Genomic DNA, 57,671 nt, shown 5'->3' with positions numbered 1-57,671 from the left:
AGTGGTTCTGCGCCGAGATGAAGCGGGCACCGCCGCGGGCCCGGGCGACAAATTCGGCCTCCGCGATCTGCCAGCCGGCACGGTTGGAATGGCCGATGTACCGGACCTTGCCGCTGGTCACCAGCTCGTCCAGGGCGTCGAGGGTCTCTTCAATGGGGGTGAGCGGGTCAGGGGTGTGGAACTGGTACAGGTCGATCCAGTCGGTGCCCAGCCGCCGCAGGGAGGACTCCGCGGCGCGGATGATATAGCGCCTGGAACCGCGGGCGCCGTGATCGCTGCCGTTGGCTCCGCGCATGTCCATGCCGAACTTCGTCGCCACCACGGCTTCGTCCCGCCTGCTGCCCAGCGCCTTGCCGAGCATTGTTTCGCTGAGCCCAGGTTCCCGGCCGTACGTGTCCGCGACGTCGAAGAACGTCACCCCGGCGTCCAAGGCGGCATGCACGACGGCGTCAGTCCCCTCCTGTGATTCCGTCACCGTATTGGCCCGGCCAAGGTTGTTGCAGCCAAGTCCCACGACGGAAACGGTCAGCCCGGATTTTCCAAGACGGCGGTATTCACTCATGGATTCACCCTATAACGGCCGCCAGCGGCAGCCCGTCATTCCAGGCCGAGGCCGGTCAGCCAGGGGCCCGCTCAGCCGGCGGCAAACCCCAGCCCGTGCTCGTCCAGGGCGTCCTGCAGCTGGGCCATGGTTTTGGGGCACATGCCCGGCAGCTCTGTCATCTGCCGCTGCCCGAGCTGGGCTAGCTGCTCAAGCGTCTCCACGCCGGAATGGGCCAGCACCCTGCGGGCGGGCGACGCAATGCCCCGGGGAATCGGTGTTCGGCCTGGCTGGACTGACTTCTTTGTCATGGCGTTCTGCCTTCCATTGAGCTGCGGGCTTTGTTAGAGGGTGAAAGCTGTGGCTTGCTTGGGTGAATGCTTGAGTTTCAGGGCTGTCGGATCGCTGAACGGGGCTGCGCCGATGCTCAGCTTGGTGAAGTCCAGGTCCTCACCGCGGATGCAGACCTTGATGGCGCTGACGGCTTTGTTGACATCCGGGCAGAGGCAGAAGATGTTCAGCTTGGAGTCGCTGAATTCGGAGCGTTCGACCGTCCCGAGGCCGCGCCAGGCAAGGTGGCTGATCAGGGCATCCTTGGCCTTTTCTTCGAGGTACCGGTCCCGGCTGGTGCCTTCCCGGGTCTTGAGGGCGTACTGGGCAACTACCCAGAACTGCTCTTCATCCGCAATTTCGGCATAGCCGTCTTCGGCGCACTGCACGGCGAAGGCATCCATCAGGCGCTCTGCTGCCTCGGCGTCCGGAACGTCAGTCTCATCGGTCTTGCTCTGGTGCCCTACGGCCCCGTGGTTCATGACGAACTGGCTGTAGTCCTCGTCGTACCAGGCCTCCCTGAACTGGAGGGCCCCTTCTTCGTCACGCTTGTAAACCCGGATAATCCCGCTCATGCCGCTCTTTTCTGGATCGCCCGCGGTCTGTTGCCGCCGAACGGTGGATGGTGGTGGGCCTTTATGGCCTAAAAACTCGGTGGTGGCCGGTGGGAACGCCGTGCGGAGCCCTTAAAGAATGGGCAGGCTGCCGGTGCTGGGATGTTCCTGCCCCGGCAGGGGACGTGCGAAAGGCACCTTGGTTCCCAGAACCTGCGCCACGACGTCGTGGGTGATCTTTTGGGCCGTAAGGCCCACTCGTTCGAGGACCTGGCTGCGGGTGCCGTGGTCCAGGAAGTCGACCGGGAGGCCCACCTCGTTCAGGGCGGTGTCCACCCCGGCGGCACGCATCTCCTGGCGGATCCGGGAGCCGACGCCGCCGGCCCGCACACCGTCCTCGATGCAGACGACCAGCCGGTGGTGGGACGCGAGTGCCACGATGGAGCGGCGCACCGGAAGGACCCACCGGGGATCCACCACTGTGGAGCTGATCCCCTGGGCGCCCAGCCGGTTGGAGACATCCAGGGCGAGCTCGGACATGGCGCCGACGCTCACGATCAGGACGTCGTTTTCGGTGGATCCGCTCGGCCGCCGGGCCAGGACGTCAACGCCGTCGCTCAGCCTTTCCAGTGCCTCGATCTCCGCGCCGACGCTTCCCTTGGAGAACCGGACCACGCTGGGCGCGTCCTCGATGGCGACGGCTTCCCGCAGTTCCTCCCGGAGCCGTGAGGCATCGCGTGGCGCCGCCAGGTGGAGCCCGGGGACGATCTGGACCATGGCCATGTCCCACATGCCGTGGTGACTGGCGCCGTCCGGGCCGGTGACGCCCGCGCGGTCCAGGACGATGGTCACGCCGGCTTTATGCAGGGCTACGTCCATCAGCAGCTGGTCGAACGCGCGGTTCAGGAAGGTCGCGTAGATGGCGACGACGGGGTGGAGTCCGCCGAAGGCCATGCCGGCCGCCGAGGTCAGCGCATGCTGCTCGGCGATTCCGACGTCGATGACGCGATCGGGGTGTCGCGCGGCGAACTTGTGCAGGCCGACCGGGATGAGCATGGCTCCGGTGATGCCGACAATGTCCTGGCGTTCGTCCGCAATGTCCGCAATTTCAGTGGCGAAGACAGACGTCCAGGACTGGGCCGCTGCACCCTCCGTGGGTTCGCCGGTCTCCGGATCGATGATGCCCACTGCGTGGAACTGGTCGGCTTCGTGGGCGCGGGCGGGCGCGTAGCCGTGACCCTTCTCCGTGATGGCATGGACAATCACCGGTCCGGCGTACTGCTTGGCCCTGGCGAGGGCGTGTTCCATGGCCTGCAGGTTGTGGCCGTCCACGGGTCCGATGTACTTCATGCCCAGGTCCTCGAACATGCCCTGGGGCGCCCACCAGTCCTTGATGCCCTTCTTCATGGCATGCAGGCTGCGGTAGGTCAGCTGCCCCAGCGGGCCGCCGTTCTGGAGCTTGTGCTTCCACCAGTCAAGCGTGCCTTCGTAGGCAGGCGCGGTGCGGAAGGAGTCGATGGTGGGGCGCAGCGAAGCCAGGTAGTCGGCGAAGCCGCCCACCGTGGGCGCATACGAGCGGCCGTTGTCGTTGACCACAATCACCACGCGCCGCCGCTTGTCCGCCGCGATGTTGTTGATGGCTTCCCATGCCATGCCCCCGGTCAGGGCGCCGTCACCCACCACCGCCACAACGTAGCGGTCGCCGTCGCCGGTCAGCTGCCGGGCGCGGGAGATTCCGTCGGCCCAGGACAGCGAGGAGGAAGCGTGTGAGCTCTCCACGATGTCGTGCTCGGACTCGGCCCGCGCCGGGTATCCGGACATGCCGCCCTGCTGGCGCAGGGTGCTGAAGTCCTGGCGTCCGGTCAAAAGTTTGTGGACGTATGACTGGTGCCCGGTATCAAAGACGATGCTGTCCCGGGGAGAGTCGAAGATGCGGTGCACGGCCATGGTGAGTTCCACGACGCCGAGGTTGGGTCCAAGGTGTCCACCGGTCTGTGAGACGTTGCTGATCAGGAATTTCCGGATGTCGGTAGCCAGCTGGTCCAGCTGCGCTGCGGACAATTTGCTCAGATCCTGCGGGTTCCGGATGGTCTCCAAGATTCCCAACGGCCCCTCCTTCGGTGGTAGACGTGCCTTTTAACTCTAACGCCTCCCGCCAAGCAGCCGCGCCGGGCGCCCTTTCGGCCAGAGGCAGTCGGCCATCCTGCGAAGGACAAACGAAAGGCTCCGGCGGTCCAGGACCGGCCGGAGCCTTTCACGTTCCAGATTCCCCGGGAGGCATCGCCTCCCGGGGAACTAACCGCTAGTTCGCGGAGATCTGGCGCAGTACATACTGCAGGATGCCGCCGTTGCGGTAGTAGTCGGCCTCGCCCGGGGTATCGATGCGGAGAACCGCATCGAAGGACTTGGCGGAGCCGTCTTCAGCCGTGGCGGTCACCTTCAGCGTCTTCGGCGTGGTGCCTTCGTTCAGGGCTGTCACGCCCTCAACCGCGAAGGTCTCCGTACCGGTCAGTCCGAGCGTGGCAGCGGACTCGCCTGCCGGGAACTGCAGCGGAAGGACGCCCATGCCGATCAGGTTGGAGCGGTGGATGCGCTCGTAGCTCTCGGCGACGACGGCCTTGACGCCCAGCAGGGCGGTGCCCTTGGCGGCCCAGTCACGGGATGAGCCGGAGCCGTACTCCTTGCCCGCCAGGACCACCAGCGGGGTGCCGGCTGCCTGGTAGTTCTGGGCTGCGTCGTAAACGTACGCCTGCGGACCGTCTGCCTGGCTGAAGTCGCGGGTGAAGCCACCCTCGACGCCGTCCAGCAGCTGGTTCTTGATGCGGATGTTGGCGAACGTGCCGCGGATCATGACCTCGTGGTTGCCACGGCGCGAGCCGTAGGAGTTGAAGTCCTTGCGCTCCACACCGTTGGCCAGCAGGTACTGGCCGGCAGGGGTGTCCGACTTGAACGAACCAGCCGGGGAGATGTGGTCGGTGGTGACCGAATCGCCGAGCTTGAGCAGCACGCGGGCGCCGGAGATGTCAGTGACGGGCTCCGGCTGTGCCTTCATGCCCTCGAAGTACGGGGGCTTCCGGACGTACGTGGATTTCTCGTCCCAGGCGAAAGTGTCGCCGGCCGGGGTGTCGAGTGCTTTCCAGCGGTCGTCGCCGTCGAAGACGCCCTCGTAGCCGCGGGCAAACATTTCCTTGTCAATCGAGGAATCGATGACCTGCTGGACCTCGACCGGGTTCGGCCAGATGTCCTTCAGGAAGACGTCGTTGCCGGCCTCGTCCTGGCCCAGGGCGTCGGTGTCGAAGTCGAAGTCCATGGAACCGGCCAGGGCGTAGGCGATGACCAGCGGCGGGGAAGCCAGGTAGTTCATCTTCACGTCCGGGTTGATGCGGCCTTCGAAGTTGCGGTTGCCCGAGAGCACAGCGGTGACGGAAAGGTCGTTGGCCTGGATGGCCTCGGAGATTTCCGCGTCCAGCGGGCCGGAGTTACCGATGCAGGTGGCGCAGCCGTAGCCCACGATGTAGAAGCCGAGCTTCTCCAGGTAGGGGGTCAGGCCGGACTTCTCGTAGTAGTCGGTGACAACCTTGGAGCCAGGGGCTACGGAGGTCTTGACCCACGGCTTGGAGGCCAGGCCCTTGTCGACGGCGTTGCGGGCCAACAGTGCGGCCGCAAGCATCACGGACGGGTTGGACGTGTTGGTGCAGGACGTGATCGAGGCGATCGACACCGCGCCGTGGTCCAGCTCGAACTCGCGGCCGTCTTCGGTGACCACGTGGACGGGGCTGGACGGACGGCCTTCGGCGCCGTTGGCGGCCGACTCAACGCGTGCAGTTTCCGTGGTGTGGGAATCAGCGTGGGTGAAGGAGGGCGGATCGGAGGCCGGGAAGGACTCTTCCAGGGACTCGTCCACGCTGCCGTCTTCGATGCTGACGTAGTTGTGGATGTCCTTGCGGAACTGCTCCTTCGCGTCCGTGAGCTCGATGCGGTCCTGGGGACGCTTCGGGCCGGAGATGGAGGGAACGACCGTGGACAGGTCCAGCTCGAGGTACTCGGAGAACTTGATCTCGCGGGAAGGATCGTGCCAGAGGCCCTGTTCCTTCGCGTAGGACTCAACCAGGGCGACGTTCTCGTCCGAGCGGCCGGTGAGGCGCAGGTAGTCCAACGTGACGTCGTCGATCGGGAACATTGCGGCCGTGGAGCCGAACTCCGGGCTCATGTTGCCGATCGTGGCGCGGTTGGCCAGCGGCACTGCCGCCACACCTTCGCCGTAGAACTCCACGAACTTGCCCACCACACCGTGCTTGCGCAGCTGTTCCGTGATGGTCAGCACGACGTCCGTGGCGGTGGCGCCGGCCGGGATGGAGCCGGTCAGCTTGAAACCGACGACGCGCGGGATGAGCATCGACACGGGCTGGCCCAGCATGGCCGCCTCGGCTTCGATGCCGCCGACGCCCCAGCCGAGCACACCGAGGCCGTTGACCATGGTGGTGTGCGAGTCGGTGCCGACGCAGGTGTCGGGGTAGGCGCGCAGTGCGCCATCAACCTCGCGGGTCATGACGGTGCGGGCCAGGTACTCGATGTTGACCTGGTGCACGATGCCGGTTCCCGGCGGGACAACCTTGAAGTCGTCAAACGCGGTCTGGCCCCAGCGCAGGAACTGGTAGCGCTCACCATTACGCTGGTATTCGATCTCCATGTTGCGCTCCAGTGCGCCGGAGTTACCGAAGACGTCGATCTGCACCGAGTGGTCAATCACCATCTCGGCAGGTGCCAGCGGGTTCACCCTCTTCGGATCGCCGCCAAGCTCCTTGACCGCCTCACGCATGGTGGCCAGGTCCACTACGCAGGGCACGCCAGTGAAGTCCTGCATGATCACGCGCGCCGGCGTGAACTGGATTTCAGTGTCGGGCTCGGCGCTGGGATCCCAGCCGGCCAGTGCTCGGACGTGATCGGCCGTGATGTTGGCGCCGTCCTCGGTCCTCAACAGGTTTTCAAGCAATACCTTGAGGCTGAACGGAAGGTTTTCTGCACCTTCAACGGAGTTCAACCGGAAAATTTCGTATTCGGTACCGGCTACATTAAGTTTGCCTTTTGAACCGAAGCTGTCCACAATGCTCATCGCAGGACTCCTCTCGCAACAGTTTCATCTTTGTCGCGCGGTAGACCGCTTGCTAGTTAGGTCATCCTAATTAGTACAAGGTCTTACAAAAGAGCATGGGGTCAGCCGAGAATACGGCGCGCGACGTGGGACTACTAGGCCCATCCTAGTCACATCAGCCGCGGGGAGTCAGCAGAGCCACGGTCTCCAGATGGTGCGTGTGCGGGTAGAGGTCGAACGCCCGAAGCGCCGAGAGGGACCAGCCGCCCTGCTGGAAGTACCCGATGTCTCGGGCAAACGATGCAGGGTCGCAGGACACGTAGGCGATGGCCCGCGGGTTTGCGGCCATCAGCTGGCTGACCACTGCCTTGCCTGCACCGGCACGCGGCGGATCCAGCAGGAGGGCGTCAAAGCTGCGGGGGTTCTGGCGCAGCACGCGCTCCACGCGGCCCTGCACAATTTCCACCTGTGGGGCACTGTGCAGGTTTTTCCGCGCGTCCCGGCTCGTTCCGGGTGCACCTTCCACCGACAGCACCGAACCCGTCTCACCGACGGCGTCCGCAAGCGGTGCCGTGAACAGCCCGGCCCCGGCATAGAGGTCGGCGACCGCCGCACCCGGCTCCAGGAACCCGCCGTCGTGCAGGAAGCCGGTCACGGCCCCCACCAGCGTTTCAGGGGCGTCGCGGTGGATCTGCCAGAAGCCGGCACCCGTGACCCTGTAGTCGTGTCCCGCCGCTGACTCCTGCACCCAGGTCCGGCCTCGCAGCTGCAGCGTCTCGTCATTAGTGGGGTCGTAGCTGGCTACTGAGACCTCCGCCGGAAGCTGTGCCAGGATGGTGCTGAGCCGTTTGGCGCGGGTGCCGGGCGCTGGAGCGAGGAGCACGAGCGGCCGCGAACCGTTGGCCGGTGCAGCCACTTCCACGCGCTCGATGCCCTGCAGGTCGATGTCCCACAGACGCAGGTCGTTCACGGCCGCGACCGCCAGCGGCATCTCCCTGACCGGAATAACCTGCTCCGAACGGTGGGCATGCATGCCCAGCTTGCCGCCGGCTGTGACCGCAAAACCTGCCCGGGTGCGCCACGCGAGGCCCGCACCGCCGTCGTTCGTATCTCCGCTGTCCGCGGCCGCGGCGCCCACCGCTTCCACCTCGGGAGAAAGTTCGACGCCGGCCAGCCGCTTGAGCTGTTCGGCCAGCACGTCGGACTTGAGCCGCCTCTGGCGCTCGAGGGAGATGTGTCCCAGTTCGGCGCCGCCGACCGGCGGCCGCCCGTGCTCCCACGACGTGAGTGAATCCGCCACCCGCCAGAAGTGCGGCACACGGTCCGGTGACGGCTCCAGGACCTCCACGACGTCGCCGCGCCAGAACTTGGCCGACTCCCCCGCGTCCGTCAGCCGGATTCGTGCTTTCTCGCCGGGGACGCCGTGGCGGACGAAAACAACGCGCCCCTCGTGCCGCGCGACGCAATGGCCGCCGTGGGCCACGGGGCCGATGTCCACCACCAGTTCCACGCCGGCTGAGGAGGTCATGGTGTCGGGGTTCATTGGATGTCCTGCAGTTTCTTTGCTTCTTCGGAGGATTTGAGCTGCCACGGGACACTGGCCACCATGACGCCGGGTTCAAAGTGGAGCCTGGTCTTGATCCGCAGGGCAGTCTGGTTGTGGACCAGCTGCTCCCACCATTTGCCCACCACATACTCGGGGATGTACACGACGATGAGGTCGCGGGGCGAGTCCCTTCGCATGCTCTTGATGTAGTCCATGATGGGCGTGATGGTCTCGCGATAGGGGCTCGCGAGCACGGTCAGCGGCACCGGGATTTCGAGCTTTTCCCAGTCGGCAAGCGTGTGCGCGGTTTCCTCGGCGTTGATGTCCACGGTGATCGCATCCAGCCGGGACGGACGCGAGGCACGGGCATAGGCCAGGGCCCGCAGAACGGGCTTGCGGACGTGGGACACGAGCAGCACGGCGTGGACCCGCGTGGGCAGTGCCCGCGGTGAGGAGTCCTCGTCCACGGCCAGTTCCTTCGCCACGTTGTCGTAATGGGCGCGGATGCTCCACATGATGAGGAACAGGACAAACATGGCCAGCAGGGCAATCCATGCGCCCTGTTCGAACTTGGTGATGAGCACGATCACCAGCACGAGGGCCGTCATGCCGAAGCCGATCATGTTGATGGTGCGGGACTTGATCATGCGGCGCCGCAGCGCCTTGTCCTTGGCCAGTTTCAACTCGCGGCCCCAGTGCCGGACCATGCCGATCTGGCTGGCTGTGAAGGAGATGAAGACCCCCACGATGTAGAGCTGGATGAGCTTGGTGACGTCCGCGTTGAAGGCGAGGATCAGCACGAGCGCGCCGGCGGCCAGCGCGAGGACGCCGTTGCTGAACGCCAGCCTGTCACCACGGGTGCGGAGCTGGCGGGGAAGGTAGCCGTCCTGGGCGAGGATGGATCCCAGGACCGGAAAGCCGTTGAAGGCCGTGTTGGAGGCAAATACGAGGATGACGCCGGTGGCGGCCACCACGATGTAGAACGGGATCGAGCCGGCCCCGAAAATGGTCTGCGCAATCTGGCTGATGGCCGGGTTCTGGATGTAGTCCTCCGGCAGCGGCTTGCCGTTCAGCAGGAATTCCTTGGCCGGGTCCAGAACAATGTGGACCTTCGTGGCGTTGGCAAGATAGATGATGCCGGCCAGCATGGCCGAACCGATGACTCCGAGCAGCAGCAGCGTGGTGGCCGCGTTCTTGCTCTTGGGCTTTTGGAAGTTCGGCACGCCGTTGCTGATGGCTTCCACGCCGGTCAGGGCTGCGGCTCCGGAGGAAAATGCGCGCAGCAGCAGGAAGGCCCCGGCCAGGCCGACGAGGCCCTGGTCGAAACCAGGGTCCGGAACTATGGTGAACGCCGCCGACGGCGCCTGGCGCAGCTGCCCTGTGACAGCTTGGAAGACCCCGACGATGGTCATGCCCAGGATTGATGCCATGAAGATATAGGTGGGGACTGCAAAAACGCTGCCCGCTTCCTTGATGCCGCGCAGGTTCACGAGCGCCAGCACCACCACGCCTATGGTCGCGATCATGGCCTGCTGGCCGTGGAGCGATGGTATCGCCGTGGTGAGGTACGCGGCCGCTGACGACATCGACACGGCCACGGTCAGCACGTAGTCAACAAGCAGGGCAGAGGCAACGGTCAGCCCGGCATACTTTCCCAGGTTCACGTTGGCGATCTCGTAGTCGCCGCCGCCGGAGGGGTAGGCGTGCACGTTCTGCCGGTAGGACGCCACGACCGTCAGGAGCACCACCATGACGGCCAGGCCAACCAGCGGGGACAGCGCCACCGCGCTTACGCCCGCCAGGGCCAGGGTGAGCAGGATTTCGTCGGGCGCATAGGCGACCGACGATAACGCGTCCGAGGCGAAGATGGGGAGCGCGATCCGCTTCGGCAGGAGCGTGTGGGCCAGCCGGTCGTTCCGGAAGGGCCTCCCCACCAGCACCCGCTTCACGGCATTCAGAATTGTCAGCACCACACAAAGTTAGTCTGATTCGCACGCGATGTCATGGCGGGATTCCGGCGGTAGAGTCTTACGGAGCAGTCGGCGAGAAGTTGAGGAGACACGGGTGGCGCACTTCGTGATCATGGGTTGTGGGCGCGTGGGGGCTACCTTGGCGCACACGCTGGAGGACGCAGGCCATTCAGTGGCCATTATCGACCAGGATGACAGGGCCTTCCGCCGGCTCCGTTCGGGCTTCACCGGCAGGAAGGTCACCGGCGTCGGATTCGACCGGGACACCCTGAAGCAGGCCGGAGTTGCCGAGGCGTACGCTTTCGCAGCGGTCTCCAGCGGTGACAACTCCAACATCCTTGCCACCCGCGTGGCACGCGAGACCTTCCATGTGCCTCATGTGGTTGCCAGGATCTATGACCCGGGCCGGGCCGAAATCTACCAGCGGCTTGGCATCCCCACGGTGGCCGCCGTGCGCTGGAGCGCGGACCAGGTCCTGCGCCGGATCCTGCCGGAACAGCACCTCGCCGGCGACTTCCGCGAACCGTCCGGCAGGCTCGTCCTGGCCGAAATCGACCTCGATCCGGGCTGGATCGGCCATGCCGTGTCCGCCATCGAAAAGGCCGCCGATATGCGCATCGCGTACCTGACGCGGTTCGGCGAAGGGATGCTTCCCTCCCCGGGCACCTCGTACCAGGACGGTGATACGGTCCACGCCATGCTGCGCCTGGACCGCAGCGCCGAAGTAGCCCATATTCTGGCCAAAGCACCCGCCAAGGAGTCTTAAGTGAAAGTCGTCATCGTCGGAGCCGGAAGCGTCGGTTCCTCGATCGCCCGTGAGCTGCTGGCCCACAAGCACGAGATTCTGCTGATCGATCTCAAGCCGGAAGTCATTGGCCGGAGCGGGCTGCGGGGAGCGCATTGGCTGGTCGGCGACGCCTGCGAACTGAGCACCCTGCAGGACGCGAAGCTCGACGACGCTGACGTGGTGGTCTCGGCCACCGGTGATGACAAGGTCAACCTCGTCGTGTCGCTGCTGGCCAAGACCGAATTCGGCGTCGGCCGCACGGTCGGGCGGGTCAATAACCCGAAGAATGACTGGATGTTCAATGATTCCTGGGGCGTCGACGTCGCGGTTAACACGCCGCAGCTCATGACGGCGCTGGTCGAGGAAGCGGTGGAGATCGGTGACCTCGTCCGCCTGCTCACGCTGCAGACCGGCGTTTCGTCCCTCGTGGAGTTCACGGTGCCGCACGACTCGCACGCCATCGGGCTCACCGTGGGTGACATCGACTGGCCGGAGGACTCAACGCTCGTGGCCATCCTCCGCGACCAGGCACCTATTACGCCCAGCCGCGACGACGTCATCGACGGCGGCGACGAGCTGTTCTTCGTCACCACGATTGCCGCGGAAGACCAGTTGCGTGAACTGCTCTCGCCTGGATCACGCGACGAGCCGAACCATGACGACGAGCCGGAAACGGCAGAGTCAGCTGACGTTCCCGCCGGGGCGGCCGTCCAGCAGACGAGGCTGGGTCAGTCGGTAGAGGACGACGGCTTCGACGGCTGAGTCCCGGGCACGGTGGCCGGCCGGGTGATCAGCCAGGCCAGCCACACGCCCAGGATGTACAGCGGCGCCCCCATGATGAGCCTCGTGGTGGCCAGCGCCGCGAGACCGTCCTGGCCCATGAGGTACAGCGGCACCTGCACCAGAAGGCGAAGCGCCAGCACCCCGACGATGATCCACGTGCCCAGCCGGTAGGCGCGTACCCGTGCCGGGCTTTGACGCCAGTCCAGGCCTTCGTTTCTGATGAAGCCGAAGAGCAGCCCGGCAATGGGCCACCTGACGGCGATCGAGATGACCATCGCGAGGATGTACGCCGCGTTGGTCAGGAATCCGGGAAGGTAGAAATCCTCCGCCTTGCCGGTGCTGTTGGCAAGCCAGGCGGATATGCCGACGCCGACGACTCCGGCCAGGGCCTGGGTCAACGGGCGGCGTTGGACGAGCCGCACCACGGTAAACACAGCGGCAGCAGCGAGGGCTGCAATGAGCGAGGGCGTCAAAGCAGACGTGAGCGTGAAGCTGATAAGGAACACCAGGCCAGGAAGAATGCTCTCGGCGATCCCCTGGTAGCCGCCGGCGCTCTTCAGGACGTCAATGCGGCCATCATCCGTGCGGTGCAAACCTGCCTTGGATGCGTAGCCCTCGGCAAGTCCCGCAAGGCCCGGAGCGTCCGGCACGGACTTGGGTTCCGGCCGTTCGGTTCCCGGTTCAGGGTTTTCAGGCGATGTCATTGGTTCTCCTGGCGGGACAATATCTCGTAGCGGGGATTGAACATGGTTGGCACACCGTCCCGCACGGTCAGCATGCCCTCCAGCCGGACTTCCGTCCCGGCGTCGATGCCGGGAACCCGGCGGCGCCCCAGCCAAATGACCCGCAGCCGGCCGCGCTGGGTCATTGACAGCCGGTTCCTGCCCGTGCCGGCCGACGGCGCCGCAGAGGATTCCGCCGGCAGTGCCGGGACCGCCGTTGCCGCGGGCGGTGAAATTCGCGCCCGCGTCGCCCCGGCAGGAATGTCGTGGTCTGTCACCATGACGGTGAACGCCGCCACCTGGGTGGCGGGCACATAGGTCACCGATTCGATGAATCCGTGACACAGCACGTGGCCCCGCTCCGGCAGCCCCCTGATGGGCACCGGCTCGACCTGCGGGTGGCTGCCGGCATCAACCAATCTGGGTGATCTCCGGACCGCGCTCAGGCTGCTGGAACTCCGGGGCCCCGGGAGGCACGGATCCCGTGGCGTCCTTGGGCAGACGCAGCTGCAGGAGATCCCGTGGGGGCATGGGGTTGTCGCCGCGGATCACCACAATCTTGCGGAAAAGCTCCTCGAGACCGGCCGCGGCGTCGCGGTTCAGTGCCGCTTCGCCGCCGAACACGCCGCGGAGGAACCAGCGCGGACCATCAACGCCGATAAAGCGGGCAACGCGGTATCCCTGGCTGCCGTCGCTGATGCCAGAGGGGAGCTTGGCCACGAGCTCCGTGCCGAAGCCGCCCTGGATCTCTTCCACCTGGCCGCCCTGGCCGCCCACCGACTGGCCTATCTGCTCGCGGATCTCGTCCCACAGGCCTTCCGAACGCGGTGCGGCGAAGGCCTGCAACTGCAGGCTCGACCCCTCCAGGTCCATGGTTACTGCCACCACCCGCTGGGTGGCCTCCTCGACCTCAAGCCGCAGCTGAAGCCCGTCCCGGGGTGCAATGAGCAGGGCACCCAGATCCACATAGCCGTCCCTGGTGCTGATCTCTGAGACATCGAAGGGGCCGGTGGCGCTGCGTCCGGATGTTTCCGTGGCGTCGTCAGCGGCATCGGCGGCGTTGCCCTCGCGGACTTCCGCCGGCTCTGTGGCCTCTTCCTTCTTGGCTTTCTTGCCACGCCCAAAAACCATGGGGTTGTCTCCTTAGTTGTGATCTTGTCGCGCCGGCCGCGCGGGCGCCGCATCTTGTCTTCGCTGACCGCCGGGCGCGCTGTCCGGGAGGCTTCGCCCGCCGGAAACGCTCAGGGTTTCCGGCGTGGGCCGTTTCCGCTGCGGAACTAGGCGCCAGGAACGGCGAAGCCGCCCGTGGAGCCGAAGCCTCCGGCGCCGCGGACAGAGTCGCTCAACTCCCCCACGGCAACGAACTGCGCGTACTCCACACGCTGGATGACCATCTGTGCAATTCTATCGCCGCGCCGGAGTTCTATGGCCTTGTCTTTGTCCGTGTTCAGCAGCGTCACCGCGATTTCACCGCGGTAGCCCGCATCGACAGTTCCCGGCGCGTTGACCACCGTCAGCCCGTGTTTCGTGGCAAGGCCAGAGCGCGGGTGGATTAGTGCCACAAAGCCGTCCGGCAGGGCGATCGAGACCCCGGTGGGCACCAGGCGCCGCTCCCCCGGTTCCAGGACCACATCCTCGCGGGCGCGCAGGTCTGCCCCGGCGTCACCGGGGTGGGCGTAGGACGGCGCCGCCAGGCCGGCGTCGAGCATTTTCAATTGAACCTGCACAGTTGGGGCTCCATATTCTGCTGCGGGCGGCGCTTCCGCTGTTGCGGGTGACGCAGCTCCAGGTGCCGCATGCTGCAGCGGAGGCGTAATGGCTGTTATTTCGTCAGTCACAGTTCCTCACTCTATCGCCCGGGGGCGCCATAGTCCTACCGGCCCGGCGCCCTGGCAGGACCGAACCGGCCGGGATGAAATGGCACGGCAAAGATGGAAAGCTGGGTGCATGCCCGAATCAAGCGCAGCCGTGCCTGCACACCACCAGCCTTCACAGGATGACACCGTACTTTTCACCGAAAAGCTGTGGCCGGGAGCCTGGATCTGGCTGGTCGCTGCGGGCTTGGCCAGCGCCGGCATTCTGGTGTTCGCCCCCATCAGCATGACCGCGGGAATCACGGCGGCCGTAGTCCTGTTCGCCGTCGAGACGGCCCTGCTGGTACTGTCCACGCCTGCGCTGACAGTGACGGCCCGGACGCTTCAGGTGGGCCGGGCCAGCATTGAACGCGGGCTCACCGGACCTGCGGAGGCGTTCCGCGGCAAGGAAGCCACGGCCGAACGCGGCACGCGCCTCAACGGCCTCGCCTACCTGTGCATCCGCGGCTGGATAGATCCGGTGGTCCGCATTGAAATCAACGACACCTCGGATCCCACCCCGTACTGGCTGACCTCCACCCGCCGCCCGGATGAACTGGTGGCAGCACTCAACGCAAGGTAGTTCGCCGGGTCTCAACCTTCGCAGTCGCGGCAGTACAGGTGGCCGTCCTTTTCACGGGCGATCTGCGAACGGTGCCGGACCAGGAAGCATGAGGAACATGTGAATTCGTCGGCCTGGGCGGGCATGACGCGGACCAGCAGTTCCTCACCGGACAGGTCTGCGCCGGGCAGCTCATACCCCTCAGCGAGGTCGGTTTCGTCTTCTTCAACCACTGCCGTCGGTTTGTCGGCACGGCGGGTCTTCAGCTCCTCAATCGAATCCTCGTTGAGGTCCTCTTCCGACTTCCTCGGCGCGTCATAGTCTGTCGCCATGGCCTGCTGCTCACACTCCGTTGACTCGGGTGGGTAATTCAACGTGCACAACGCCGGACGCCGCCAGTTTGTGCCCGGTCCGGGGCACATTTTTCCCTAAGCTGCAGGGAAAAGCCATAGCTGCGCCCAAGCAGTCTTCAGCGCCTTCCCACCGCCGGCGGCAATGCCGTCCCTGTGGCCGAAAGTCCCGGAATTTCGCGGCGCGCCCTTCGTCCTAACAGGAAAAGACAGCCTTGGGTGGCAGAGTTTCGATTGATAGTAATGCCAGGGTGGAGGATTGTATGCAGGATCTACGGCTTGTAGGCGTCCACGACGACGGGGAGCATCTCCTGTTGTGCGGCACCGGCGGCGAGATGTTCCAGCTGCCGATCAATGAAGCTTTACGGCTGGCGGCAAGCCGGCCTGCCGTGCGGGCATCGGCCGCGCCGGTTGTGGCCATGTCCCCGCGCGATATCCAGGCCAGGATCCGGCGCGGCTCAACGGCCGCCGAGGTTGCGGCTGCGTCCGGAATGCCGCTGGAAAAGGTTGAACGGTACGAGGGACCGGTCTTGGCCGAACGCGAGTACGTAGCCCAGCAGGCCCGCAAAGTGGAGGTCGCGACTCCCGCTCCCGGCCACGACATCTACCGGGCGGCCTTCGGCGATCATCCAGCCACCTTGGCGGACATGGTGGCCCACCGCCTGACCGCCCACGGCATTGAGTCCTCCACGCTGGAATGGGATTCCTGGCGGCGCCCGGACGGCACCTGGACGGTCGTGGCGAGGTTCGATGCCCAGCCGGGCGGCCATTCCAGCATCGGCGAAGAGCCTCCGGCCATGTGGACGTTCAATCCCTCCCGCAAGTCGCTGCAGAATGCCAACCGCTGGGCGCAGCAGCTCAGTGAGCTTGAACCCCTGGACGGTCCGGTTCCCGCACGCCGGCTGTCAGCGGTTTCAGACCGCCCCTTCGATTTTGAAACGGACGCCGAAACTGCCGCCCGGAACGGAGCAGAGCAGCAGAAGGAGGCCGACGGCCTGCTGGACATGCTGCGCTCCCGGAGGGGGCAGCGGCTTGGCTTGGACGAGAACAGCGACGACGCCCTGGCGCTCCTGCTGACCAACGGGGTCCCGGCGGCCCACCCGAGGCCGCCGGAAGTTCCTCACGGATCCGGCGCGGATGCGGAAGAACCAGAACCCGAGGCCGCGGAAGCGGAATCATCCGATTCGCCGGCAGCCCAGTTTGGACCGCTGACCCGACGGCGTGACGGCCGGCCCTCCATGCTGTCCCGCCTCAGCCTCGCACCCCAGCACGAGGATTCAGCCGACGATTCCCTCAAGCTTCACGACGGCGTCAGCACTGATACGCGGGAAATCACCATCGTCCCGTCTCCTCTTCGCCCGGCCGGCACTTCGTCCAAGGAAGGTCCGGCCGGCACTGCGGGCAAGGAAGGTCCGGCCGCCCCGGCGGCCACGGACAAGCCGATGAACCCGCCCGCGGACAGTCCCGACCGACCTGCCGGCGGTAACGTCGGTCTTGACGAGCTGCTCGGCGGCGGAACCCCCCGGCGCCGGCTGGACGCCGGCAGGTCCGCAACGGATCAGGGTGCATCCGCGCGTCCGGAGCCGGACCGGGACGAACCTGAGCGCCAGCCGTCAAGGCCGAAGCGCTCCAGCGTGCCGAGCTGGGACGAAATAGTCTTCGGCACCAGAGGCGACTAGGTCGCGTTCAGCCGTCGGCGGCCGTCCTGCCGGCACGGCTGCTGGCTCCCTGCCACAGGCAGGCGTCAATGTCGAACGGAAGCAGCTGGTCCTGCTGGGCCATGATGTTGGCGCCGTGGGCGGTGACGCGGCGCATGAAGTGGCGACGGCAGAGCGTCTCGTAGCCAACGACCGGCACCTGACTCGAACTTGTGGAATCGGTTTCCGCACCGGAAATCGCCGTATCGCCGGCCATCTCGACGTCGCCCACCACCACCTGGGCACCCTTCATGACCATGACGCCGTCTACCGTCCGGGCATTGTGCGTGGCACGCCGCCCGCACCAGCAGAGGGCCTCCACCTGGAGGACCTGCACGCGGTCCGCCAGTTCAATAAGCCGCCGTGAACCGGGGAACAGCCGGGTCCGGAAGTCCGCGGTGATTCCAAAGGCGAAGACGTCAACATCGATCTCGTCCACGACACGTGCCAACTGCTCCACCTGCCCAGGCGAGTAGAACTGTGCTTCGTCGCAGATGAGGTAGTCGACGCGGATTCCCTGGGTCCGGCGGAGCACCACTTCGTCCCAGAAGTCCGTGGTGTCCACGACCTCCACGGCGTCCGTTTCGAGCCCCAGACGGCTTGAGATCCGGGAGCCGCCGGCACGGTCATTGCAGCTGAAGCGGACCCCGCCGCGTCCGCGGGCACGGTGGTTGTAGTCCATCTGAAGGGCAAGGGTGGACTTTCCGCAGTCCATGGTTCCCGAGAAGAAGACGAGCTCAGCCACGGGCTCCCCTGCGGCCGGGGGCCTTGCCCGCAGCCTGGAAGCATAGCAGCGGCACTTCGCGTTCCGCCTTGGTCAGGGAGCCGTGCTGCCCCACCACTTCCATGGCCGTGGGGCGCACGCGCCGCGTGTCGTAGAAAGCCAGCGCATCGCGGGCGGCGATCATGACGTCCCCGACCCGCCGTTCCACGGCAGGCCTGACCTGCCCGAACAGGCCGGCGGCAATCGCCTCTTCCCGGGTAAAGGCCCAGATCCGGTCACCGAACCGGCCGCGCCAGGCGTCAAGCAAGCGCTGCCGGGTGGTGCCGCCGTCGCCGTTCCAGGCATCGTCCTCAAGGTACAGGTGGAGCATTCGCGGCTCCCCTGCAGTGTGCCTGACACCGGCCACGAGCGCCGGATCGGCGGAGTAGTCGATCCGCTGGGCTTCGGCCACATCGAGCATGCCGTGGTCGGCCGTGACCAGCACAGTGGTTCCGGCCGGAAGAGTCGCGTGGAGGCGCTTGACCGTGGCGTCCAGCTCCTCGAGCTGGTGCTCCCACTGCGGCGATTGGGACCCGTAGCGGTGGCCGGCCTTGTCGAGGTCGTTCACGTAGAAGTACATGAGGGAAGCGTCGGAGCCCGCCATCACCTCGGCCGCGGCAGCGGTCCGGGCGTGCGAGGTGGTCGCCGAAACGAACGTGCCGCCCCGGAGGGCAGCCCTTGTCATGGGCGAGTCGCCGAATTGGGGAAGGCTGACGGTGGTGACGTCGACCTGCTCCGCGGCGCGTTCAAAAACTGTGGGGAAAGGCTGCCAGTCATGGGGGTCCACGTCGGCGTCCCAGTTGCCCAGCATGTTGACCACCTTGTCCTGGGACGGATCAAGGACGTCGTATCCCACGAGTCCGTGCTGGCCGGGAGCCAGGCCCGTGCCAAGGCTCGCGAGGGAGGCCGCCGTGGTGGACGGGAACGCGGAGTCCAGCCACACCGGCACCGCCCCCTGCCCCTGCTGCATGACGTCGCGAAGGAAGGGTGTGTGGGCGGACTTTTGTTTCAGGAGGCTGCGGCCCAGCCCGTCGGCGAGGACAACGCAGATTCGCTTGGCCGGTGGCAGGCCGAGCCTGTTTTCGAAGCCGTCGACCCCGAGGCTCGCCGCGGCGCTGCCCAGCACCTCGGCAACGGAACGCCGGCCGTAGGCGGGTGCGGGCGGAAGCGACGGTGCTGCGGAAAGTGTCAACGGGGCGGCGTGGGTGGGGAGGTCGTGGTCGGGCCCCATTTCAGCGCTGGTGTCCGCGGCTTAGGCGGTTCGAGAAGACGCCCATCCGGGGGCGCGGCTGCGATGCAGGGAGCCCGTGCGGAACGGGGGCAGCGGACGCCGTGTTGACGGCCCGCAATGCCCGGGCAAAAAGCTTGGCGTCTTGGACCGCTTGGAGTCCGTCGGCCTCGGCGCTGATGCGCAGGACGATGTCCTCCTGGGCAATGGTTCCGCTGTAGCCGTGGTCTGCCTCGCACTGAGGGTCGCCGCAGCTTGCCGGGCCCATCTCGAGCCTCTGGCCGCCGGACCAGGCGATGGCCAGCGTGACTTCACGCACGGGGTCCGAGGGCTTGTAGTTCTGCGGCTGCGCGTACATGTAGCTCAGCACCACGGAACGGATCTGCGTCACGGGTACGGACTCCGTGGAAATCTGCGCCACGATCTGTTCGCCCGCGTCATCGAGCTGCTGGTCGTCCACGTGCGTGATCACCAGCATGTCGTCGGTAAGCACCAGCACGGTGATGTGCCGCCGGACTTCGGCGCGGTCGAAATGCGTTTCGAGGTGCACAAGGTGCGCCACGCAGTCCCGTCCGTCAAGTGCGTCATCCACGACGTCGGCCACCAGTCGCGGGTAGAAGCCGGCCTGCTGAAGGGCCCCGTCCAGGCTCTGGCCCTGGGCGGTGTGGTTGTGTGAGCTGTGGTGAACGGAAGCCTGGGGGCTGTGGTCGGGCGCTTGAGGCTTCGAGGTGGGAGGCTGGGAGCTCATTTCCCCATTTTCACAGATCGGCTTGGCACATGCTAACCCGGGGTCAGCTGCTCATGGCACGGCGGGCACTGTCCGTGCGCTGGGCAGCGTTGCCGATCCGGACGTCCGCGCCCAGTATGAAGGCGCCCCGCGGTGTGGCCAGGACCGGGTTGAACTCCACAAGGGCAATTTCCGGATGGGTGTCCTTGAGCCGGGAAAGACGCGCGGCGAGGTCTTCGAGCGCGGCAACGTCGACGGCCGGAAGCCCCTGGTAGCCGAAGAGCTTGCGGGACGCCCTGGGGCTCCTGATGAAGTCCCGGAGATCCGCGCCGTACAGCGGCGGCACCCGGTGTGCCCAGTCGTCCAGCAGGTTGACGGCATCGCCCGCGAGCCCGAACGAGACAACCGGCCCCAGCAGCGGGTCCTCGATGGCGCGGAATGTGCAGGCCTGGCCCACCGGCGCCATTGTCTGCACCTCCAGGGACGAGGAACCGTAAGGCTCGAGTGCGCGCCGCATCTGCTGAATGTTCAGCCGGAGGGACTCTGGGTCCTGGACGTCCAGCCTCACGCCGCCAAGGTCGAGCCGGTGCCGCAGCATCGGATCGGTGGTCTTCAGCGCCACCGGCCAGCCCAGCCGGTCCGCGGCTTCTACGGCTTCGTCTGCCGTTTCGAATCCGGCGGAGGGCAACACCTCGACGCCGTAGTGCCCCAGCAGGCGCGCAGCGTCCGCCGGGGCAAGCTCCTTCAGCTGTTCGCCTTTGACATCCGTGAGCATCAGTTCCAGGTCGGCGTGGGCGGCTTCGGGGTCACAGCCCTCCGGGTCTGCGACGAGCCCCTGGTCGCGGTTCGCCCACTCGGCGTACCGCACCACCGCGGAGAGCGCGGCGACGGCCGCCCCCGGGTTTGAGTAGCACGGGACCGGTTCCGCCCGGGCATCCTCCCCCACCATGCCCTCCACATAGACAGAGGGGTCCAGAATGCCGGTGAACGCTGCCACCACGGGTTTACCGGCCTCGGCCGAACAGGCGGCGAGCGCGGCCGCGATCTTCTCCACTGTCAGGCCCCTTGCCGGCAGGAAAGCCACCACAGCCGCGTGCACGGCGTCCTGCGACAGGATCTCGCGCAGGCGGCCCTGCAGGGCAGGCAGCGCACGCGACATGCCGGTGTCAAGATCCAGGTCGGCCGCGATCTCTTCCACGCCGAGGCCGTGGGCCGCCGCACTGTCCGCCACCACCTTTCCCAGCGCCTTGGAGTTGCTGAAGACCGCGACGCCGGCACCCTTGGGGAGCGGCTGGGCGGAGACAATCTGCGCAACATCCATGAGCTGTTCAATGGTCTCCACGCGGATGACGCCGGCCTGGCGCATCATGGCGTCCACGGCGCCGGCGGGCGCCTGCGTGGTGCGCACCGCATGCCCGGGAGGCAGCTGCAGGCCCATGGAGCTGGACTTGGCAACGATGACGGGCTTGATGCGGGCCAGACGGCGGGCCAGCCGCGAGAACTTGCGCGGGTTGCCGATCGACTCCAGGTACAGACCCACGGCGGTGGTATCGGCGTCGTCCTCCCAGTACTGCATCATGTCGTTGCCGGAGACATCTGCCCGGTTGCCGGCCGAGAGGAAGGTGGAAATGCCGACGCGGCGGCGGCTGGACGCGGCATAGACGGCAACCCCGATCGCGGCGGACTGGCTGAAGAGGCCAAGGCCGCCGCGCCTGGCCAGGCTGGGGGCCATCGAGGCGTTCAGCGACACCGCGGGATGCGTGTTCACCATGCCCAGCGATGCGGGGCCGATCACGCGCATGCCGTTGGCCCGGGCTTGCCGTACCAAAGCCTGCTGGCGCACCAGGCCGCGGTCGCCGTCCTCGGCAAACCCCGCCGACGCCACGACGATCCCCTTGACGCCGGCGGCCGCACACTCGTCCACCACTTTGGGGACTTCCTCGTAGGGCACGGCCACAATGGCGAGCTGCACCGGCCCGGGTACCTCCGAGAGGCTGCCGAAGGACAGCATCCCCGCGAGCTCCAGCGCTTCGGGGTTGATGGCATAGACCGGGCCGGTGAAGCCTGCCTCAATGATGTGTTCCAGCAGTTGGTACCCCACGGTGCCCCACTTGCGGCTGGCCCCGATGACCGCAACCGACGACGGCGCCAGCAGGTCCTGCACGCTCCTCGCCTCCGCACGGTGTTCCCGGGCTTCCATCACCGCCCGCGACTTGTCGGTGGGATCGATGTTGAACTCCAGGCTGACGACTCCGTCGTCAAAATGGCGTTTGACGTCATAGCCTGCGTCGGAAAAGACCATCAGCATTTTTCGGTTCTCCGGCAGAACCTCCGCGGCGAACCTCCGGATTCCGTTTTCGCGGGCGGCGGCTGCCAGGTGCTCAAGCAGGATGGAGCCGATGCCACGGCCCTGGTGGGCATCGGCGATGTTGAAGGCCACCTCGGCTTCGGCCGGATCGTCGAGCCGGTCGTAGCGGCCGATCCCGATGATTTCCCCGCCGATGGTGATCACGAATGCCACCCGGTTGCGGTAGTCCACCTCCGTGAACCGCCTGAGCTCCTTGCTCGAGAGCCGGGCCTTGAACGCGAAGAACCGCATGTAGATTGAGTTCTGCGACTGTCCGGCATGAAAGGCTTGAACGGCGTCAGCATCCGAGGGATGAATGGGCCGCAAGTGTGCCGTCCCGCCGTCCCGCAGGACGACATCGGCTTCCCAATATTCCGGATATACGCCGTCCCCGGGCTGATCCACCATAGGCTTAGCCTAGCTAAGACTCCCGAAGTGCACCCCAAAAGGATTTACCAGCCCCATGGCCCGCCGCCAGACTTCAGCCCCGTCAGGGGAAACCGCCCAGGACTACACCGAAAACATCGTAGACATAGACGTCACTTCCGAGATGGAAGGCTCCTTCCTGGAGTACGCCTACTCAGTCATCTACTCCCGGGCACTGCCCGATGCCCGCGACGGCCTCAAACCGGTCCAGCGGCGCATTCTGTACATGATGAGCGACATGGGCCTGCGGCCGGACCGCGGCCACGTCAAGAGCGCCCGTGTGGTGGGCGAGGTCATGGGCAAGCTCCACCCGCACGGCGACACCGCCATCTACGATGCGATGGTCCGGATGGCCCAGGATTTCTCGCTGCGGCTTCCGCTCATCGACGGACACGGCAACTTCGGGTCGCTCGACGACGGCCCTGCGGCGCCGCGCTACACGGAGGCCCGCCTCGCGGCGGCGGCCCTGACGCTGACCGACCACCTCGATGAAGACGTGGTGGACTTTGTCCCGAACTATGACAACCAGCTCACCCAGCCGGATGTCCTGCCGGCCGCGTTCCCCAACCTGCTGGTCAACGGCGCCACGGGCATTGCTGTGGGCATGGCCACCAACATGGCGCCGCACAACCTCGTGGAGGTCATCTCCGCTGCCCGGCACCTGATCGCCAACCCGGACGCCACCCTGGAAGACATCATGAGGTTCATCCCGGGTCCCGATCTCCCCACGGGCGGCCGGATCGTTGGCCTGGACGGCATCCGGGACGCGTACGCCACCGGCCGGGGATCCTTCAAGACCCGCGCCAAGGTGGAGGTGGAACAGCTGTCTGCCCGGCGGACGGGCATCGTCGTGACCGAACTCCCCTACATGGTGGGCCCGGAGAAGGTGATCGAGAAGATCAAGGACGCCGTCAACGGCAAGAAGCTGGCCGGAATCAGCGACATCATTGACCTCACCGACCGCAAGCACGGCCTGCGCCTGGTGATCGAGCTGAAAAATGGTTTCAACCCCAACGCGGTGCTCCAGCAGCTCTACCGGTACTCGCCCATGGAAGATTCCTTCGGCATCAACAACGTCACTTTGGTGGACGGGCAGCCGCAGACCCTGGGCCTGCTGAAACTGCTGACGGTCTATGTCGACCACCGCCTCAACGTGGTCCGCCGCCGGACCGCGTTCCGGCTGGGCAAGAAGAAGGACCGCCTGCACCTGGTGGAGGGCCTCCTGATTGCCATCGTGGACATCGATGAAGTCATCCAGATCATCCGGTCCTCGGATGAGGCGTCAGCGGCGAGGGAGCGCCTGATGTCCATCTACGACCTCTCCGAGGTCCAGGCCAACTACATCCTGGAACTCCGGCTGCGCCAGCTGACCAAGTACTCCCGGATCGAACTCGAGAAGGAGCAGGACCAGCTCCGCCGCGAGATCGAGGAGCTCGAAGCCATTCTTGGTTCCGACGCGCTGCTGCGTGAACTGGTTTCCGGCGAACTCGCGGAAATTGCGGAGAAATACGGCACTCCCCGGCGCACGGTATTGCTGGAATCCGAGGCCGTCTCCCCCACCGTCGCTGCGGCGGCCGCCCCCGGCGTCAAGGGCAAGGCCGCGCCGCTGGCCTTGGAGATAGCGGATGATCCCTGCTGGGCCATCCTTACGGCATCGGGCCAGATCGCCAGGACGTCCAACCAGGACAGCCTCGCGGAAGCCGGGCCGCGCTCCAAGCATGATGTGTTCCGCTCCGTCATCAAGACCTCGGCCCGGGGTGAGATCGCCGCAGTCACGTCGCAGGGGCGCATGCTGCGCATCCAGGTCATGGACATGCCCGTCCTCCCGCCGATGTCCGGCCTGCCGAACCTCGCCGGCGGCGTCCCGGCCAAGGACTTCATCACGCTGCTGAAGGGCGAAACACTCGTCGCCTTTGCGCCGCTGGATGAGGTCCTGGCCATCGGGACCGCGCAGGGGGTCATCAAGCGCGTGCAGCCTGACTACCCGCTGAACCGGGAAGACTGGGAGGTCATCGCGCTCAAGGACAAGGACGCAGTGGTGGGTGTGGCGCCCGCGGGTTCCGACGACGCCGACCTCGTGTTCCTGACGCGCCAGGCCCAGCTTTTGCGGTTCAACGCGGCAAGCGTCCGCGCCCAGGGGCGGACCGCCGGTGGCATGGCCGGCATCAAGCTTGCGTCCGGCGACCAGGTGATTTTCTTTGGTTCCGCCGCCCCCGGCGACGAGGCCGCCGTCGTCGTCACGATTTCCGGGACCGACGGCGCCCTGCCGGGCACGGCGCCGGGCGCCGCGAAGGTCACGGCGTTGTCCGAGTACCCGGCCAAGGGCAGGGCCACCGCCGGGGTCCGGGCACACCGGTTCCTGAAGGGCGAGGACACGCTGCTGCAGGCATGGGCCGGCCACGGCCCGGCAAAGGCCTCGTCCCTGGCCGGGGTGGCCCGTTCCCTTCCCCAGGAGCATGGGCGCCGGGACGGTTCCGGCATTCCGCTCTCGCAGGCTGTGGAGGCGATCGGGCCCAGCATGACGTGGCCTGAGGCGGAGCAGCCGGGCTGACCGCGCTGCCGGCGGGCCTAGACTACTGCCATGCCTATCATCCCGGATGAAAAAGACTGGACCTGGGTCCTCTCCCGCCCGTGCAGCGAATGCGGCTTCGACGCCTCGACGGTCACGCCGTCCACGGTGCCGGGCAGCGTGGAAAACATGCTCCCCCGGTGGCGCGCTGTTCTGCGCCGTCCGGGCGCTGCTGAGCGCCCCGATGACAGCTCCTGGTCGGCGCTCGAATATGCCTGCCACGTCCGCGATGTTTTCAGTCTCTTCGACCGGCGCCTGAACCTGATGCTCACCGATGACAACGCCCGCTTTGAAAACTGGGACCAGGACCGGACGGCCGTGGAGAGCGATTACGCCGGGTCAGATCCCGCCGCGGTCAGTGCCGAGCTGACGGCCGAGGGCGAACTGGTGGCCGCCTCCTTTGCCCGGGTCAGGGAATCCCAATGGGGCAGGACCGGGCTCCGCAGCAACGGTTCGGAATTCACGGTGCTGACGCTCGCGCAGTATTTCCTGCACGACGTTACCCACCACCTGTCGGACGTGGAGGGCTAGCCTGAAGCAGGCCGGGCCTCCCACGGGCCTTGCGCTTCGGGTATTGGTCAGTGATCTTTGGCGAGGAACGTGGTGATCAGTTCCGCCATGCGCTTGGACTGGGTCCAATGCAGGTAGTGTCCGCCGTCGAGCGTCACGATCTCGTGGCGCCTCACGTTGTTCAGCAGCTTTTCCGCGGCGCGCTGTTTGGTTTGGGTCTCCGGTGTCTTTTCGTCTGAGATGAAGGCAAGTACGGGCAGCCCATCGGGATACTTGACGCCCCTGAGGGCGGCAGCGTTGTTTCCGATTCGGGCCGTTTCGTCGACCACAGCTTGGTTCCCGAAGTTCCAGCTCTGCATCAGGCGCATCCGCTCCAGTTCGTCTGCCGTGTAGGCGTCGCCGTCGGGGTTGACAAGGCCGGGGGCCACTGAACCCACGATGCGGACCAGCCCCGTGACAGAGGGGATCCGTTCCCAACTGGCATCCTGGAGCGGCAGCTCGACGGGTCCGCTCTCCGCTTTCGGTATGGTGGCATCGATTCCGATCACCGCCGACACTTCCTTCGGGTAGCGGTTCGCGTAATCCAGGGTGTAGAAGCCGGCGATCGAGTGTCCTGCCAGGACATAGGGCCGCTTGATGTTGAGTTTGGTGAGCACCTCGTGGAGCTCCTTGCTGATGTTCTCGTTGCTGCGCTCCCGGGCGCTCATGTCGCTGTAGCCGTAGCCGAATCCCTCCACCACGGTGACGTCGAAGTTGCCAAGTTCCCGGATCAGGGGTGCGAAGTCGAGGGCGGGTGCCGCCGTCCCGAGGCCGCTGAGGAGAACGAGCGGTTGGCCGGTGTGTCCGTTCCGGTATACGTTGAGGGCGCCGCTGCTGATCTGGATTCTTTCGCCATACGCCGCGATGCTGGATTTCTCTGCCCGCTCCAAAAGCAGGTTGGCTGCCGTCGAGGCGAGTCCCAGCACCACGGCGATGAGTGCCACGATGCCGGTGACCCGCAACCAGCGCCTCGGCCTCTTGTAGCCGGCACCGGGCGCGGTATTTGCCGGCGGCCTGGCAGTTCTGTGAGGAAATATGCGCATGACGGGCCTAGAGAACCTTGTCCCACGCCAGGCTTCTGTTGACCGGCTGGTAACCCATCTTGAGGTACAGCGCCAGCGCTCCCGTGGGATTTTCGGAGTCGACATCCAGTGACGCCACGTCGAACCCAGCCGCAGCGAACCGCCGCATCGCATCCGCCAGCAGCGCGCGTGCAATGCCACGGCCGCGGAATTTCCGGCGCACGCCGAGCAGATCGGTGTAACCCTCGCTGAACCCGCGCGTCACGGCACTTTCCGGGTCATGGGCGGCCAGCTGGTAGCCCGCCACCTTGCCGGTGCTGCGTTCCAGCACCACGGCGCTGAGGTCGGGGCGGGCCTGCGGGTCGTTGACGACATATCCCCAGGATTCTTCGTCCTTGGGTTCGCTGCCCCAATGGTCGCGGAAAGCGTCGTTATGCGCGAGCCGTACGGCTTTGCTGAGTTCGGGATCCATGGTCACGAGCTCAAGGTCCGGGCCGAGGACCGCCTCCGGCAATGGCGGGGTCAGCGGCCGGTGCATCTCGTTGAAGTAGCGGACCACCTCGTAACCGCGCGCGGTGAAGAGCGCCGCCTGGTGCTCGTGCTGCTGCTCGTTGTGGATCCGCAGCCTGGCTGTGACACGGGCGCCGCCCACGGCGGCGTCCTCCGAAAAGCGCTGCCACGCCCTGGCCTCAAGCCACCCGAGCAGCGCAGAGCCGACGCCGCGTCGCTGCCACCGCGGATCCACGCAGCCGAAGCCGTACGACTTATCGCTGGACGTGTTCTTGGTAATGCGCGCGTACGCCCTTGGAACACCCTCCGGATCAAATCCCAGCACGGTGTTGTCCTCCGGCGGATTCTTCCGGGACTCCATAAGCTGCTCGAGGTCCGGCCGGTGCTCAAACCACACCGGTTTCTCGACTGCCGCCGTCCGGGCGATGAGCGCCGCCCACGCATCAAGGTCCCGGGCCCCGGCGCTCCTCCACCGCAGCCCAGGAAAGTCAACGGTGCAGCCGGCGGCTACGTCTGATCGCGTCATGGGAACAGGCTAACCGGACGCCAGCGACGGCGCCATCACCTCAGCATCCGTGGAATTGCCGCTCTGGCGAAGGGCCAGGAGTGCGTCCCCGGGACTGATGTCGGCGGTGTTGTGCGTCACCAGCACCACCGTGCGGGAACGGAGCCCGGCGCGGAGGTCAGCCATCAGCGCACGGCCGGATTCGGCGTCGAGGTGGGCCGTGGGCTCATCCAGCAGGATTACCTCAGCTTTGGTCATCAGGGTGCGGGCCACGGCCAGCCGCTGCCTTTCGCCGCCGCTGAGAAACGCGCCACCCGGTCCGATCCTGGTGTCGAGGCCGGCGTCCAGCCGGCCCAGCAGCGGGTCCAGGCCCACTGCCGTGAGCGCCTCGCGCATGTCCCGTTCGGCGTCAGCAGCCGCCGAGACTTGCTTTTCCGGGCGTCCGAGCAACAGATTGCCCCTGATGGTGGAGTCGAAGAGGTGTGCCTCCTGGGGGCACCAGGCCGCGGCCCCCGTGACCGCGATGCTTCCTCCGCGGGCCGGCAGGAAGCCGAGCATGACCGCCAGCAGCGTGGACTTGCCTGCCCCCGAGGGGCCAGTGACGGCCAGCCAGCGGCCAGGTTCCGCCGCTGCGGACAGGTCGCTGAACACGGGGGCACCGCCGGGCCACGCGGCCGACAGCCCGGCCAGTTCGATGCCCGGACGGCCGCCCGCGCGGGCGTCCGGCAGGACTAGTGCGTCCGTGTCCGGTCCCCCGGCACCGAGTACACCCGACTCGCTGACGCGGCGCAGCACCGCGCGCAGCGCCGGAAACTGGCGTACCGCCGTCGTCATGGCGGCAAAAGGTTCCACGAGCGCCAACTGCAGAAGAACCACGACGGCGACCGTGGGGGCCGCGGCGGCGCCCGCCAGGACCTGTGGTGCTGCCAGCACGGCGCCGGCAAGGGCCCCCGCGCCGCAGGCTGCCACCGTAATGGCCTGGCCGAGCCCCTCGGCCCATGCCGAGCGCTGGGAAGCGCGGGTTGCCGCTCGGTCCTCGGCGCGGATGTCGTGGAGCACCGGCGCTGCCGCACCGTTGGCGTGAAGTTCCGCCCGTGCGTCGAGGGCCGCCGCGACCCGGCGGAGGACCCCCGACCGGAGACGCTGTTCTGTGCCGGCCGACATCCGGTCGGCAAACAGCGCAGCCGCGGGCGCCACGACAAGGCTGACGGCCGCGGAGGCCAGGACCGCAGGCAGGGCAGCCGGCACCAGCCAGGCCGATGTGCCGGCCGCGACTGCGGCCACCGCCACGGCGGTAACGGGCGGAAGGACCACCCGCGGCAGCAGGTCCCGGACGGTGTCGACGTCGTCAATGACCACTCCGAGGACGTTGCCGCCCTGGAGCAGGCGCCGCAGTGACAAGGCCCGCCGGCTGAGGGACTCCCACAGCCGGCCGCGCAGCATGGTCAGTGACGCAAAGACCGCTTCATGGAGCACCAGCCGTTCGCAGTAGCGCAGGACGGCCCGGCCGATTCCGAAGAACCTGACGCCCACGATGGCCGAAAGCAGGTACAGGATGGGAGGCTGTTCGCTTGCCCTCAGGATCAGCCAGCCGGACAGCCCGGAGAGGGCAATGGCAAAGAGTGAAGCCAGGGTTCCCACGACTCCGGCTCCGGCGAACCTGCCGCGCACCGGCGCGAGCAACCTGGCCAGCAAACCGGCCGTCGGCGGCACCGCAACAGGCGGCACCGTCTGCAGGTGCTGCGTGGACGCCGTCAGCTCCGTGGCAGGGATGGCCGGCGGCGTGTCCGTGCCGGTCCCGGCTCGCACCGGCGCGGGCGCCTCGATGGCGACGGCAGTTCCGGCGCGGGCCGCCGCGGTGTGGGAGTCCCCCGGGATGTCTGCAGAGCCGGCCAGCGGAACGATATGGTCCGCCAGCTCGCGCGTCTGCCGGTCGTGGGCTACGAGGATCACCGTCGCCCGGCCACGGAGGTTCCGGATGGCGTCGTGGACCACGTCGGCGGACGCCCGGTCCAGGTGCGCGGTGGGCTCGTCGAGCAGCAGCACGGTGGCCCCCGCTTCGATCCGGGCCAGGCCCCGGGCCAGCGCAACGCGGCGCAGTTCCCCGGGACTCAGTTCGGCGGCATGCTTACCTGCCAGGTGTGCCGCACCGGCTGCGGCGAGGCACCGCTGGACTGCGGCGGCCCGGTGGCCGTCATCCAAGCGGCTGCCCGTCAAGGGGCGGGCTGACAGGTACAGCAGCATCTCCTCCCGCACCGTGTCCGCAACCATGACCGGGTGCTGTGGCACCCACGCCACCTCATCCGGGGAGAAGCCGTCAACAGTGCCGCTGATTTCGGTGCCGCCTCCCGAGCCGATGGTGCCCGCGAGGACACCGAGAATGCTGCTCTTACCCGCGCCGCTGGGGCCGTCCAGCGCCGTCACGCTGCCGGCCCGCGCGGAAAAGCTGACGGGCCCGACGGCGGTACCCTCCCTGCCGGCGTAACTGACGGAGAGTCTGCTGACTGTCAGGTCATTAAGCTGCTGCCGCCCCGCAGCCGCGGCAGGCCCGGGTTCGAGCCGCTGCTGCTCCGGTGAATCAAGCACAGCCGTGGTTTCGGCGAGGGCCGCGCGGCCGTCGTCGCTCGCATGGTGGGCCGTTCCCAGCTCCCGGAGCGGAAGATAGCAGTCAGGTGCCAGGATCAGCGCGAGGAGTCCGGCTTCCAGTGCCATCTCACCGTGTACCAGCCGCACGCCGATGAACACGGCGACCACTGCCACCGAAATCGTCGCGATCAGCTCGAGTGCCAGGGCAGAGAGGAACGCGGTCCGGAGTGTTCCCATGGTGCGGGACCGGTACTCCTCGGAGATGTCTTCAAGAGCCCGGCGCTGCGCCGAGGCCCGGCCCAGCCCAACCAGGACGGGCAGGCCTTTGGCCAGCTCCAGCATGTGCCCGGACAGCCGGGACAACGACGCCTGTGCGTCCCGCACTCTGTCTTCCGTGTAGCGGCCGATCAGCACCATGAACAGCGGCACGAGCGGCACCGTCAGCACAATCACCACCGCACTGACCCAGTCGGCAAAAAGGATCCGGGCGCCGAGCAGCAGCGGGATGGCCGCGCAGTTCACCAGGGCAGGAAGGAACTGCGTGTAGTAGCTGTCCAGGGCATCGAGGCCCCGGGTCGCCAGCACGGCCAGGCCGCCGTCCGCGGGGCCCGCAGACCGGACACCGTTCCGCAGGGCTTTCTCCAGGAGCTGCGAGCGGAGCTCCTCCTTGACGCCGAGGGCGGCCCGGCGGGAAGTGACACCCTGGGCCCAGACAGCGGCCGCCCGGAGGACAACACCGGCCAGTCCCCAACCGAGCTGGTCAGCCCAGGCGGGATCCCGCACCATGAGGCCGGCCAGGACGGAGGCCACTGCCTGGCCCATGAGCACCAGCGCGAGGGCCTTCAACGCCGCGAGCAGGCCTAGACCGTAAAGGGCGGTGCGCGTTGACGGGCCGCCGGGGAACTGCTGTTTCACGGGTCCTCAGTCGTTCCGGGCCAGGGCCTTGGCGGCGATCGCGGGAAGGAAGCTGTGCGCCTCCGGGATATGGGCGGCACTGACCCGGCGGCGGAACACCCAGTAGGTCCAAGCCTGGTAGGCGATCACCAGCGGGAGCCCGACGCACGCAACAATGCTCATCAGCCCGAGGGTGTAGTCCGAGGACGAGGCGTTGGTGACGGTGAGGCTGAACGCAGGATCGATAGTGGACGGAAGGACTACCGGGAACACGGCCCCGAAGATCGAAGCCGCTCCGCACAGCAGGAACACTCCGACGGCCAGGAAGGCCAGCCCTTCGTTGCCCTTTCGCCCCTGGAGCCAGGCGGTTGCCGCGGCACCCACGGCGACGGCGAGGATGGCCACGGTCCACAGCTCCCCGCTCAGGAGCTGCACGCTGATGGCCCAGCCGGCCATGGGAAGGAGCAGGACGGGAAGGAGCCGCACAAACCAGCGGCGGGCGCGATGGCGGACGTCGCCGTCGGTCTTCAGTGCCAGGAACGCGAGGGCGTGCAGCAGGGCGAAGCCTGCCACCGCGAAGCCGCCGAGCAGCGCATACCCGCTGAACCAGGAGAAGGGGCCGCCGTCGCGGTCGCCGTTGCTGTTCAGAGGCAGGCCAGTGGTGGTCAGTGCCAGCGCCGCGCCGACCCCGAAGGCAGCGAGGAAGGACCCGCCGGCGATGGCCCAGTCCCAGGTGTTGCGCCACCGGTCGGTGTCCACCTTGCCCCGGTACTCGAAGGCAACGGCCCGGAAGATCAGTGCCACCAGGACGAGGAGCAGCGGCAGATAGAGGGCTGAGAACAGGGAGGCGTACCAGAACGGGAAGGCGGCGAAGGTGGCGCCGCCCGCGGTCAGGAGCCAGACTTCATTCCCGTCCCACACGGGCCCGATCGTGTTGAGCAGCACCCGGCGCTCGGTGTTGTTGCGGGCGAAGAGCTTCATGAGCATCCCGACGCCGAGGTCGAAACCCTCAAGGAACAGGTAGCCGGTCCAAAGGACGGCGATGGCAATGAACCAGATCGTGGGCAGAAGTTCCATGGTCGGTATCCTCAGCTCTTAGTAGGCGAATGCCAGGACGTCGTCAGAGGATCCGGGCTTGCCGCCTGGACCGGGCGTGGCGTCCTCGTTTTCGTCGATGGGTGCGTGCATGAGTTCCGGCATGGCAGAAACGACGCCGCCGCGGATGTACTTGACGAGCAGTTTCACCTCTACCACCAGCAGCACGGCGTACACGGCCGTAAGGACAATGAGCGACGTCAGGAGTTCACCGGCGGAGACGCCCGGGGAGACCGCGGCGGCTGTGAACATGAACACTTGGTCAATTCCGTTGAGGTCAGGGTTGGGGGCGACGACGAACGGCTGGCGGCCCATCTCCGTGAAGATCCAGCCTGTCGCGTTGGCACCGAACGGGGCGAGGATTCCGAAAACTGCCAGGCGCATGAGCCAGCGCGACTCAGGGACGGTGCCCTTGCGGGTGAGCCACAATGCCACGAGTGCTGCCAGGGCTGCCAGCCCGCCGAAGCCGATCATGGCACGGAAGCCCCAGTAGGTGACCTCCATCACCGGAACGTACTGGATCTCCTGGCCGGCCCGATCGCCGTAGATGGGGTTGTCCGGGAGCGTGGTGCCATAGTCCGCCTTGTACTGTTCCAGCAGGCTGTTGACGCCCTTGACCTCGGTGGTGAAGTCCCCCTTGGCGAGGTACGAGAGTATGCCCGGGACCTCGATCACGGCTTTGATCTCATCGCAGTTCTTCGAGCCGAGGTTGCCCACGCTCAGCACGGAGAACCCGGTGCCGTCATGGCAGGCGGCTTCGGCGGCGGCCATTTTCATGGGCTGCTGCTCGAACATCAGCTTGCCCTGCAGGTCGCCGGTAAGGGCGGTGCCCGCGAAGGAGATCATGGCGACGACGGCCCCGATCCGCAGGGAGCGGATCCAGACGGTGTGGTCGGCACGGTCGCGCCCGGCAATGGCCGCTTCGCCCGGGATCACGCGGCCGTCAGCCCCGACGGTGTCGATGCCGTCACGGCGGCGCCGCCAGAGGTGGTACCACGCAATGCCGAGCAGGAACCCGCCGGCCACGGCAAGGGCGCCGAAGAGGGTATGCGGGACGGCCACGAGGGCCGTGTTGTTGGTGAAGACGGCCCAGGCATCGGTCATGTGGGGCCTGCCGTCGACCATCTTCACGCCCACGGGGTGCTGCATCCAGCTGTTGGCCACGATGATGAAGTACGCCGAAAAGACGGAACCGATCACGGCGATCCAGAGGCAGGCCAGGTGCACGCCCTTCTTGAGCTGCTTCCAGCCGAAAATCCAGAGGCCCAGAAAGGTGGATTCGACGAAGAACGCGAGCAGTGCCTCGAGTGCCAGCGGTGCCCCGAAGACATCCCCCACAAAGCGGCTGTACTCGCTCCACGCCATGCCGAACTGGAACTCCTGGACGATTCCGGTGGCCACGCCCATGATGAAGTTGATGAGGAACAGCTTTCCCCAGAACTTGGTCATGCGCAGGTAGGCCGGGTTCCCCGTGCGGTACCAGATTGTCTGGATCACCGCCACGACGAGGCCCAGCCCGATCGTCAGTGGCACCATCATGAAGTGGTAGACGGTGGTGATGCCGAATTGCCAGCGTGCGATTTCCAAGGCTTCCAAGGCGGTCCCTACTTTTTTGCTAGGTCTCAAGCTCTCAAGCGCTGTTTTCTACGTAGCGTAGAACATCAACTTCTACAGAGTGTAGAACACTGCTCCGACGCTGTAAACATCGTTACACCGCCGCCGGCAGCCTGCAACGAGCAGCGGCGCGCCGGATGTTCTACCTCATGTAGAAAGAACAGCGCAAACGCGCTAGATTTGGAGGTGAAGAATCGTAATCGGAGCACGGGGCGGCCAGCCGGCCGCCGGCGGTGCGTTGTCAGAAGGATGTACAAATGGCAAGTCTTGGGGAACTGGAACGGGCAGTGATGGACCTGCTCTGGGCTGGCCAGGAAGCAGCGACTGCCAACACTCTGCGCGACATGCTCGCGCTGAGCACGGCAGCACACGGCGGCGCGGCAGGACACGTGGGCAAAGACCTTGCGGTCACCACGGTCCTGACGGTGCTCTCCCGCCTCGAAAAGAAGGGCCTGGTTGAACGCGAACGCGGCACACGGCCCCACCGGTATCAGGCGGTGTCGAGCCGCGAAGACCATACCGCCGAGCTCATGCACGAAGTCCTGGGATCGGCTCCGGACCGCGAGGCCGTACTTGCCCGGTTTATCGGTTCCGTGACGGAAAGTGAAGCTGAGACGCTGCGCAAACTGCTTGGCCACAGCTAGCGGACGATGTTCTGGACCTCATACTTCCTGGCGGTCCTGGCGATAGTACTGGCCTGGCCGGTACCTATCCTTCTTTCCCGCGCCCAGTGGCCGGCCCGGGATCCGTTCACCGCCATGCTGCTGTGGCAGGCCATCGGCCTCGCCGGCGGCCTGTCGATGATCGGCGCCATGCTGGTGTACGGTCTGGAGCCTGTCGGCGACAATCTGATCGCCGGGTTGCGGGCACTGGCCGGAATGGTGCTCCAGAACGCTCCCACCACCGCACTCGGCTTCTGGCACCTCTTCGCACTGTCGGCGGCGGCGCTGCTGACGGCGCATCTCGTGTTCACGCTGCTGCTGACATATTTTAAGATCGGGCGGCAGCGCCGGCGGCACCGCGAACTGCTGGCACTGTTGGCCTCGCCGTCCGCTGACGGCACGGGCACCATGGTGATCAACCACGATTCTCCCGTGGCATATTGCCTGCCGGGCGGAGCACGCTCCGTCACGGTGCTCTCCGACGGGCTATTGGCGGCCCTGGAACCCGCCGAACTGCGGGCGGTGCTGATTCATGAGAACGCCCACCTGAACCAGCGGCACCACCTCCTGCTGTGGGCGTTCGCTGCCTGGCGCCAGGCCCTTCCCTGGCTGCCCACGACGCGCCTGGCACAGGAAGCCGTCAATTCCCTGATCGAGATGCTCGCGGATGACGTTGCCCTCAAGTCGGAGAGCAAAGCCACGCTGATCAAAGCCATAGCAATCGTGGCCAGCGGATCCGCCGTCCCGCAGGCGGCACCGGCCATGGGACCGGCCGGACTTTCCGATTCCGGCCTGCAGTTTCCCGAGGGTGCCGGCGGCGCCGGCCCGGCCGGCACGACGGCGTCCCGCGTCAGCCGACTTCTCTCACCGCGTCCGCCGCTTCCGGGTACCCTCCGGGCTGCGGTGCTGGCCGTGTGCATCCTGCTGCTGGCGATGCCCACCGCTCTGCTGATAGTGCCCGGCCTGCTGGGCTGAGCCCGGCCCGCCGGGCCGCTTCGCCGCGGTCAGGCGTCGATGCGCTCCCGGTCCAGGCTGGCTGCCCCCGCAATGATGAAGTCCTTCCGTGGCGCCACGTCCGATCCCATCAGCAGGTCGAAGGTGGCCTCCGCGCGCTGGGCGTTCTCGATGTTCACCTTGCGGAGCATCCGGTGCCGGGGATCCATGGTGGTTTCGGCGAGCTGTTCTGCGTCCATCTCCCCCAGGCCCTTGTAGCGCTGGATCGGTTCCTTGTACCGCTTGCCCTCCTTGGCGAGCCTGGCCAGCAGTGTGTGAAGCTCGGCCTCCGAGTAGGTGTAGATCATCTCGTTGGCCTTCTGGCCGGGGTTGATGACTTCCACCCGGTGCAGCGGCGGCACGGCTGCGAAGACCCTGCCCTCCTCTACCATGGGGCGCATGTAGCGGAAGAACAGCGTGAGCAGCAGAGTGCGGATGTGGGCGCCGTCGACGTCGGCGTCGGTCATCAGGATGACTTTCCCGTAGCGGGCCGCCTCGATCGCGAAGCTGCGGCCCGAGCCCGCCCCGACCACCTGGATCAGCGCGGCACATTCGGCGTTGGACAGCATGTCGCCCACCGAGGCCTTCTGGACGTTGAGGATCTTTCCGCGGATGGGCAGCAGCGCCTGGAAGTCGGAGGACCGTGCCAGCTTCGCCGTGCCCAGGGCGGAGTCGCCCTCAACGATGAACAGTTCGGAGCGGGCAACGTCGTCGGTCCGGCAGTCCGCCAGCTTGGTGGGCATTGACGACGTCTCAAGCGCGGTCTTGCGGCGCTGCGTCTCCTTATGGACGCGGGCCGAGATGCGCGACTTCATCTCGCTGACGATCTTCTCAAGCAGCAGCGCTGACTGCGCCTTGTCGTTGCGGTTTGCGGAGTTGAGTTTGGCGGAGATCTCCCGCTCCACCACCCTGGCCACGATCGCCTTGACCGCGGACGTACCCAGGATTTCCTTGGTCTGGCCCTCGAACTGCGGTTCGGCGAGCCTGACAGTCAGGACGGCGGTGAGGCCGGCGAAGATGTCGTCTTTCTCGATTTTGTCGTTGCCGGCCTTCAGTTTCCTGGCGTTGGTCTCCACGGCCTTGCGGAATGTCTTGACCAGTGCCTGCTCGAAGCCTGCCTGGTGCGTGCCTCCCTTGGGGGTGGAGATGATGTTGACGAAGCTGCGGACGGCGGTGTCGTAGCCGATCCCCCAGCGCAGGGCGACGTCCACCTCACAGTCGCGTTCCACTTCGGCCAGCTTGCTGTGGCCTTTGTCGTCCAGCACCGGGACGGTTTCCTTGAACTTGCCGGCCCCGTGCAGCCGCCACACGTCAGTGACCCCCGAGTCAATGGCGAGGAATTCCACGAATTCGGAGATGCCGCCGTCGTGGTGGAACACCTCCTCATGGGGACCGTGTTCCCCCGGGGTACCGGGAACTTTGCGTTCGTCGCGGACGGTCAGCTTCAGGCCAGGAACCAGGAAGGAGGTCTGGCGGGCTCGGGCGGCCAGTTCCTCGTAGGAGAACTTGGCGTCCGTGGTGAAGATCTGCCGGTCGGCCCAATACCGGATCCGCGTTCCGGTGACGCCGCGCTTGGCCTTGCCCACGATGTCAAGCACCGAATCGTCCACAAAGGGGGTGAAATCGGCCGCCGGATCGGGCCGGGGGCCACTGTCCTTAAACCGCCCGGGCTCGCCCCGTCGGAAGGACATCTTGTACGTCTTTCCTCCGCGGTCCACTTCCACATCGAGCCGGGCGGACAGCGCGTTGACCACCGACGCGCCCACGCCGTGCAGGCCGCCCGAGGCAGTGTACGAGCCGCCGCCGAACTTGCCGCCGGCGTGCAGCTTGGTAAAGACGACCTCCACGCCGGTCAGGCCGGTCTTGGGTTCCATGTCGACCGGGATGCCGCGGCCGTCGTCGTGGATCTCCACGGAGTTGTCGGCGTGAAGGATGATCTTGATGTCGTGGCCAAAACCGGCCAGGGCCTCATCCACCGAGTTGTCGATAATCTCCCAGAGGCAGTGCATGAGGCCCCTGGAGTCCGTGGAACCGATGTACATGCCCGGACGCTTGCGGACGGCCTCCAGGCCCTCCAGCACCGAAAGGTGGCGTGCGGTGTAATCAGAACTCGGTGTCACAGGTGTTGCGCTCCTTCAGCGGCGGGCCGGCTAAGGCATAAAAAGACTCCCTCCAGCCTAGTCCCGTGGCCCCTTTTCCCCCGGCTGCCACTCCCGCCGGAGCATCCGGAAGCCCTGGTTCGTTACGCAGACGTGATACGCGCACAGCGAAAGTGACACATCCTTGCCATGCTTTGGCACCGAATACTGGTTATATAGATGTACAGATCTACTAAGGAGGCCGACATGACAACAGCAGTTGCCGACCGCACACTCACCGCAGCTGACCGGTGCGACCGTTGCGGTGCACAGGCATACGTCCGGGTTGTACTCGAGTCCTCCGGAGGTGAGCTGCTCTTCTGCGCTCACCATTCACGTGCCGTCGAAGCGACGCTCAAGCCGCTGAGTTCGGACTGGCACGACGAGACGGGCCGGCTTCATGAGAAGGCACCGGTACCGGTCGACTAGACCACGCAGCTGAAAAGCTCGAAGCAAAAAAGCCAGGGCTCCCCGAAAGGGACCCTGGCTTTTTTCTGTCCGGAATCAGGAACGGGATCAGCGCCCTCCGGCTGAAAAACGAAAGCCAGGGCCGCCGCCGGTTTGTCCGGCGGCGGCCCTGGCCTTGGAGCTACGGTCCAGAAAGTTCCTAGTCCAGGTAATCCCGCAGGACCTGGGACCGCGACGGGTGCCGCAGCTTGGACATGGTCTTGGATTCGATCTGGCGGATGCGCTCACGGGTGACGCCGTAGACCTTGCCGATTTCGTCTAAAGTCTTCGGCTGGCCGTCCGTGAGGCCAAAGCGCATGGCAACCACGCCGGCTTCGCGCTCGGAGAGCGTATCCAGCACCGAGTGGAGCTGTTCCTGCAGCAGTGTAAAGCTCACGGCGTCGGCCGGAACCACGGCTTCGGAGTCCTCGATAAGGTCGCCGAACTCGGAGTCGCCGTCCTCGCCGAGCGGGGTGTGCAGGGAGATGGGCTCGCGGCCGTACTTCTGGACTTCGACAACCTTTTCGGGGGTCATGTCCAGTTCGAGGGCCAGCTCCTCCGGCGTGGGTTCGCGGCCTAGGTCCTGCAGCATCTGGCGCTGCACGCGGGCAAGCTTGTTGATGACTTCCACCATGTGCACCGGGATGCGGATGGTGCGGGCCTGGTCCGCCATGGCGCGGGTGATGGCCTGGCGGATCCACCAGGTGGCGTAAGTCGAGAACTTGAAGCCCTTGGTGTAGTCGAACTTCTCGACCGCACGGATGAGGCCCAGGTTGCCTTCCTGGATGAGGTCCAGGAACAACATGCCGCGGCCGGTGTAGCGCTTGGCCAGGGACACCACGAGGCGGAGGTTGGCTTCGAGGAGGTGGTTCTTGGCGCGCTTGCCGTCGTGGATGATGAATTCGAGCTCGCGCTTGAACTTCGGATCCATGGAGCCGTCGTCGGCGTTGATCTTCTCTTCGGCGAACAGGCCGGCCTCAATGCGGAGAGCGAGGTCAACCTCCTGTTCGGCGTTAAGGAGTGCAACCTTGCCGATCTGCTTCAGGTAGTCCTTGACGGGGTCGGCGGTGGCACCTGCCGACATGACCTGCTGGACAGGAGCGTCGTCGTCGTCGGCGTCCGAGTAGACAAATCCTGAACCTGTTGGCGCAGCAGCAGCCTTGCCGGTTTCGTCGCCTTCTTCAACAAGGTCGGCGGCGTCCGGCGATGCATCCTCGAGATCTTCGTCGGCTTCATCGACGTCATCGTCCGATGTCGAACGGCTTCCGGCAGCTTCGGCTGCGGCCTTGGCGCCGGGCTTGGGGCCACGCTTCTTCGGTTCGGGCTTAGCGGCGGACGTTACGTCGCCACCGGCGACGGCAGCATCCTTGACGGCCTTATTGGCGGCACGGGTAGCTGCACGCTTGGCGTTGGTTGCCGCCTTCTTGTCCTCGGCAGACACATCGGCCTGGGCGGCGGGTTCCTTCTTCGCGGAAGACGGGGTCACAGAAAACCTTTCTAGCGGCGGTCTGTGGAATCACCATACGGGCAACACCACTATGACCCTGTCAAGTCCGTGATTGACATCAGGTGCAACCACGACCGACAGAGCCATTAAGTAGAACTGCCGGGGCGGCCGCAATGTTCCCGTTTCCGGTTCCACTGCAAGCACTGATTCACGGACCCAACCGGGTCTCGGCAACCATTGTCTCATGATTTTCCCAATCAGGGGCCGATGCGACCGTAAGGGCAGCCGACGGGCAACCCTCCGCCGGAGCGGCGGCGCTAGGCGGCGTCCGTTCCGAATTTCTGCCAGGCCGCCTCCCGCCTGGCCGCCCAGCCGCAGATGGTTCCCCGGCGGACCACCTCGGAAAGAAGTTCCGCCAGCCTGTATCCGGGGGTCGCCTCCCGTGCCCGGTCCAGCGAGGCGTGGGCAAAGGAGCCCCTCCCCCGGCACCATTCGATCCACCCCTTGGCGGTCCATGCCGCTGCCTGCGCCTCGCCGGGGCCGCAGGACACGAGCTGCAGCATCACATCCTCAAGGCATTTCATCCTGCTCCAGTCCGGCAGATCCGGGCTCAGGCCCAAGAGGACCTCGCCATAGCCGGGAATGGTGGCCGGCTCGGGCTTCCCGCCGGAAGTCGCATCATCGGCCGCGCCCGACGCCCCCGGGGCTGCAGCCGCCAGTCCTCCAGGCCGTTCGGCCTCCGGCAGTCCCGCAAATGACGGACCCATCGCCGGGGGTCCCGGCCGGCCCGAGAAGATGCCGAATTGCTCGGCACCGGCCACGGCTGCAGGTCGCCCCGCCGCCGCCATCACCAGGACTGCGTCGCGCCAGGAGGGAACGCCAAGGGTCGCGCGCAGGAAGCCTGCAAGGTCGTCCGGCAGTTCGGCGCCGGATTTGGCACCCAGCGCCAGTTCCCAGGCGTCCAGCACCCTGTCGAACTGGGGACGGCTGGTCCGCCGGGTGCAGAGCTCGGCCGCCCAGTGCCGTTCAGATGCCAGCACCGCAGGATGCGGTCCCGAGGCGCCGCCGGCAGGATCGTCTCCGGGCGGCGACCCGACGCTGCTGCCCAGATACACCATCTCTGCGTTGAGGCGGCTGTCGCGGATCTCGGCTACGGGACGTCCCGGCAGGGGGCAGCAGCCGGTGTCAGTGCAGTACACGTTCCGCCAGTACTCCTCGCCTACGTACCAGGCGTCCCGCACCGGCATTCCGGCCAGTCCGAGGGCGGATTCGAGATCTGCCAACAATGCCCGGTTGACGCGGGGCCCGGCGTCCTCCGCCCAGCCGTCGTTCGTGAAGAACATCAGCAGCGTGCCGTCGGCATCGTTGTCTGCGAGAAGGTAGTCGGCCACGGCGCGGGCGAAGTCTTCCCGTCCGCGCCTGGATGCCGCTGCCTCCGGCAGGTCGACCCGGAGCGTGGCCCCGAGCCGTTTTCCCTGCATGGTCATGGCCACAAGGCTGCGGGATGGCCAGTACCCCAGCGTGTGCGGTACGTATCCGAGGATGTCTTCGGGGCCGTTGATGGTCAGGTGCTGGGGTGCTGTCATGCCTCCAGCCTCCAGCAGTCCATTACCGCCCGGTAGGTCCGGCTTTCGGCATGTGGATCAATGCCGGATGTGGAGGGATAGTGCCGGCCGACAGCCGCGAAACGGCGAGGCGGCGGTCCGCACGGCAGCGGACCGAAATGCTAGCCGGGAGACGAGGACTTGCGCCGGGCGTTCCGCGCCCTGCGCTGCTCGGCCATGGCCTGAAGCAGCGGCGGAACCACCACCCCCTGGGCTGCCATCTGGCGGCGCACCTTGCGGCGGACCGCCAACATGGCGACCGACCCGATGCCAAGGATCAGGAAGTGCACGGACAGGGCGACGCGGAACGGTTCGAGGCCATACAGCACCCCGTGGGAGAACCCGGTGGAATAAAGGATGTCCAGGACGGCGCCGATAAGGAAGATGGCGACGAGGGCGGCGACGAAGCCGCCCACATTGACGATGCCGGTGGCGGTACCGATGCGGTGCGCCGGATTAAAGGTGCGGGCGAAATCGAAGCCGATCATGGACCCTGGCCCTCCGATGGCCAGCACCACCACAAGACCGGCAAGCAGCCACAAGGGTGAGCGGCCTGGGTAGAGGAGCACCGCCGCCCAGGCCGCGGCCGTAGCCGCGACCAGGAGGAGAACCATGGTGGAGCGCCGGAGGGGGTGCCGTGACACAAACCGCCCGATCAGCGGCCCGGCGCCGATGGCACCGGCCACGTAGAGGGACATGAGCGAGGCCACGGTGCCGGCGTCCAGGCCCTGCGCCGAAATCAGGAAGGGATATCCCCACGTCATGGCGAACACGGTGCCGCTGAACTGGATAGTGAAGTGACTCCACATGCCAAGCCGGGTCCCGGGCTGCTTCCAGGCCCGGGACAGCGAGACGCCGGTGGCCCGCAGACCCTTTGTTGACTGCTGCTGGGGAGTACCTGGCGGTGCGTCCTGCAGCAACAGAGTGACGAGGACCACTGCGACGCCGGAGAGCCCCGCCAATGACAGAAAGGCGGGGCTCCAGCCGGCAGTATGCAGGATGAAGGCGAACGGCACCACGCTGAGCAGCTGCCCGAGTTGCCCCGACATCCCGGTGAGCTGGGTCAGCAGCGGCACCCGGGCTGGGGCAAACCAGAGCGGGATCAGCCGGATGACGGAGATGAACGTCATGGCGTCGCCGGCGCCCACCAGCACCCGGCCGAGCGCGCCGGCCGGGACGCTTTCCGCGAAGGCGAGCTGGAGCTGGCCGAGCCCCATGAGCACGGCGCCGCCGGCAATCATGGCCCGGGACCCGAACCTGTCCACGAGGACGCCCACGGGGATCTGGAGCCCGGCGTAGACCAGGAGCTGCAGCACCGTGAAAAACGAAATAGCCGAGGCGCTGGCGTGGAACCGCTCGGTGGCCTCGAGGCCCACCACGCCAAACGACGTACGCTGGGTCACGGCCACCAAGTAAGAGAAAATACCGATGGACCAAATGAGCCAGGCGCGGGGTGCAGTCACCCTTTTATTATGCCCGCCGTCAGCAAAAATCGTATTTTATTGTCAGGTTTAGTGACGAGGATTATTGACCTGGATTCTCGCGCGCAAGGTACGCCTCAACAGCGGCACCCAGGGCATCGCCGTCGGGCAGTTCGTCATTTTCGTCGGCCAGCAGGGACCGCCGGACGGTGCCCTCGGCTTTCTCGTCGTAGCGGGCCTCCAGCTTCGAAACCACCTGCTGGACATCCGCGGAGGCCTCGATCTGTTCGGCGATCTGCCGTCCGACCTCGCGGCCCGACTCCCGGAGCCGGTCGGTGGGAAGCATGAGGGACGTCGCGGCGCCCAGGTACTCAAGCCCGGCGACGGCCGCCGTCGGATATTCGGCCTCGGCCAGGTAATGCGGCACGTGGATGACGTAGCCCGCCACGTTGCGCTCCGCTTCCATCAGGCGGAGTTCCAACACATGGCCCACGGCTGCCGGCACTTCGACGGTGGGCTTCCAGGCAGAGATGCCTTCGATCAGTTCGGGACGGTTTCCGTGCACCGTCACGCCAACCGGGCGGGTGTGCGGCACGGGCATCGGGATGGAGTGGATCCATGTGACCAGGTTGACGTCGAGGGCCTCGACGATCTGCACCACGGCGCGTGCGAAGCGTTCCCACTGCAGGTCCGGCTCGAATCCTGCGAGGAAGAGAAATGGTTTGCCCAGGCCGTCGACCAGCCGGTACAGCGCAAGGCTCGGGGCCTGGTAATCCTCCAGGTGGTCCTCCACAAAGGACACGTGCGGCCTCCGGGATCTGTAGTCGATCAGCTGGTCGGCGTCGAACACGGCCACGCGCTCGGAATCGAGGGTGTCCAGCAGTTCGGCCGTGATCTGCTTGACCACGTGTCCGGCGTCGGCAAAACCTGTAAAGCCCATCACCAGATTCAGCCCGCGGAGTTCGGGGCTGTGGAACAGCTCAATGTTTTTGGCATAGAGCGCATCGGGGTCCAGCAGCGAGCCGGAAATCCGTTCAAACACGGCGAGTTCCTTTCGTGGTCGGGGTTAATGTCCATAACGCTGTGGATCTCCGCGGCATTCCTTGCACGGAAGTGGCGCGGCTCTCAATTAATCCGGCTGCGCGGCGGCCGAGAGACTACGATCGGAACTGGCCTTTGCTGAGGGCCAGTGTTTTCCGGCGGCCTCCCATTCGGACGGCGTCCGGGTACCCATGGCAGGGCGCCTCACATGGACTTCCTGCCCGAACCGTCACAGAGAATTGAGGACTGATCCTCGTGGTCAAGAATAGTGAAATCAACATTAGTGCCATTGCGCGCGACCTCAAGAAGGCTGCCAGCGACGCGGTCGTCATCGGTGTAGGACAGGGCGCGAACGGTCCGGTCCTCCTCGAGAACCCCCTGACGGCCAAGTCGGCCGAAGCGCTGGCCGAATCGTTGAAGGTTCTTGGCATCACGGGGGCGGCGGACCAGGCGGTCCGCCTCCCCGGACTTCCCGAAACCGGCGCCTCCGTGATTGTGCTGGCTGGCGTCGGCAAGGTCATCGGCGGCCAGCCGCTGACCCGGGAGGCGCTGCGCCGCGCCGCCGGTTCGGCGGTCCGCCAGCTGGCCGGATTGGCCACGGTGACGCTGGCCCTCCCGACGGCGGACGTCGCCGATGTCGCCGCCGTCGCCGAGGGCGCGGCGCTGGGCTCCTATTCATTTACGGAATACCGTTCCTCGAAGGACGGCCTTAAGGACCCTGTCAGCAACGTGGTCATCTTCACGGACTTTGCCGCCGACAAGGAACTTGAGCCGGCCCTGAAGCGCGCAGGCCTGCTTGGCAAGGCCGTCAACGCCACGCGTTCCCTGGTGAACCAGCCGCCGAGCCACCTGTTCCCCGAGTCCTTCGCGGATGCCGCCAAGGAACTGTCGAAGGGCCTGCCCGTCAAGGTGACAGTGTGGGACGAGAAACGCCTCGAGAAGGAGGGCTTCGGCGGCATCATGGGCGTCGGCAAGGGCTCCTCACGCCAGCCCCGCCTCGTGAAGGTGGAATACGCGCCGGCGAAGGCCACCAGGAAGATCGCACTCGTGGGCAAGGGCATCACATTCGACACGGGCGGCATCTCCATTAAGCCGGCACTCGGCATGGGCGACATGAAGAGCGACATGGCGGGCGCCGCCGTCGTCCTTAATACGGTGCTCGCCCTGGCGGGCCTGGGCCTGCCGGTCAAGGCGACCGCCTGGCTCTGCATCGCGGAAAACATGCCGTCCGGTGCCGCCTCACGCCCGGCTGACGTCCTGACAATGTTCGGCGGGAAGACCGTCGAGGTGCTCAACACCGACGCTGAAGGCCGCCTGGTCATGGCCGACGGCATCGTCGCCGCGAGTCAGGAGTTCCCGGACGCGATCATCGACGTTGCCACTCTCACGGGGGCGCAGCTGATCGCGCTCGGCAACCGCACCGCGGGCGTCATGGGCGCCGACAGCGTTACGGGGCCGCTCAAGGACGCCGCGGACCGCGCCGGCGAGCTGGTCTGGCCCATGCCCCTGCCCGAGGAGCTGAGGCCGAGCCTGGACTCGCAGGTGGCGGACCTGGCAAACATCGGCGAACGTCACGGCGGCATGATGACGGCCGCCGTGTTCCTGCGCGAATTCGTGGGCAAGGGCAAGGACGGCCAGCCGATCCCCTGGGCGCACATCGACATTGCAGGTCCGTCCTTTAACAACGGCGCACCGTACGGCTACACGCCCAAGCAGGGCACTGGCTGCACGGTCCGCACGCTCGTGGCCTATGTCGAGGATCTCCTGGCCTCAGCCTGACCGGCACAGCAGCAGTGTGGCGGGCGGTGTGATCCGCCCGCCACACCCCCGCGTGACACTGGACACAAGCGCTCCACAAAAGTCGCGGCAAGGTGGAGCATGGATAAGTGGTTCGCTAAGGTGAACCTCGGTAGTCACAAATGAAAGGGAACCGGCCTGCTGGCATAATCACGGCAGAGCAAGTTCCAAGACCAGATGATGCGTACTCTCGTGTCATCGTTCACGCGAGGGAGCGTCTAAGTGGCCGATCAGGCAACTGCGCAAGAATTCGACATCCTGGTACTCGGTGGCGGCAGCGGCGGATACGCCACGGCCCTCCGGGCCGTTCAGCTTGGCTTCACCGTCGGCCTCGTGGAGAAGGGCAAACTCGGTGGAACCTGCCTGCACAACGGCTGTATTCCCACCAAGGCGCTGCTGCACTCTGCCGAACTGGCCGACCACGCCCGCGATTCCGCGAAGTACGGCGTCAACGTCACCCTGGACAGCATCGATATCAGCGCTGTCAATGCTTACAAAGACGGCATCATCGCCGGCAAGTTCAAGGGCCTGCAGGGCCTGATCAAGTCCAAGGGCATCACCGTCATCGAAGGTGAGGGCAAGCTCCAAGGCACGGACACCGTCGTCGTGAACGGCACGGCCTACAAGGGCAAGAACATCGTTCTCGCCACGGGTTCCTACTCCCGCACGCTGCCTGGCCTGGAAATCGGCGGCAAGGTCATCACCTCCGACGAAGCCCTCACCATGGACTACATCCCCAAGAGCGCGATCATCCTGGGCGGCGGCGTCATCGGCGTCGAGTTCGCCTCGGTCTGGAAGTCCTTCGGCGTGGACGTCACCATCGTCGAAGGACTGCCGTCGCTGGTCCCGAACGAGGACGCCGCGATCGTCAAGAACTTTGAGCGCGCCTTCAAGAAGCGCGGCATCAAGTTCTCCACCGGCGTCTTCTTCCAGGGCGTCGAGCAGAACGAGAACGGCGTCAAGGTCACGCTGGTGGACGGCAAGACCTTCGAAGCCGACCTTCTCCTCGTGGCCGTCGGCCGCGGACCGGTCACGGCCAACCTTGGCTACGAAGAGGCCGGCGTCACGATCGACCGCGGTTTCGTCATCACCAACGAACGCCTGCACACCGGCGTCGGCAACGTCTACGCCGTCGGCGACATCGTCCCGGGCGTCCAGCTTGCCCACCGCGGCTACCAGCAGGGCATTTTCGTGGCCGAGGAAATCGCCGGCCTGAAGCCGGTCATCGTTGAAGACGTCAACATCCCCAAGGTCACTTACTCCGAGCCTGAGATCGCCACAGTGGGCTACACGGAAAAGGGCGCCAAGGATAAGTTCGGCGACGACCAGGTCGAGATCCAGGAATACAACCTCGCCGGCAACGGCAAGAGCTCCATCCTGGGCACCGGCGGCCTCGTCAAGCTGGTCCGCCAGAAGGACGGCCCCGTCGTCGGCGTCCACATGATCGGCTCCCGCATGGGTGAGCAGATCGGCGAAGCCCAGCTGATCGTGAACTGGGAAGCCTACCCGGAGGATGTGGCCCAGCTGGTGCACGCCCACCCGACCCAGAACGAGGCGCTGGGCGAAGCCCACCTCGCCCTCGCGGGCAAAGCCCTCCACGGCTAAAGCAGCTCCGCAATACAACAGGGCTTAGTGCACCCGGCATGATCCGCCGGGTGCACTAAGCTCGAACAAGCCAGCAATCATCCGCACAAAAGATCAATAAGGAGAACGGGGACGACATGTCTGAATCCGTTAACTTGCCCGCCCTCGGTGAGAGCGTCACCGAAGGAACCGTCACCCGCTGGCTCAAGCAGGTAGGTGACCGGGTAGAGGTGGACGAGCCGCTGCTCGAAGTTTCCACCGACAAAGTAGACACCGAAATCCCCTCTCCGATCGCCGGCGTCATCGAGGAAATCCTCGTTGCCGAAGACGAAACCGCAGAAGTTGGTGCTCCCCTGGTCCGCATCGGTGATGGCTCCGGTGGAGGATCAGCCCCTGAGGCCGCTCCCGCCGAGGAAGCACCCGCGGCGGAGGCACCCGCTGAAGAAGCTCCGGCGGCCGAGGCACCCGCCCAGGAAGCGCCCGCTGCTGAGACACCCGCCGCAGCCCCTGCCCCATCCGGCGAGGGCCACGAAGTCACTCTCCCTGCCCTGGGCGAGAGCGTCACCGAAGGCACCGTGACCCGCTGGCTCAAGGCCGTTGGCGACACCGTTGCAGTGGATGAGCCGCTCCTCGAGGTCTCCACCGACAAGGTCGACACCGAAATTCCGTCCCCGGTGGCCGGCACGCTCCAGGAAATCCGCGTCAACGAAGACGAAACGGCCGAGGTCGGTTCCGTCCTCGCTGTCATCGGCTCCGGCGCTGCCGCGCCGGCACCTGCCGCGGCTCCCGAGAAGCCGGCCGAGGCTCCTGCCCCCGCGCCGGCTGCTGCCCCGGAGAAGCCGGCAGAAGCACCGGCTGCTCCGGCCGAGGCCAAAGAAGAAGCTCCGGCACCGGCGGCCCCCGCCGCTGCACCGGCTGCCGCAGCACAGGCACCGGCTGCCGGCGCCGAGTCGGGGTACGTTACTCCCCTGGTCCGCAAGCTGGCCAACCAGCGCGGCGTGGACATCTCCTCCCTGTCGGGCACCGGAGTTGGCGGCCGCATCCGCAAGCAGGACGTCCTGGCCGCGGCCGAGGCGAAGCCCGCTCCGGCACCGTCCGCACCAGCTGCACCGGCTTCGGCTGCGGTTTCCTCCCTGCGCGGTACCGTGCAGAAAGCCCCCCGCATCCGCCAGGTCATTGCCCGCCGCATGCGCGAGTCCCTCGACACCTCCACCCAGCTCACGCAGGTCCACGAAGTGGACATGACCAAGATCGCCAAGCTGCGCCTGAAGGCTAAGAACCCGTTCCAGGCCCAGAACGGCGTCAAGCTGACCTTCCTGCCCTTCATCACCAAGGCTGTCGCCGAAGCACTGAAGCAGCACCCGAAGCTGAACGCTGCGTACGACGAGGACAAGCAGGAAATCACCTACCACAACGCCGAGCACCTGGCGATCGCCGTCGACACGGACAAAGGCCTGCTGGTGCCGGTCATCTCCGATGCCGGCAACCTGAACCTTGCAGGCCTCGCCGGCAAGATCGCCGACGTCGCCGACCGCACCCGCAACGGCAAGATCGGCCCGGACGAGCTCTCCGGCGGCACGTTCAGCATCACCAACTTCGGTTCCGTCGGTGCGCTGTTCGATACCCCCATCATCAATCAGCCGCAGGTGGGCATCCTCGGCATCGGCGCGATCGTCAAGCGCCCCGTGGTGGTGGCCGATGAGAACGGTGACGACTCGATCGCCATCCGGTCCATGATGTACCTCGCCCTGACCTACGATCACCGCCTGGTTGACGGCGCGGATGCAGGACGCTTCGTGCAGACGCTCAAGGCCCGCCTCGAAGAGGGCGCCTTCGAAGCGGACCTGGGACTCTAGGCTCCGCACGCTGTGAGGGCGGCGGCCAACCCGGGCGTCGGTGGATAACCACCGGCACCCGGGGTGGCCGCCGCTTTTTTCGTACCACCGGGTCCTGCCGGACGCGCGGGCCGCTCGTACTACGGAGTGTAGAAGTATCTGGCTAGACTGTTGCCATGCGAATTCTTTTTGACATCCTGCTGTTCCTGCACATCGTTGGCGCCGCCATGATCGTGGGGTACTGGATCGCCACCCTGAGGCAGCCGACCATCCACCCGCGCCAGCGCGACGGCGCGTTCGTTCAGCTGCTCACGGGTATTGCGATGATGGGACTGCTGCCGCTCATGCCGGATTCAGATCCCAACTACTTCAAGCTCGGCATTAAGTTCGCGATCGGGCTCGCCGTTGCCGTTCTGGCCGTGATCGGCTCGCGCAAGGTCAAGAGGGGCGAAGACATCTCGACCGGCCTGGCACACGGTGTCGGCGGCCTGGCACTGATCAACATTGCCATCGCCACGATCTGGCACTGAGCGCCTGCTTATCGAATGAACGACGACGGCGACGCACCCCTCGCGGGTGCGTCGCCGTCGTCGTCTCTTGCGTTGGGCTGCCTGGCGCATTCCGGGGGCCGGTCATAATCCTCTGACAGCGGACAACCCGTGCGCCCACCACGGGGAATCCATAGGATTAGGCAGGAAGGATCGGGCGTCAGCCGGATCCTTGACTGAACCCAAGCTAAGGAGTGGACATGGCAGCAACACGCACCGCACACACGGTATGGAACGGCGACCTGATGACGGGTGCCGGCAACACGACGCTCGACAGCTCCGGGCTGGGCACGTATGAGGTCACCTGGAAGGCCCGCACCGAGGCCTCGGAAGGCAAGACCAGCCCTGAAGAGCTGATCGCCGCCGCACACTCCGCCTGTTTCTCCATGGCCTTCAGCCACGCGCTCGCCCAGGCCGGCCACACCCCCGAAGAGGTCCACACGAAGGCGGACGTCACCTTTAAGCCGGGCACGGGCATCACCGGCAGCCACCTGACCCTGAACGCCAAGGTCCCCGGCATCTCCGAAGACGAGTTCCAGAAGATCGCAGCGGAGGCCAAGGTCGGCTGCCCTGTCTCCGGTGCCCTGGCCAGCATCGACATCACCCTGGACGCAACGCTCGCCGCTTCCTGATTTCTGGCCCCGGCTGCGGCGCAGCAGGGGCACACAAAAAAGGCCCTGTACCCGGACTGGAAGATCCATCGGGGCACAGGGCCTTTTTGCGCGGTGAGCCGGGCTCTCCGTGAGCAGGACTCGCGGCGGGCCGGACTCGCGGCGGGCCGGACTCTGGGTCAGCGGTTCACGGGCTCAGCCCGGCTCAGCCGCTCGTGTTTCGGCGGGCAGGCAGTGGCTCCGGCCGGAGCCGGCGGTAGCCTTCACGGGCCGGCGGCCGGTCCGTGGGAAGCTCCTGAACCATTTCCTTCAGCGCCCCGATGCCGTACTCCAGCTGCGGGTCCCGTCCCGCAGCATAGGCGTGCGGCGGGAACGTCACCTCGATGTCCGGAGCAACGCCGTGGTTTTCGACGCTCCAGCCCACGCCGCCGCCGAACCAGGTGGCGTAGCGCGGCTGGGTAACCCCGGTGCCGTCCGCCAGCGTGAAACGGCTGTCGATGCCCACCACGCCGCCCCAGGTCCGGGTCCCGATCACGGGACCGATCCCCCGAAGCTTCGAGACCTGGGTGATGATGTCGCCGTCGGAACCGGCAAACTCATCGGCGAGGATGATGACCGGGCCGCGCGGTGCGTGGTGCGGGTAGGTCCGGGGCTTCTCGCCGCGCGGCATGCTCCAGCCTGTCACCTTGCGTCCGATCAGCTCGGCCACCAGCTGGGACGTGTGCCCGCCGCGGTTGCGGCGAACGTCAACGATCAGGCCGTCCAGCGCGGTTTCGGTGTCCAGGTCACGGTGCAGCTGCGCCCAGCCGTTGGCCATCATGTCGGGAACGTGCAGGTAGCCGAAGCTTCCTTCAGAGGCCTGCCGGACGGTGCGGCGGTTAGCGGCCACCCAGTCCTGGTAGCGGAGGCGCTCCTCATCCTTGATCGGGACCACCGCAATGCGGCGCTGGGCGCCCGCGGCCGGACCGTGGGCGGCACCGTTGCGGATGGTCAGTTCCACCGCCCGGCCGGCAGCGCCAACCAGCTGCATGGCGGGCGTCAGGGCCTCGGTGAGCGGCACGCCGTCGACCGCGAGCAGGACATCCCCGGCCTTGGCGGCGGCGCCGGGGCGGGCCAGCGGTGAGGTCGCCAGGGGGTCGGAGGATTCGCCGGCGAGGATGCGGATGATCTCCCAGCCCTCCCCCGTGAATGCCAGGTCGGCGCCCAGGCGGCCCTGGCCATTACTGCCGTTCTCGGAGGCCGCAGCCGGCCGGACGTAGGCATGGGAGGTGCCGAGCTCGCCGTGGAGTTCCCACAGCAGGTCCACCAGGTCATCGTGCGAACCGAGCCGGTCAACCAGGGGCCGGTAGCGCTTGTGGATGGACTCCCAGTCCTGGCCGGCCATGTCCTCGGTCCAGAAGAAATCGCGCTGCAACCGCCAGGCTTCATCGAACGCCTGGCCCCAGACGCTGAGCGGGTCCATGAGCACCCGGATGCGTGTGAGGTCCACCTTGACCAGCTGGCCGGATTCCTCGTCGGCCTTCGCGTCGGACGGCACCACCCGGACCTGTTTGTCGTGGACGAGCACAACCTTCTTGCCGTCACCGGACACGACGTAGCTGTCGAGCGCGTCCACAATGGTCGCGGCCTTGCGCTTGGCAAGATCAAACCGGACCAGTGCTGGCGCAGTGTTCTTGTCCTCGAGGCTGGCTTTGCCGTCGCCGGTCACCCCGGCGAGGGGGCTGTCCAGCCACAGCAGCGCGCCGTCGACCGCGGCCAGCGAGGAATAGTTGCCCTGCGGGACCGGAACGCTGATGACCCGGTGCGCGAGCCCCTCGGCGTCGACACGGACCGGCGCAGGCCTACCGGGCTGTCCGGCGTCGGCGTCCCGGTCTGCCGACGTCTCCGTCTCAACGGAGAGATCGACGTTGGGGCCGAAGGGCGACGCCGTTTCCGCTGCCAAGGCCACAAGGTACGGCTTGATGGGGCTCGGGAACGAGAGGTCGAAGGAATGCCCGTCGTAGACAGGATCGAAGCTGCGGTTGGAGAGGAACGCGAGGAACTTGCCGTCCGGCGTGAACGACGGCGACTGGTCACGGAAGCGACCATCGGTCACCTCGACGATGTCGGGATCCGCAGCGCCTGGCTTCCCCGCCCCGGACTCCTCCGTGTGGACGCGGGTCAGCCTCAGGCGGCTGCGGGAGCCGAGGGACGTGACGGGTTCCGACCAGGCCAGCCAGGCGGAGTCCGGTGACCAGCACAGGGCTTCGATGCTGCCTTCGCCGATGCTCGTCACCGACGTGATGGTTCCGTCCCGAGTGTCGGCCACGTAGACGTCGCCGAAGGCGGTGCCGACGGCGATCCAGCGGCCGTCGGGGCTGGTCTCCAGGGCGCTGGCGCGCGACGGCTTCGGGAAGGCGATCCGCCTGGATGCTGAACCGGCAGGTGCTGAGACAGCCCCTGCGCCCGCTACCGTGCCGTGCTGTTTCTCTGTCCCCGCTGCGGGAGCGACGTCCGCCTGGGAGTCGTCGGAAACGGCGACGTCAACGCCCGGACCCACCAGGCCGGCCGCTGAGACCGGGCTGGGCAGCGCAGGGCTGGGCTGGGGGGCCGCGGGACTCTCGGATTCCTGGTGTCCCTTGACAGGCTCTGCCGGGGCAGCCGGGGTTTCGAGCCGCGGGGCGATCTCCGCGATAACCAGGGCCTCCGTGCCGTCGTGGTCCGCAACATAGGCGATGCGGCCATCCGTCAGGGGACGCGGAAGTCTTGCCCGGACACCCGGAGTGCCTTCGACAACGCGGGAGGGCCCGTCCTTGTGCCGCAGCCAGTGGATGGTCCCGTGCGCCTCCACGGCGCTGGCCGATCCGGTGCAGTCCGGCCGGACGTCTCCGAGGTGCTTGGAAACCTTCAGCAGCGACGGGCGGCGGCCCTGGGAGGCCGAGCCGAGCGAGATCTCAAGCCTGACGGCGCCGGAGGCAAGATCATGCAGAATCCACAGCTCACCGGCGGACTCGAAGATGACACGTTTCCCGTCAGTGGACGCGTGGCGGACGTAGAAGTCTTCGTGGTCTGTGTGGCGGCGGAGGTCTCCGCCGTTGGGCAGGACTGAGTACAGGTTCCCGTACCCTTCGTGGTCCGAGAGGAAGGCGATGCGTCCGTCCACCCACATGGGGTCTGCCAGGTTGCCGTCAAGGTCCGGGAGCAGCCGTTCAAACTCGCCGTTGCCGTCGGCGTCAATCCAGAGTTTGCCGGCAGTGCCGCCGCGGTAGCGCTTCCACCAGGCCGGTTCGCGGGACAGGACGCTGGCCACGACTACGGGCTTCTCGTCTCCGACCTCGGGGCCGAACGCCACGGATTCGACGGGACCGAAGGGCAGTTCCTCGGCCCAGCCGCCCACGGTGGAAAGGCGGTAGGCGTGCGTGTGGCGGCTCTCCGCCTGCCGGAACGCGCTCGTGACCACTACTTCGCCCGCGGCAGTGAAGCCTTTGACCTTGGTGGTGCTGTGCCCGAAGTAGGTCAGCTGCCGGTAGCCGCCGCCGTCGACGTCGGCGATGACAACCTCGGGCGCCGTGCCCTGCACGACCGTCCAGACGAGCTTCTTGCCATCAGGCGTGAAGCGCGGATTACGGGCCGGAAGTTGCAGGGAGGAAACCCGCCAGGCGCGGCCGCCGCCGACAGGCGCGATCCAGACGTCGTCCTCGGCCACAAACGTGACCAGATCGCCGTGAACATGCGGGAATCGGAAGTAGCTCGAAGAGGTCATCGTTCGATCATAGTCAAAGTCAACAGGGGTGGCTGGGAGGTGCCGTACCGTGCCGGGACATGGTGAGATGGATCATGCGAATCGTCATGGCCGGCGCCTCCGGGCTTATCGGAACCGATCTTTCCTCCCGTCTCGTTTCGGACGGACACGACGTCATGCGGCTGGTTAGGAGGACGCCGGCTTCCCCGGCTGAAGTCCGCTGGGATCCGTCCGCCGGCCAGCTGGACCCGGCCTGCCTTGAGGGCGCGGACGCCGTTATCAATCTGTCCGGAGCCGGCATCGGCGACAGGCCATGGACGCGCCGGCGGATCGATGAGCTTTTTCGCTCGCGCCTCGATCCCACGCGGACCCTCGCCACAGCAATGAAGCACCTTGTCACACCGCCGAGGACCTTCATCAGCCAGTCCGGAGCAGGCTACTACGGCGACGCCGGGTCCGCAGCCCTCCGGGAGGGATCGCCCGCCGGGACCGGCATCATGGCCCGGATCTGCGTTGAGTGGGAAGCAGCCGCGCACGAAGCCCCAGCGGGTGTCCGGGTGGTAACCCCGCGGACTGCGGTGGTGCTGAGCAGATCCGGAGGGGCCCTGGGCAGGCTGCTGCCGCTGCTGCGGCTCGGCGTTGGCGGTCCGCTCGGCAACGGCCGCCAGTACTGGCCCTGGATCACGTTGCCGGACCTGTCCGCTGCTTTTGGATTCCTCCTGACGGCCCAGCTCTCCGGCCCCGTCATCGTCTCCGCCCCCGAAGCCGCCAACGTCAACACGCTGGTGGCTGAGCTCACCGCTGCCCTGCACAGGCCCGCGCTGCTCCGCGTTCCGGCGCCAGCGCTGCGGCTGGCCATGGGCAAGCTGGCCGACGAACTCCTGCTCGCGAGCCAGCGGGTGGAGCCCGCCCTGCTGAAGGAAGCGGGCTTTGAATGGCAGCATCCAAGCCTTCGGCGTGCCGCCGCATGGGTGGTCAGCGGCGCCTAACGGCCCGGGGCCATCATGGGGCCGGCAGAATGTCCGAAATCAGCCACTTGCCGTTCACTCTGACCAGGACCAGCCGCAGTCCTCGGCGTGGCTGCGGCGCGCCGGTGGCGACCGCGGCCCCGGCGGCAGATCTCTCCTCGTAACCGGACGTCGAAGCCGTCACGGCGACCACGGCCCGCGCCCCAGTGCTTTCGGGCAGGTTCCGGATGGCCGTGAGGCTTGTGGTGAAACCGGCCAGGACGTTCCCGGAGTCCTGCAACCGGGCGCTGATCCTGCGGTCCGCGGCCGCGGCCGGGGAGTTCCCGGCGTTGACCTCGCCGAGCAATTCCAGCCTGCCCTCACTCAGGGCCTTCGAGCGCAGCCAGGCCAGCCCTTTGACAGCCTCGGCGGGATTTCCCGCCCGGAGCTGGTTCCGGACAGCGTCCGGAACCCTCGCGGAGTCCAGTACCGTTGCCGGCTGCGGCCCCCTCGGCGTCGGAACCGGAACGGTTCCGGGCCCCGGAAAGCCGTCACGGACCAGGGACGGCTGCGTGGCCGCGACGCCCGGAGGCTGGTTCGAGAGCGGCGTCCCCGGCGCACCGAGCAGCAGCCACGCGCTTGCAAGAACGGGAACTGTGAAAAGCCCGGTCCATGCGGCAGTACGACGACGTCGAGGCGCGGCTGCCGTTGCGGCCCGCCGCGAGTGCAGCCTCGGCTGGTCCGGCAGCGTCCGGCCGGGCAAGGCCTGGTCGTAGGCGGTCCTGCGCTGCCGAAACGCCGTGACGGGCGGGGACGTGGACAGCCGCCTGCCCCAGGCACGGATCCGCTCGCGCCGCCTGCCGCCCGACGGCGGCTCCGGCCTGCGTGTCAGCAGCTCCGGCAGGACGGTCGGATGCACAGAGCGAGATAGGTCGACGGGAACTGCGGCGGCGCTCCGGTAGATGGCGGTGGCAAGCTCCGCTGCATCCGGCCGTCGCCGCCGGTCATCACTCAGGCCTGCCTCCAGGGCGGCAGCAAGTTCGCGGGGCACGTCCGGAACCAACAGCGAAAGGGGCGGCCTGTCTGCCGTGGGCCGGGGCGGGGCTCCGGTGAGGCAGTACCAGCCGAGCGCAGCCACGGCATAGACGTCGCGTCCGGGCTGCAGTCCTGCCCGCACGGCGTCCACCGGCGAAGGATCCCTGAACCCTTCAGTCCCGAGGCCGGGAACGGCGCCGGGATCGCCCACCATTCGCGCCACCCCGAGGTCAGCGAGCAGAGGCTTTCCGTGTCCGGAAAAGAGCACGTTTCCCGGTGACACATCCGAGTGGGTGAATCCCTTGCCGTGGAGGTATCCGAGGACCTGCGCAATGGGCGTCAGCACAGTCACGGTCTCCCCCACGCCCAGCTTTCCCCGGGCAGCGACAAGGTGGCCCAGTGAACCGCCTGGTGCGTAGTCCATCACGATCCCCAACGGGCTTTCGGCGGCCTCGCCCAACCTCACGACGTCGTGCGCCTTGACGAGATGCCCGTGGTCAAGGACGGACATGATCAGAATCTCCCGCCGTACATCCTCTTCGGCAGTCCCCGCGGCGTGGTTCCCGGACGCCGCGCCGAAACACTTCAGGGCCAGCTTCCGCCCGGTAGCCTCTTCCGTCACCAGCCACACGGCGGCGCTCGCCCCGCTGCCCAACCAACGGCAGACCTGGTAGCCCGGAACCTTCGGCTCGCGCCCTGCGGAATGGTCGGCGTCCTGCCTCACATCGTCCATGGCTTAAGGAGTACCGGAAATAAACACATCCTGCAGAAGTTATCCACAGGGGGCGCGGGCCGGGCATGTGACCAGCGAGGCCGGGTGAGAGCTTGGGCACACAATCGGGCAGGACGCCGGCCGGGGTCTAAGCTGGATGCCATGACTCTTGAGTTCACACAGCTGGGTCTTGCCCCGGATCTCGTGGATTACACGCGTGCCTGGGACCTCCAGCGCGAAATCCACGAGAACGTCCTGGCCGGCATGGCCCCCAGCACAGTTCTCCTGCTCGAACACTCCGCCGTCTACACCGCCGGCAAGCTCACCGAGGACCACGAGCGTCCCTTCGACGGCACTCCCGTTGTAGCCGTGGACCGCGGTGGCAAGCTGACGTGGCACGGACCCGGCCAGCTGGTGGGTTACCCCATCATCAAGCTGAAAAACAAAGCCGGGATCCGCGACTACGTCGAGCGTCTCGAGGCAGTGATCATCGCCGTCCTGGCCGACTTCGGAATTACGGCCGTCCGCATCAGGGGCCGCGCCGGCGTGTGGATCGACGAAGACCACAAGGGCCCCGCCCGGAAGATCGCGGCGATCGGCATCAGGGTCAGCCAGGGCGTAACCATGCACGGCTTCGCCATCAACTGCAACAACGACCTCGCCCCTTACGGCCAGATCATCGCCTGCGGAATCACCGATGCCGGCGTGACCACCATTGCCCAGGAGACCGGCCGCGACGTGGCACCGGCTGATCTCGTTTCGCGGATCATCGAAGAGCTGCGCAAGAATGAAGACGCCCTAGTTGCAACCCCCGAAGGAGCTCTACTGTGACACTGGCACCAGAAGGCCGGAAGATGCTGCGCATTGAGCAGCGTAATGCGGCCACCCCGGTGGAGCGCAAGCCGGAGTGGATCAAGGCCAAGGTCCAGATGGGCCCGGAGTTCGTCCAGCTCAAGAACCTCGTCAAGAAGGAAGGCCTCCACACCGTCTGTGAGGAGGCCGGCTGCCCCAACATCTTCGAGTGCTGGGAAGACAAGGAGGCCACGTTCCTGATCGGCGGCTCCGAATGCACCCGGCGCTGTGACTTCTGCCAGATCGACACCGGCAAGCCCTCCCCGGTGGACGTGTTCGAGCCCACCAAGGTGGCCCGGTCGGTCCAGGCGATGCAGCTGCGTTACGCCACCGTCACCGGCGTGGCCCGCGACGACCTCGAGGACGAGGGCGTCTGGCTGTACGCCGAGACGGTCCGCAAGATCCACGAGCTGAACCCGGGCACCGGCGTCGAACTTTTGATCCCGGACTTCTCCGGCAAGCCCGGGCACATCGAGGCGATCTGTGATTCGAAGCCCGAGGTCTTCGCGCACAACGTCGAGACCGTGCCGCGGATCTTCAAGCGCATCCGCCCCGCGTTCCGCTACGACCGGTCCCTGGACGTCATCACCCAGGGCCGGAACCTGGGCATGGTCACCAAATCCAACCTGATCCTGGGCATGGGCGAAACCCGGG

45 protein-coding genes (1 of these 45 running past the window's edge) are annotated in these 57,671 nt (G+C 66.6%); 17 read left to right on the top strand and 28 right to left on the bottom strand.

Features of this window, described 5'->3' with window-relative positions; all coding sequences use genetic code 11:
• From AC1DDG_RS10180 to AC1DDG_RS10150, 7 genes are all read right to left on the bottom strand, one after another.
• On the bottom strand, nt 1-562 hold the 5' portion of the coding sequence (locus AC1DDG_RS10180) for an aldo/keto reductase (protein WP_476875989.1). 416 nt of this gene lie to the left of the window's left edge; the window shows 562 of its 978 coding nt (coding positions 1-562); its start codon is at nt 560-562; its stop codon lies beyond the left edge, outside the window.
• A 71-nt stretch (nt 563-633) separates the two neighbouring features.
• A complete protein-coding gene (locus AC1DDG_RS10175; RefSeq protein WP_476875988.1) occupies nt 634-852 on the bottom strand; it encodes a helix-hairpin-helix domain-containing protein in 219 nt (72 codons plus the stop codon).
• A 33-nt stretch (nt 853-885) separates the two neighbouring features.
• Nucleotides 886-1,446, bottom strand: coding sequence for a hypothetical protein (locus AC1DDG_RS10170; RefSeq protein ID WP_476875987.1), 561 nt, complete (start codon nt 1,444-1,446; stop codon nt 886-888).
• Nucleotides 1,447-1,557: 111 nt separating this feature from the next.
• A complete protein-coding gene (gene dxs, locus AC1DDG_RS10165; RefSeq protein WP_476875986.1) occupies nt 1,558-3,531 on the bottom strand; it encodes a 1-deoxy-D-xylulose-5-phosphate synthase in 1,974 nt (657 codons plus the stop codon).
• A gap of 196 nt (nt 3,532-3,727) precedes the next feature.
• Nucleotides 3,728-6,538: an aconitate hydratase AcnA gene (acnA, locus tag AC1DDG_RS10160; RefSeq protein WP_476875985.1), complete on the bottom strand. Its 2,811-nt coding sequence runs from the start codon at nt 6,536-6,538 to the stop codon at nt 3,728-3,730.
• A 154-nt stretch (nt 6,539-6,692) separates the two neighbouring features.
• Nucleotides 6,693-8,060, bottom strand: a complete 1,368-nt coding sequence (locus tag AC1DDG_RS10155) for a class I SAM-dependent RNA methyltransferase (RefSeq protein WP_230116744.1) — start codon at nt 8,058-8,060, stop codon at nt 6,693-6,695.
• The gene (locus AC1DDG_RS10150; protein ID WP_230116787.1) at nt 8,057-10,033 is read right to left on the bottom strand and encodes an APC family permease; all 1,977 of its coding nucleotides are present in this window, start codon (nt 10,031-10,033) and stop codon (nt 8,057-8,059) included. Before AC1DDG_RS10150 ends, AC1DDG_RS10155 begins: the two co-directional genes overlap by 4 nt.
• Before the next feature lie 94 nt (nt 10,034-10,127).
• Here AC1DDG_RS10150 and AC1DDG_RS10145 point away from each other — a divergent pair, with 94 nt between their 5' ends.
• The gene (locus AC1DDG_RS10145; RefSeq protein ID WP_230116745.1) at nt 10,128-10,799 is read left to right on the top strand and encodes a potassium channel family protein; all 672 of its coding nucleotides are present in this window, start codon (nt 10,128-10,130) and stop codon (nt 10,797-10,799) included.
• Nucleotides 10,800-11,582: a potassium channel family protein gene (locus AC1DDG_RS10140; RefSeq protein ID WP_476875984.1), complete on the top strand. Its 783-nt coding sequence runs from the start codon at nt 10,800-10,802 to the stop codon at nt 11,580-11,582.
• Here AC1DDG_RS10140 and AC1DDG_RS10135 read toward each other — a convergent pair.
• The 4 genes from AC1DDG_RS10135 to dut form a co-directional block, all read right to left on the bottom strand.
• Nucleotides 11,549-12,307, bottom strand: a complete 759-nt coding sequence (locus tag AC1DDG_RS10135; protein WP_476875983.1) for a DUF3159 domain-containing protein — start codon at nt 12,305-12,307, stop codon at nt 11,549-11,551. The two genes, AC1DDG_RS10140 and AC1DDG_RS10135, sit on opposite strands and share 34 nt — an antisense overlap.
• Nucleotides 12,304-12,744, bottom strand: a complete 441-nt coding sequence (locus AC1DDG_RS10130; protein ID WP_476875982.1) for a single stranded DNA-binding domain-containing protein — start codon at nt 12,742-12,744, stop codon at nt 12,304-12,306. The genes AC1DDG_RS10135 and AC1DDG_RS10130 overlap by 4 nt, the downstream gene beginning before the upstream one ends.
• On the bottom strand, nt 12,737-13,456 hold the full coding sequence (locus AC1DDG_RS10125; protein ID WP_476875981.1) for a DUF3710 domain-containing protein: 720 nt from the start codon (nt 13,454-13,456) through the stop codon (nt 12,737-12,739). Before AC1DDG_RS10125 ends, AC1DDG_RS10130 begins: the two co-directional genes overlap by 8 nt.
• Before the next feature lie 146 nt (nt 13,457-13,602).
• Nucleotides 13,603-14,130: a dUTP diphosphatase gene (dut, locus tag AC1DDG_RS10120; RefSeq protein WP_476876034.1), complete on the bottom strand. Its 528-nt coding sequence runs from the start codon at nt 14,128-14,130 to the stop codon at nt 13,603-13,605.
• A gap of 142 nt (nt 14,131-14,272) precedes the next feature.
• Here dut and AC1DDG_RS10115 point away from each other — a divergent pair, with 142 nt between their 5' ends.
• Nucleotides 14,273-14,761, top strand: a complete 489-nt coding sequence (locus AC1DDG_RS10115; RefSeq protein WP_230116750.1) for a DUF3093 domain-containing protein — start codon at nt 14,273-14,275, stop codon at nt 14,759-14,761.
• Between the two features lie 11 nt (nt 14,762-14,772).
• Here AC1DDG_RS10115 and AC1DDG_RS10110 read toward each other — a convergent pair whose 3' ends face one another.
• Nucleotides 14,773-15,072: a DUF4193 domain-containing protein gene (locus AC1DDG_RS10110; protein ID WP_230116751.1), complete on the bottom strand. Its 300-nt coding sequence runs from the start codon at nt 15,070-15,072 to the stop codon at nt 14,773-14,775.
• A gap of 281 nt (nt 15,073-15,353) precedes the next feature.
• Between AC1DDG_RS10110 and sepH the strand changes: the two genes are divergently transcribed.
• Nucleotides 15,354-16,769, top strand: coding sequence for a septation protein SepH (gene sepH / locus AC1DDG_RS10105; protein ID WP_476875980.1), 1,416 nt, complete (start codon nt 15,354-15,356; stop codon nt 16,767-16,769).
• A 7-nt stretch (nt 16,770-16,776) separates the two neighbouring features.
• Here the strand turns inward: sepH and AC1DDG_RS10100 are convergent, their stop codons facing one another.
• From AC1DDG_RS10100 to AC1DDG_RS10085, 4 genes are read right to left on the bottom strand one after another with little or no spacing between them, the layout of a single operon-like run.
• Nucleotides 16,777-17,532, bottom strand: coding sequence for a thymidine kinase (locus tag AC1DDG_RS10100; RefSeq protein WP_476875979.1), 756 nt, complete (start codon nt 17,530-17,532; stop codon nt 16,777-16,779).
• A complete protein-coding gene (locus AC1DDG_RS10095) occupies nt 17,525-18,781 on the bottom strand; it encodes an alkaline phosphatase family protein (RefSeq protein ID WP_476875978.1) in 1,257 nt (418 codons plus the stop codon). The genes AC1DDG_RS10100 and AC1DDG_RS10095 overlap by 8 nt, the downstream gene beginning before the upstream one ends.
• Nucleotide 18,782: 1 nt before the next feature.
• On the bottom strand, nt 18,783-19,526 hold the full coding sequence (locus AC1DDG_RS10090; RefSeq protein ID WP_230116755.1) for a DUF5998 family protein: 744 nt from the start codon (nt 19,524-19,526) through the stop codon (nt 18,783-18,785).
• Between the two features lie 43 nt (nt 19,527-19,569).
• Nucleotides 19,570-22,260, bottom strand: coding sequence for a bifunctional acetate--CoA ligase family protein/GNAT family N-acetyltransferase (locus AC1DDG_RS10085; RefSeq protein ID WP_476875977.1), 2,691 nt, complete (start codon nt 22,258-22,260; stop codon nt 19,570-19,572).
• A gap of 55 nt (nt 22,261-22,315) precedes the next feature.
• On the opposite strand from AC1DDG_RS10085, the gene AC1DDG_RS10080 reads away from it, so the two are divergent.
• Together AC1DDG_RS10080 and AC1DDG_RS10075 are read left to right on the top strand one after the other, a co-directional pair.
• Nucleotides 22,316-24,829, top strand: coding sequence for a DNA gyrase/topoisomerase IV subunit A (locus AC1DDG_RS10080; protein WP_476875976.1), 2,514 nt, complete (start codon nt 22,316-22,318; stop codon nt 24,827-24,829).
• Between the two features lie 30 nt (nt 24,830-24,859).
• On the top strand, nt 24,860-25,378 hold the full coding sequence (locus AC1DDG_RS10075; protein ID WP_476875975.1) for a DinB family protein: 519 nt from the start codon (nt 24,860-24,862) through the stop codon (nt 25,376-25,378).
• A gap of 47 nt (nt 25,379-25,425) precedes the next feature.
• Here AC1DDG_RS10075 and AC1DDG_RS10070 read toward each other — a convergent pair whose 3' ends face one another.
• From AC1DDG_RS10070 to AC1DDG_RS10050, 5 genes are read right to left on the bottom strand one after another with little or no spacing between them, the layout of a single operon-like run.
• A complete protein-coding gene (locus tag AC1DDG_RS10070; RefSeq protein WP_476875974.1) occupies nt 25,426-26,439 on the bottom strand; it encodes an alpha/beta fold hydrolase in 1,014 nt (337 codons plus the stop codon).
• Nucleotides 26,440-26,446: 7 nt separating this feature from the next.
• Nucleotides 26,447-27,454: a GNAT family N-acetyltransferase gene (locus AC1DDG_RS10065; RefSeq protein ID WP_476875973.1), complete on the bottom strand. Its 1,008-nt coding sequence runs from the start codon at nt 27,452-27,454 to the stop codon at nt 26,447-26,449.
• Nucleotides 27,455-27,463: 9 nt separating this feature from the next.
• Complete coding sequence (gene cydD, locus AC1DDG_RS10060; RefSeq protein WP_476875972.1) at nt 27,464-30,934, bottom strand: thiol reductant ABC exporter subunit CydD; 3,471 nt, start codon at nt 30,932-30,934, stop codon at nt 27,464-27,466.
• A gap of 6 nt (nt 30,935-30,940) precedes the next feature.
• The gene (gene cydB / locus AC1DDG_RS10055; protein WP_230116762.1) at nt 30,941-31,990 is read right to left on the bottom strand and encodes a cytochrome d ubiquinol oxidase subunit II; all 1,050 of its coding nucleotides are present in this window, start codon (nt 31,988-31,990) and stop codon (nt 30,941-30,943) included.
• A gap of 18 nt (nt 31,991-32,008) precedes the next feature.
• Nucleotides 32,009-33,604, bottom strand: coding sequence for a cytochrome ubiquinol oxidase subunit I (locus tag AC1DDG_RS10050; RefSeq protein ID WP_476875971.1), 1,596 nt, complete (start codon nt 33,602-33,604; stop codon nt 32,009-32,011).
• Between the two features lie 275 nt (nt 33,605-33,879).
• Here AC1DDG_RS10050 and AC1DDG_RS10045 point away from each other — a divergent pair, with 275 nt between their 5' ends.
• Together AC1DDG_RS10045 and AC1DDG_RS10040 are read left to right on the top strand one after the other, a co-directional pair.
• Nucleotides 33,880-34,266, top strand: a complete 387-nt coding sequence (locus AC1DDG_RS10045; RefSeq protein WP_230116764.1) for a BlaI/MecI/CopY family transcriptional regulator — start codon at nt 33,880-33,882, stop codon at nt 34,264-34,266.
• A gap of 6 nt (nt 34,267-34,272) precedes the next feature.
• Nucleotides 34,273-35,259: a M56 family metallopeptidase gene (locus AC1DDG_RS10040; RefSeq protein ID WP_476875970.1), complete on the top strand. Its 987-nt coding sequence runs from the start codon at nt 34,273-34,275 to the stop codon at nt 35,257-35,259.
• A 29-nt stretch (nt 35,260-35,288) separates the two neighbouring features.
• Here AC1DDG_RS10040 and AC1DDG_RS10035 read toward each other — a convergent pair whose 3' ends face one another.
• Nucleotides 35,289-37,397, bottom strand: a complete 2,109-nt coding sequence (locus tag AC1DDG_RS10035; protein ID WP_230116766.1) for a DNA gyrase/topoisomerase IV subunit B — start codon at nt 37,395-37,397, stop codon at nt 35,289-35,291.
• 225 nt (nt 37,398-37,622) lie between these two features.
• On the opposite strand from AC1DDG_RS10035, the gene AC1DDG_RS10030 reads away from it, so the two are divergent.
• Entirely contained in the window at nt 37,623-37,844 is a 222-nt protein-coding gene (locus AC1DDG_RS10030; RefSeq protein WP_056628651.1) for a DUF7455 domain-containing protein, read from the top strand.
• Nucleotides 37,845-38,022: 178 nt separating this feature from the next.
• On the opposite strand, the gene AC1DDG_RS10025 is transcribed toward AC1DDG_RS10030, so the two are convergent.
• The 4 genes from AC1DDG_RS10025 to AC1DDG_RS10010 all read right to left on the bottom strand — a co-directional run bounded on the left by AC1DDG_RS10025 (nt 38,023) and on the right by AC1DDG_RS10010 (nt 43,376).
• Nucleotides 38,023-39,348 carry an RNA polymerase sigma factor gene (locus tag AC1DDG_RS10025; protein WP_230116767.1) on the bottom strand — a complete coding sequence of 442 codons (1,326 nt, stop codon included), beginning with the start codon at nt 39,346-39,348 and terminating at the stop codon, nt 38,023-38,025.
• 278 nt (nt 39,349-39,626) lie between these two features.
• On the bottom strand, nt 39,627-40,895 hold the full coding sequence (locus AC1DDG_RS10020; protein ID WP_476875969.1) for a DUF4192 domain-containing protein: 1,269 nt from the start codon (nt 40,893-40,895) through the stop codon (nt 39,627-39,629).
• Between the two features lie 140 nt (nt 40,896-41,035).
• Nucleotides 41,036-42,376, bottom strand: coding sequence for an MFS transporter (locus tag AC1DDG_RS10015; protein ID WP_476875968.1), 1,341 nt, complete (start codon nt 42,374-42,376; stop codon nt 41,036-41,038).
• A 61-nt stretch (nt 42,377-42,437) separates the two neighbouring features.
• Complete coding sequence (locus AC1DDG_RS10010) at nt 42,438-43,376, bottom strand: proteasome assembly chaperone family protein (RefSeq protein ID WP_476875967.1); 939 nt, start codon at nt 43,374-43,376, stop codon at nt 42,438-42,440.
• A 254-nt stretch (nt 43,377-43,630) separates the two neighbouring features.
• On the opposite strand from AC1DDG_RS10010, the gene AC1DDG_RS10005 reads away from it, so the two are divergent.
• The 5 genes from AC1DDG_RS10005 to AC1DDG_RS09985 all read left to right on the top strand — a co-directional run bounded on the left by AC1DDG_RS10005 (nt 43,631) and on the right by AC1DDG_RS09985 (nt 49,771).
• Nucleotides 43,631-45,154 (top strand): leucyl aminopeptidase, encoded by a 1,524-nt coding sequence (locus AC1DDG_RS10005; protein ID WP_476875966.1) that lies wholly within the window; start codon nt 43,631-43,633, stop codon nt 45,152-45,154.
• Nucleotides 45,155-45,394: 240 nt separating this feature from the next.
• On the top strand, nt 45,395-46,777 hold the full coding sequence (lpdA, locus tag AC1DDG_RS10000) for a dihydrolipoyl dehydrogenase (protein ID WP_476875965.1): 1,383 nt from the start codon (nt 45,395-45,397) through the stop codon (nt 46,775-46,777).
• A gap of 116 nt (nt 46,778-46,893) precedes the next feature.
• Nucleotides 46,894-48,612, top strand: a complete 1,719-nt coding sequence (gene sucB / locus AC1DDG_RS09995; protein ID WP_476875964.1) for a 2-oxoglutarate dehydrogenase, E2 component, dihydrolipoamide succinyltransferase — start codon at nt 46,894-46,896, stop codon at nt 48,610-48,612.
• Nucleotides 48,613-48,767: 155 nt separating this feature from the next.
• On the top strand, nt 48,768-49,121 hold the full coding sequence (locus tag AC1DDG_RS09990) for a hypothetical protein (protein ID WP_230116774.1): 354 nt from the start codon (nt 48,768-48,770) through the stop codon (nt 49,119-49,121).
• Between the two features lie 218 nt (nt 49,122-49,339).
• Nucleotides 49,340-49,771 (top strand): OsmC family protein, encoded by a 432-nt coding sequence (locus AC1DDG_RS09985; protein WP_476875963.1) that lies wholly within the window; start codon nt 49,340-49,342, stop codon nt 49,769-49,771.
• Between the two features lie 184 nt (nt 49,772-49,955).
• Here the strand turns inward: AC1DDG_RS09985 and AC1DDG_RS09980 are convergent, their stop codons facing one another.
• A complete protein-coding gene (locus AC1DDG_RS09980; protein ID WP_476875962.1) occupies nt 49,956-53,492 on the bottom strand; it encodes a S41 family peptidase in 3,537 nt (1,178 codons plus the stop codon).
• A 74-nt stretch (nt 53,493-53,566) separates the two neighbouring features.
• On the opposite strand from AC1DDG_RS09980, the gene AC1DDG_RS09975 reads away from it, so the two are divergent.
• On the top strand, nt 53,567-54,460 hold the full coding sequence (locus AC1DDG_RS09975; protein WP_476876033.1) for a TIGR01777 family oxidoreductase: 894 nt from the start codon (nt 53,567-53,569) through the stop codon (nt 54,458-54,460).
• Between the two features lie 13 nt (nt 54,461-54,473).
• On the opposite strand, the gene AC1DDG_RS09970 is transcribed toward AC1DDG_RS09975, so the two are convergent.
• On the bottom strand, nt 54,474-56,186 hold the full coding sequence (locus AC1DDG_RS09970) for a serine/threonine-protein kinase (RefSeq protein WP_476875961.1): 1,713 nt from the start codon (nt 56,184-56,186) through the stop codon (nt 54,474-54,476).
• A gap of 141 nt (nt 56,187-56,327) precedes the next feature.
• Between AC1DDG_RS09970 and lipB the strand changes: the two genes are divergently transcribed.
• Nucleotides 56,328-56,996: a lipoyl(octanoyl) transferase LipB gene (lipB, locus tag AC1DDG_RS09965; protein WP_476875960.1), complete on the top strand. Its 669-nt coding sequence runs from the start codon at nt 56,328-56,330 to the stop codon at nt 56,994-56,996.
• A partial coding sequence (locus AC1DDG_RS09960; RefSeq protein WP_476875959.1) for a lipoyl synthase occupies nt 56,993-57,671 on the top strand: 679 nt, incomplete at its 3' end. The genes lipB and AC1DDG_RS09960, both read left to right, overlap by 4 nt.

This window comes from Arthrobacter sp. 10L430 (assembly GCF_056395245.1).
This window is presented reverse-complemented; position numbering and strand designations above follow the sequence as displayed.

Bases quoted from the DNA above. Each gene is read 5' to 3' on its own strand.
- AC1DDG_RS10175 (WP_476875988.1), bottom strand. From the start codon at position 852: ATGACAAAGAAGTCAGTCCAGCCAGGCCGAACACCGATTCCCCGGGGC.
- AC1DDG_RS10170 (WP_476875987.1), bottom strand. From the start codon at position 1,446: ATGAGCGGGATTATCCGGGTTTACAAGCGTGACGAAGAAGGGGCCCTC.
- acnA (WP_476875985.1), bottom strand. From the start codon at position 6,538: ATGAGCATTGTGGACAGCTTCGGTTCAAAAGGCAAACTTAATGTAGCC.
- AC1DDG_RS10155 (WP_230116744.1), bottom strand. From the start codon at position 8,060: ATGAACCCCGACACCATGACCTCCTCAGCCGGCGTGGAACTGGTGGTG.
- AC1DDG_RS10135 (WP_476875983.1), bottom strand. From the start codon at position 12,307: ATGACATCGCCTGAAAACCCTGAACCGGGAACCGAACGGCCGGAACCC.
- AC1DDG_RS10125 (WP_476875981.1), bottom strand. From the start codon at position 13,456: ATGGTTTTTGGGCGTGGCAAGAAAGCCAAGAAGGAAGAGGCCACAGAG.
- AC1DDG_RS10115 (WP_230116750.1), top strand. From the start codon at position 14,273: ATGCCCGAATCAAGCGCAGCCGTGCCTGCACACCACCAGCCTTCACAG.
- AC1DDG_RS10110 (WP_230116751.1), bottom strand. From the start codon at position 15,072: ATGGCGACAGACTATGACGCGCCGAGGAAGTCGGAAGAGGACCTCAAC.
- sepH (WP_476875980.1), top strand. From the start codon at position 15,354: ATGCAGGATCTACGGCTTGTAGGCGTCCACGACGACGGGGAGCATCTC.
- AC1DDG_RS10095 (WP_476875978.1), bottom strand. From the start codon at position 18,781: ATGGGGCCCGACCACGACCTCCCCACCCACGCCGCCCCGTTGACACTT.
- AC1DDG_RS10090 (WP_230116755.1), bottom strand. From the start codon at position 19,526: ATGAGCTCCCAGCCTCCCACCTCGAAGCCTCAAGCGCCCGACCACAGC.
- AC1DDG_RS10085 (WP_476875977.1), bottom strand. From the start codon at position 22,260: ATGGTGGATCAGCCCGGGGACGGCGTATATCCGGAATATTGGGAAGCC.
- AC1DDG_RS10080 (WP_476875976.1), top strand. From the start codon at position 22,316: ATGGCCCGCCGCCAGACTTCAGCCCCGTCAGGGGAAACCGCCCAGGAC.
- AC1DDG_RS10075 (WP_476875975.1), top strand. From the start codon at position 24,860: ATGCCTATCATCCCGGATGAAAAAGACTGGACCTGGGTCCTCTCCCGC.
- AC1DDG_RS10070 (WP_476875974.1), bottom strand. From the start codon at position 26,439: ATGCGCATATTTCCTCACAGAACTGCCAGGCCGCCGGCAAATACCGCG.
- AC1DDG_RS10065 (WP_476875973.1), bottom strand. From the start codon at position 27,454: ATGACGCGATCAGACGTAGCCGCCGGCTGCACCGTTGACTTTCCTGGG.
- cydB (WP_230116762.1), bottom strand. From the start codon at position 31,990: ATGGAACTTCTGCCCACGATCTGGTTCATTGCCATCGCCGTCCTTTGG.
- AC1DDG_RS10045 (WP_230116764.1), top strand. From the start codon at position 33,880: ATGGCAAGTCTTGGGGAACTGGAACGGGCAGTGATGGACCTGCTCTGG.
- AC1DDG_RS10040 (WP_476875970.1), top strand. From the start codon at position 34,273: ATGTTCTGGACCTCATACTTCCTGGCGGTCCTGGCGATAGTACTGGCC.
- AC1DDG_RS10030 (WP_056628651.1), top strand. From the start codon at position 37,623: ATGACAACAGCAGTTGCCGACCGCACACTCACCGCAGCTGACCGGTGC.
- AC1DDG_RS10020 (WP_476875969.1), bottom strand. From the start codon at position 40,895: ATGACAGCACCCCAGCACCTGACCATCAACGGCCCCGAAGACATCCTC.
- sucB (WP_476875964.1), top strand. From the start codon at position 46,894: ATGTCTGAATCCGTTAACTTGCCCGCCCTCGGTGAGAGCGTCACCGAA.
- AC1DDG_RS09990 (WP_230116774.1), top strand. From the start codon at position 48,768: ATGCGAATTCTTTTTGACATCCTGCTGTTCCTGCACATCGTTGGCGCC.
- AC1DDG_RS09985 (WP_476875963.1), top strand. From the start codon at position 49,340: ATGGCAGCAACACGCACCGCACACACGGTATGGAACGGCGACCTGATG.
- AC1DDG_RS09980 (WP_476875962.1), bottom strand. From the start codon at position 53,492: ATGACCTCTTCGAGCTACTTCCGATTCCCGCATGTTCACGGCGATCTG.
- AC1DDG_RS09975 (WP_476876033.1), top strand. From the start codon at position 53,567: ATGCGAATCGTCATGGCCGGCGCCTCCGGGCTTATCGGAACCGATCTT.
- AC1DDG_RS09970 (WP_476875961.1), bottom strand. From the start codon at position 56,186: ATGGACGATGTGAGGCAGGACGCCGACCATTCCGCAGGGCGCGAGCCG.
- lipB (WP_476875960.1), top strand. From the start codon at position 56,328: ATGACTCTTGAGTTCACACAGCTGGGTCTTGCCCCGGATCTCGTGGAT.